General features: G+C 33.3%; 51 protein-coding genes and 1 tRNA gene. 27 read left to right on the plus strand and 25 right to left on the minus strand.

Annotated elements, in window-relative coordinates:
* The 11 genes from NBRC110019_RS09100 to NBRC110019_RS09150 all read right to left on the minus strand — a co-directional run.
* A partial coding sequence (locus NBRC110019_RS09100; protein WP_281754229.1) for an NAD-dependent epimerase/dehydratase family protein occupies window positions 1-264 on the minus strand: 264 nt, incomplete at its 3' end.
* A gap of 104 nt (window positions 265-368) precedes the next feature.
* On the minus strand, window positions 369-1,283 hold the full coding sequence (locus NBRC110019_RS09105; protein ID WP_281754231.1) for a helix-turn-helix domain-containing protein: 915 nt from the start codon (window positions 1,281-1,283) through the stop codon (window positions 369-371).
* An 18-nt stretch (window positions 1,284-1,301) separates the two neighbouring features.
* Entirely contained in the window at window positions 1,302-2,042 is a 741-nt protein-coding gene (locus NBRC110019_RS09110) for an SDR family oxidoreductase (protein WP_281754233.1), read from the minus strand.
* 9 nt (window positions 2,043-2,051) lie between these two features.
* Complete coding sequence (locus NBRC110019_RS09115) at window positions 2,052-3,035, minus strand: aldo/keto reductase (RefSeq protein ID WP_281754236.1); 984 nt, start codon at window positions 3,033-3,035, stop codon at window positions 2,052-2,054.
* A gap of 114 nt (window positions 3,036-3,149) precedes the next feature.
* Window positions 3,150-3,953 carry an aldo/keto reductase gene (locus NBRC110019_RS09120; protein ID WP_281754238.1) on the minus strand — a complete coding sequence of 268 codons (804 nt, stop codon included), beginning with the start codon at window positions 3,951-3,953 and terminating at the stop codon, window positions 3,150-3,152.
* Between the two features lie 233 nt (window positions 3,954-4,186).
* Window positions 4,187-5,767 (minus strand): type IV secretory system conjugative DNA transfer family protein, encoded by a 1,581-nt coding sequence (locus tag NBRC110019_RS09125; protein WP_281754393.1) that lies wholly within the window; start codon window positions 5,765-5,767, stop codon window positions 4,187-4,189.
* A 10-nt stretch (window positions 5,768-5,777) separates the two neighbouring features.
* A complete protein-coding gene (gene mobB, locus NBRC110019_RS09130; protein WP_281754240.1) occupies window positions 5,778-6,809 on the minus strand; it encodes a MobB family relaxase in 1,032 nt (343 codons plus the stop codon).
* A 16-nt stretch (window positions 6,810-6,825) separates the two neighbouring features.
* Window positions 6,826-7,200: a BfmA/BtgA family mobilization protein gene (locus NBRC110019_RS09135; RefSeq protein WP_281754242.1), complete on the minus strand. Its 375-nt coding sequence runs from the start codon at window positions 7,198-7,200 to the stop codon at window positions 6,826-6,828.
* Between the two features lie 353 nt (window positions 7,201-7,553).
* Entirely contained in the window at window positions 7,554-8,090 is a 537-nt protein-coding gene (locus tag NBRC110019_RS09140) for an NADPH-dependent FMN reductase (protein ID WP_281754244.1), read from the minus strand.
* 360 nt (window positions 8,091-8,450) lie between these two features.
* Entirely contained in the window at window positions 8,451-8,900 is a 450-nt protein-coding gene (locus NBRC110019_RS09145) for a JAB domain-containing protein (RefSeq protein ID WP_281754246.1), read from the minus strand.
* Window positions 8,901-8,976: 76 nt separating this feature from the next.
* Window positions 8,977-9,321 carry a single-stranded DNA-binding protein gene (locus NBRC110019_RS09150; RefSeq protein WP_281754248.1) on the minus strand — a complete coding sequence of 115 codons (345 nt, stop codon included), beginning with the start codon at window positions 9,319-9,321 and terminating at the stop codon, window positions 8,977-8,979.
* Between the two features lie 868 nt (window positions 9,322-10,189).
* Between NBRC110019_RS09150 and NBRC110019_RS09155 the strand changes: the two genes are divergently transcribed.
* The 14 genes from NBRC110019_RS09155 (at window position 10,190) to NBRC110019_RS09220 (ending at window position 22,183) form a co-directional block, all read left to right on the plus strand.
* Window positions 10,190-11,053 carry an SDR family oxidoreductase gene (locus NBRC110019_RS09155; protein WP_281754250.1) on the plus strand — a complete coding sequence of 288 codons (864 nt, stop codon included), beginning with the start codon at window positions 10,190-10,192 and terminating at the stop codon, window positions 11,051-11,053.
* A 16-nt stretch (window positions 11,054-11,069) separates the two neighbouring features.
* Window positions 11,070-11,981, plus strand: a complete 912-nt coding sequence (locus NBRC110019_RS09160) for a helix-turn-helix domain-containing protein (RefSeq protein ID WP_281754252.1) — start codon at window positions 11,070-11,072, stop codon at window positions 11,979-11,981.
* Window positions 11,982-12,404: 423 nt separating this feature from the next.
* Window positions 12,405-13,265, plus strand: a complete 861-nt coding sequence (locus tag NBRC110019_RS09165; protein WP_373876998.1) for an alpha/beta hydrolase — start codon at window positions 12,405-12,407, stop codon at window positions 13,263-13,265.
* Complete coding sequence (locus NBRC110019_RS09170) at window positions 13,265-13,624, plus strand: DUF4345 family protein (RefSeq protein WP_373876999.1); 360 nt, start codon at window positions 13,265-13,267, stop codon at window positions 13,622-13,624. The genes NBRC110019_RS09165 and NBRC110019_RS09170 overlap by 1 nt, the downstream gene beginning before the upstream one ends.
* Entirely contained in the window at window positions 13,611-14,522 is a 912-nt protein-coding gene (locus tag NBRC110019_RS09175; protein WP_281754257.1) for a helix-turn-helix domain-containing protein, read from the plus strand. Before NBRC110019_RS09170 ends, NBRC110019_RS09175 begins: the two co-directional genes overlap by 14 nt.
* Window positions 14,523-14,870: 348 nt before the next feature.
* Entirely contained in the window at window positions 14,871-15,716 is an 846-nt protein-coding gene (locus NBRC110019_RS09180) for an SDR family oxidoreductase (RefSeq protein ID WP_281754259.1), read from the plus strand.
* Window positions 15,717-15,971: 255 nt separating this feature from the next.
* Window positions 15,972-16,712, plus strand: a complete 741-nt coding sequence (locus NBRC110019_RS09185; RefSeq protein WP_281754261.1) for an SDR family oxidoreductase — start codon at window positions 15,972-15,974, stop codon at window positions 16,710-16,712.
* A 15-nt stretch (window positions 16,713-16,727) separates the two neighbouring features.
* Window positions 16,728-17,201, plus strand: coding sequence for a DUF1097 domain-containing protein (locus NBRC110019_RS09190; protein ID WP_281754263.1), 474 nt, complete (start codon window positions 16,728-16,730; stop codon window positions 17,199-17,201).
* A gap of 9 nt (window positions 17,202-17,210) precedes the next feature.
* Window positions 17,211-18,137, plus strand: a complete 927-nt coding sequence (locus tag NBRC110019_RS09195; RefSeq protein ID WP_281754265.1) for a helix-turn-helix domain-containing protein — start codon at window positions 17,211-17,213, stop codon at window positions 18,135-18,137.
* Between the two features lie 257 nt (window positions 18,138-18,394).
* Window positions 18,395-18,607: a hypothetical protein gene (locus NBRC110019_RS09200; protein ID WP_281754267.1), complete on the plus strand. Its 213-nt coding sequence runs from the start codon at window positions 18,395-18,397 to the stop codon at window positions 18,605-18,607.
* Window positions 18,608-19,006: 399 nt separating this feature from the next.
* Entirely contained in the window at window positions 19,007-20,308 is a 1,302-nt protein-coding gene (locus NBRC110019_RS09205) for a tyrosine-type recombinase/integrase (RefSeq protein ID WP_281754269.1), read from the plus strand.
* Between the two features lie 138 nt (window positions 20,309-20,446).
* Entirely contained in the window at window positions 20,447-20,767 is a 321-nt protein-coding gene (locus NBRC110019_RS09210; protein ID WP_281754271.1) for a helix-turn-helix transcriptional regulator, read from the plus strand.
* Between the two features lie 71 nt (window positions 20,768-20,838).
* A complete protein-coding gene (locus NBRC110019_RS09215; protein WP_281754272.1) occupies window positions 20,839-21,474 on the plus strand; it encodes a helix-turn-helix domain-containing protein in 636 nt (211 codons plus the stop codon).
* Between the two features lie 283 nt (window positions 21,475-21,757).
* Window positions 21,758-22,183, plus strand: a complete 426-nt coding sequence (locus NBRC110019_RS09220) for a hypothetical protein (RefSeq protein ID WP_281754273.1) — start codon at window positions 21,758-21,760, stop codon at window positions 22,181-22,183.
* 237 nt (window positions 22,184-22,420) lie between these two features.
* On the opposite strand, the gene NBRC110019_RS09225 is transcribed toward NBRC110019_RS09220, so the two are convergent.
* The gene (locus NBRC110019_RS09225) at window positions 22,421-22,807 is read right to left on the minus strand and encodes a hypothetical protein (RefSeq protein WP_281754274.1); all 387 of its coding nucleotides are present in this window, start codon (window positions 22,805-22,807) and stop codon (window positions 22,421-22,423) included.
* Between the two features lie 3 nt (window positions 22,808-22,810).
* Window positions 22,811-23,752: a tetratricopeptide repeat protein gene (locus tag NBRC110019_RS09230; RefSeq protein WP_281754276.1), complete on the minus strand. Its 942-nt coding sequence runs from the start codon at window positions 23,750-23,752 to the stop codon at window positions 22,811-22,813.
* A gap of 433 nt (window positions 23,753-24,185) precedes the next feature.
* Here NBRC110019_RS09230 and NBRC110019_RS09235 point away from each other — a divergent pair, with 433 nt between their 5' ends.
* Genes NBRC110019_RS09235 through NBRC110019_RS09245 form a run of 3 tightly spaced genes read left to right on the plus strand, consistent with a single transcriptional unit; the run spans window position 24,186 to window position 28,289 of the window.
* A complete protein-coding gene (locus tag NBRC110019_RS09235; protein WP_281754277.1) occupies window positions 24,186-24,494 on the plus strand; it encodes a 7(1) septoil knot domain-containing protein in 309 nt (102 codons plus the stop codon).
* Window positions 24,495-24,528: 34 nt separating this feature from the next.
* Window positions 24,529-27,585, plus strand: coding sequence for an Eco57I restriction-modification methylase domain-containing protein (locus NBRC110019_RS09240; protein ID WP_281754278.1), 3,057 nt, complete (start codon window positions 24,529-24,531; stop codon window positions 27,583-27,585).
* Window positions 27,582-28,289 (plus strand): hypothetical protein, encoded by a 708-nt coding sequence (locus NBRC110019_RS09245; protein WP_281754280.1) that lies wholly within the window; start codon window positions 27,582-27,584, stop codon window positions 28,287-28,289. The genes NBRC110019_RS09240 and NBRC110019_RS09245 overlap by 4 nt, the downstream gene beginning before the upstream one ends.
* A 37-nt stretch (window positions 28,290-28,326) precedes the next feature.
* Here the strand turns inward: NBRC110019_RS09245 and NBRC110019_RS09250 are convergent, their stop codons facing one another.
* The 4 genes from NBRC110019_RS09250 to NBRC110019_RS09265 form a co-directional block, all read right to left on the minus strand.
* On the minus strand, window positions 28,327-29,262 hold the full coding sequence (locus NBRC110019_RS09250) for an ISAon1 family transposase (RefSeq protein WP_281754281.1): 936 nt from the start codon (window positions 29,260-29,262) through the stop codon (window positions 28,327-28,329).
* A gap of 37 nt (window positions 29,263-29,299) precedes the next feature.
* Complete coding sequence (locus tag NBRC110019_RS09255; protein WP_281754283.1) at window positions 29,300-29,650, minus strand: ISAon1 family transposase N-terminal region protein; 351 nt, start codon at window positions 29,648-29,650, stop codon at window positions 29,300-29,302.
* 286 nt (window positions 29,651-29,936) lie between these two features.
* Window positions 29,937-30,362 (minus strand): hypothetical protein, encoded by a 426-nt coding sequence (locus NBRC110019_RS09260; protein ID WP_281754285.1) that lies wholly within the window; start codon window positions 30,360-30,362, stop codon window positions 29,937-29,939.
* 60 nt (window positions 30,363-30,422) lie between these two features.
* Complete coding sequence (locus tag NBRC110019_RS09265; protein WP_281754287.1) at window positions 30,423-31,943, minus strand: tetratricopeptide repeat protein; 1,521 nt, start codon at window positions 31,941-31,943, stop codon at window positions 30,423-30,425.
* Between the two features lie 83 nt (window positions 31,944-32,026).
* Between NBRC110019_RS09265 and NBRC110019_RS09270 the strand changes: the two genes are divergently transcribed.
* The gene (locus NBRC110019_RS09270; protein WP_281754289.1) at window positions 32,027-32,251 is read left to right on the plus strand and encodes a helix-turn-helix domain-containing protein; all 225 of its coding nucleotides are present in this window, start codon (window positions 32,027-32,029) and stop codon (window positions 32,249-32,251) included.
* On the opposite strand, the gene NBRC110019_RS09275 is transcribed toward NBRC110019_RS09270, so the two are convergent.
* The 3 genes from NBRC110019_RS09275 to NBRC110019_RS09285 all read right to left on the minus strand — a co-directional run bounded on the left by NBRC110019_RS09275 (window position 32,225) and on the right by NBRC110019_RS09285 (window position 34,368).
* Window positions 32,225-33,196 carry a hypothetical protein gene (locus NBRC110019_RS09275; protein ID WP_281754290.1) on the minus strand — a complete coding sequence of 324 codons (972 nt, stop codon included), beginning with the start codon at window positions 33,194-33,196 and terminating at the stop codon, window positions 32,225-32,227. The genes NBRC110019_RS09270 and NBRC110019_RS09275 overlap by 27 nt on opposite strands.
* 186 nt (window positions 33,197-33,382) lie before the next feature.
* A complete protein-coding gene (locus NBRC110019_RS09280) occupies window positions 33,383-33,817 on the minus strand; it encodes a JAB domain-containing protein (protein WP_281754291.1) in 435 nt (144 codons plus the stop codon).
* A gap of 146 nt (window positions 33,818-33,963) precedes the next feature.
* Window positions 33,964-34,368 (minus strand): hypothetical protein, encoded by a 405-nt coding sequence (locus NBRC110019_RS09285; protein ID WP_281754292.1) that lies wholly within the window; start codon window positions 34,366-34,368, stop codon window positions 33,964-33,966.
* 243 nt (window positions 34,369-34,611) lie between these two features.
* On the opposite strand from NBRC110019_RS09285, the gene NBRC110019_RS09290 reads away from it, so the two are divergent.
* Window positions 34,612-36,108, plus strand: coding sequence for a hypothetical protein (locus NBRC110019_RS09290; protein ID WP_281754294.1), 1,497 nt, complete (start codon window positions 34,612-34,614; stop codon window positions 36,106-36,108).
* A 39-nt stretch (window positions 36,109-36,147) separates the two neighbouring features.
* On the opposite strand, the gene NBRC110019_RS09295 is transcribed toward NBRC110019_RS09290, so the two are convergent.
* The 5 genes from NBRC110019_RS09295 to NBRC110019_RS09315 form a co-directional block, all read right to left on the minus strand.
* Window positions 36,148-37,173: a DUF3871 family protein gene (locus NBRC110019_RS09295; RefSeq protein WP_281754295.1), complete on the minus strand. Its 1,026-nt coding sequence runs from the start codon at window positions 37,171-37,173 to the stop codon at window positions 36,148-36,150.
* The gene (locus NBRC110019_RS09300; protein ID WP_281754297.1) at window positions 37,148-38,014 is read right to left on the minus strand and encodes an AAA family ATPase; all 867 of its coding nucleotides are present in this window, start codon (window positions 38,012-38,014) and stop codon (window positions 37,148-37,150) included. Before NBRC110019_RS09300 ends, NBRC110019_RS09295 begins: the two co-directional genes overlap by 26 nt.
* A 489-nt stretch (window positions 38,015-38,503) precedes the next feature.
* The gene (locus NBRC110019_RS09305) at window positions 38,504-41,029 is read right to left on the minus strand and encodes a DEAD/DEAH box helicase family protein (RefSeq protein ID WP_281754299.1); all 2,526 of its coding nucleotides are present in this window, start codon (window positions 41,027-41,029) and stop codon (window positions 38,504-38,506) included.
* A 46-nt stretch (window positions 41,030-41,075) separates the two neighbouring features.
* Window positions 41,076-42,302, minus strand: coding sequence for a site-specific integrase (locus tag NBRC110019_RS09310; RefSeq protein WP_281754301.1), 1,227 nt, complete (start codon window positions 42,300-42,302; stop codon window positions 41,076-41,078).
* A gap of 175 nt (window positions 42,303-42,477) precedes the next feature.
* Window positions 42,478-42,550 (minus strand) — tRNA-Met (locus NBRC110019_RS09315).
* Between the two features lie 150 nt (window positions 42,551-42,700).
* On the opposite strand from NBRC110019_RS09315, the gene NBRC110019_RS09320 reads away from it, so the two are divergent.
* From NBRC110019_RS09320 to era, 8 genes are all read left to right on the plus strand, one after another.
* The gene (locus NBRC110019_RS09320; protein ID WP_281754303.1) at window positions 42,701-45,487 is read left to right on the plus strand and encodes a triple tyrosine motif-containing protein; all 2,787 of its coding nucleotides are present in this window, start codon (window positions 42,701-42,703) and stop codon (window positions 45,485-45,487) included.
* 251 nt (window positions 45,488-45,738) lie between these two features.
* A complete protein-coding gene (locus NBRC110019_RS09325; RefSeq protein ID WP_281754305.1) occupies window positions 45,739-48,768 on the plus strand; it encodes a SusC/RagA family TonB-linked outer membrane protein in 3,030 nt (1,009 codons plus the stop codon).
* A 10-nt stretch (window positions 48,769-48,778) separates the two neighbouring features.
* Complete coding sequence (locus NBRC110019_RS09330; RefSeq protein WP_281754307.1) at window positions 48,779-50,257, plus strand: RagB/SusD family nutrient uptake outer membrane protein; 1,479 nt, start codon at window positions 48,779-48,781, stop codon at window positions 50,255-50,257.
* Between the two features lie 12 nt (window positions 50,258-50,269).
* Entirely contained in the window at window positions 50,270-51,817 is a 1,548-nt protein-coding gene (locus NBRC110019_RS09335) for a hypothetical protein (RefSeq protein ID WP_281754308.1), read from the plus strand.
* A gap of 9 nt (window positions 51,818-51,826) precedes the next feature.
* Window positions 51,827-53,485 (plus strand): glycoside hydrolase family 16 protein, encoded by a 1,659-nt coding sequence (locus NBRC110019_RS09340; protein ID WP_281754309.1) that lies wholly within the window; start codon window positions 51,827-51,829, stop codon window positions 53,483-53,485.
* A 70-nt stretch (window positions 53,486-53,555) separates the two neighbouring features.
* A complete protein-coding gene (gene bglX, locus NBRC110019_RS09345; protein WP_281754311.1) occupies window positions 53,556-55,826 on the plus strand; it encodes a beta-glucosidase BglX in 2,271 nt (756 codons plus the stop codon).
* A gap of 1 nt (window position 55,827) precedes the next feature.
* Window positions 55,828-56,595 (plus strand): glycoside hydrolase family 16 protein, encoded by a 768-nt coding sequence (locus tag NBRC110019_RS09350; protein ID WP_281754313.1) that lies wholly within the window; start codon window positions 55,828-55,830, stop codon window positions 56,593-56,595.
* 84 nt (window positions 56,596-56,679) lie between these two features.
* Window positions 56,680-57,564, plus strand: coding sequence for a GTPase Era (gene era, locus NBRC110019_RS09355; protein ID WP_281754315.1), 885 nt, complete (start codon window positions 56,680-56,682; stop codon window positions 57,562-57,564).
* The last annotated feature ends 107 nt before the right edge of the window (window positions 57,565-57,671 follow it).

A 57,671-nucleotide genomic window follows, 5' to 3' on the forward strand; every position in this document is an offset into this window, starting at 1 on the left:
CACATCAAGTTTACACATTTCCTCGAATTTTGTAAAGTCGTGGACAAATCCTAAATGGATAACAGCATCTGAAGCGGCAGCTCCCGATTTTAAACTTTCAAAATCATTTAAATCTCCGTGGTGTGCTTCAGCTCCGGCAGCAATCAGTTTGTTCACTGATGCTTCCGAACGAGCTAATCCCAAAACTTGGTGTCCATTCGCTAATAATTCCTGTACTACGGCAGTTCCTACGAAACCTGTAGCGCCTGTAACAAATACTTTCATTTTGATATATTTTTTTATATAAATTAATGAAGCAAAGTTCAGGTTTCGAATCTCTACTCCTGTAGCCGAAAAGTATTTTCTTGTAGCCGAAAAATTATAACAGTTTAATTAAAAGACTGTCTGAACTCCAAGGGAGAAAAATTTGTCTTTGTCTTAAAAAGTTTGCTGAACGATTGTGAATGTTCAAAACCTAATTCGTATGCAATTTCTGAAACGGAAAGATTTGTCGTTGATAATTTTTCTTTGGCTCTTTCTATAATTGCGTTCTGAATATATTGTTGTGTGTTCAGTCCTGTCAGGGAACGCAACATATCACTCAAGTAACGTTGCGAAAGCTTCAATTCTGTACTGACATATTTTACAGATGGTAATCCGTCTTTCAGACGGTTTTCTTCTTCAAAATAGTTGTTTAAAAGTTTGTCCAAAGAAGTTATGATCTCGTGATTGATTGCTTTTCTTGTAATAAATTGCCTATTGTAAAAACGATTGCTGTAATTTAGTAGTAATTCTATTTGCGACACCAAAACATCTTGGCTGAAATGGTCAATATTGTTGTCTAGTTCGTTGGCTATTGTAGTAAATAAATTAGCTATAATTTCTTTTTCTTTTGCCGATAAAAACAAGGCTTCTGAAACATCGTAAGAGAAAAATCCGTATTGATTTATTGTTTTTCCTAATGAATAATTTCGGATAAAGTCAGGATGAAAATACAAAGCAATACCTTCATAGCTTTCTAGGTCTTCTGGCGAAAAAACGATTTGTTTCGGTTTCAAAAATGCCAATCCGCCTTCCTCAAAATCGTAATATCCTTGTCCGTATTTTATGTATCCTGTGAATGTAGGTTTAAAGGAAATTTTGTAAAAATCAAGACTTACTTTATGCCCTCTTGGAAACATTTCAATCGAAACATTATTATAGTCAACCAATGCAATCAATGGGTGCAATGGTGCAGGAAGTCCCAATAACCGCACCAATTGCGATATACTTTTAATGTGATTGATGTTAGATTGTTGTTCCATTTTTCTTTACGAATTTAATCAATTTTGTTTTGACGGGCGAATAACAATATCGCCAATTTCAACGTTGTCTGGTTGACTTATTGCATAAATCACAGCATTGGCAATTGCTATGGGATCTATGGCTATTTGTTCCATTCCTTTTTGAATAGCTGTTTTTACTTCTTCATTTTTTATGTTGTTCGCAAAATCTGTTTTCACAAATCCGGGCGAAATGCCTGTAATGCGTATCTTTCCGTTTGACTCTTGACGAAACGCTTCTGCAATAGTGCGGATTGCATTTTTAGTTCCTGCATAAACGCCTTGCATTGGGACAATCTTTATTCCTGAAGTTGAAATGATATTGACGATATGTCCTGACTGCTGTTGTTTAAAAATGGGAATTGCTGCCGCCATCCCATACAAAACGCCTTTGAGGTTAATGTCAATCATTTCTTCCCAACCGTCAATATCCAATTCGTCAATGCGGCTTAATTGACTGACACCTGCGTTGTTTACAATGACATCTAATTTTCCAGAATGCTCAACTGTGGTATTGACCAACCGAACTAGACCGGTTTTATGCTTCACATCAGTTTGAACAAAGGTAGCTTCACCACCTTTGCTTTTAATTTCTTCAACAAGTTCTTGCAATTGTTCTGTTCGTCTTGCACCCAAAACAACCTTTGCACCATTTTTTGCTAATTCTATGGCGATGGCTTTACCCATTCCACTGCTTGCACCTGTAATGGCTACAACTTTCCCTTTAATATTTTGCATCATTATTAGTTTTTATCTATTTATTTGTTGCTGATAAGCTGCTGGATATCGGTCTCCCACAAGTGTAATTCCGTCAGCTATTGTTTTGATTTTTGCAAGTTCATCAGCTGTTAATACAACATTTGTACTGCCAATGTTTTCCTCTAAGCGATGCAATTTTGTAGTCCCTGGTATTGGTGCTATCCAGGGCTTCTGAGCTAATAGCCAGGCCAATGCTAATTGTCCGGTTGTGATATTTCTTTGTTGAGCAATCTCAGAAAGAGCATCCACTAAAAGCATATTGGCTTTAATGTTTTCTTCGCTGAAGCGAGGGATGATATTTCTACGATCAATATCCTCCAGTTTTGTGCTTGCATTTATTGTACCTGTGAGAAAGCCTTTGCCCAAAGGGCTGAACGGAACGAAACCAATTCCTAACTCTTCTAATGTTGGTATGATTTCATCTTCGGGTTCACGCCAAAACAAAGAGTATTCGCTTTGCAATGCAGCTACAGGTTGAATGGAATGCGCCTTACGAATAGTTTTTACACCTGCTTCCGATAGACCGAAATGTTTTACTTTACCTTCTTGTATCAGGTCCTTTACGGTACCGGCAACATCTTCTATCGGAACATTGGGGTCAACCCTGTGCTGATAAAGCAGATCAATGTAATCCGTTCTTAATCTTTTTAAAGATGCTTCTACTACTGCTCTGATTGTTTCGGGTCTACTATCTAAGCCATCTGTTGGTATGGCATTTTTACAGCCAAATTTTGTTGCTATAACAACGTCTTTTCTATAAGGCTGTAATCCTTCGCCAACAATTTCTTCATTGGTGTAAGGTCCGTAAGCTTCTGCCGTATCAAAAAATGTGATACCTCTTTCAACTGCGGTGCGTAATAGTATTATGGCATCTTTTTTCTCAATTCCTTTGCCGTACGAATGGTTTATTCCCATACAGCCAAAGCCTAATGCAGAAACTTCTAATCCGCCATTCCCTAGTTTTCTCTTTTGCATAATTTTTTTTTAATTGTTTCTAAAACTAACTTAATTTCAAGTGCAAATTTCTCTATTGTCGTGCTATGAAAAGTAGTTAGGTTGGTAATTATTGTAGTTAGATTTTCAAATGTTTTAAACACTGTAAATTAGTCCGCTACCTTTATCTAACGATTTGATCGTTGCCATATCATCAGCAAACAACTCAAAGTCAAATACATTGAAATTTTCATTCATCCTTTCCCTATTTGCTGATTTTGGAATAGCAACGACGTCTCTTTGAATTAACCATCGTAGCACCACTTGGCCAATGCTCTTATTATATTTGCTTGAAAGTACTTTTAACAGTTCATTATTAAACAGATTATTTTTACCCTGGGCAAAGGGTGCCCAAGACTCCAACTGTATGCCCTGAGATTTCAAAGCTTTCTCCATTTCTATTTTCTGGGAAAATGGATGTGTCTCCACTTGATTGACTGCTGGTATCACACTATGCTGCTTCACTAAATCTGAAATCTGATTTATATTAAAATTACTTACACCGATCGCCCTTATTTTACCTTCTTTGTATAATTCTTCCATTGCTTTCCAAGAAGAATTTACGTCTCCCTGCGGAAGATGAATTAAGTAGAGATCGATATAATCAAGCTGCATTTTCTTTAACGAAGCTTCAAAAGTGCGCTTTGTATTTTCATAGCCGGGAGCCTCTGGCAAAAACTTTGTGGTCACAAAAATTTCTTCCCGTTTGACATTACTTTTTTTAATCGCTTTGCCTACTGATTCCTCATTATGATATGCAGCAGCTGTGTCTATCAGTCTATAGCCAATGTTTAAAGCATTAAGCACAGACTTCTCGCACTCTGAACCGTTTCTAAGCAAGTAGGTGCCAAAACCAAGCAGTGGCATCTTTACTCCATTGTTTAATATTAGATTTTTCATTTTTGCATTGACTAAATTTCAAGTGCAAAGTTCTTAATAGTCTTCCGATAAAATGTATCCGAATTGGTAGGTGTTGTAGTCAAATTGTACAGAATGGTGAATAGGCCTGGTCGTTCGGTTTGTCTTGTAGGTTGAGTGTCGTGTTGCCATTGCCACTAACTTGTCATAAGCCTCAAAAAGTCAACATTATCCAATTAATTTAGTATGGCCATTAGAGTCTTTTCACTTTTCCATCATTTGAAAATCGACCTCGCCTCGTAATAAATTAGCTCAAAATTAGCTTCTAAATCTGCCAATGAAAACGGTTTTGTCCTTTTTGCAAGTTCACGATGAATCTTCTGTAAGTTAAACTGAACTTTCTCATCCTTTCCATCGGCATACGTAATAAACTCGCCCTGCTTCAAACGAAAGAAAATATCTGACCTTATTTTTGGAATTTCCTTTTCCCCTGTGGTAATCCGTGTATCAAAATCGAGGCTATGACCACGGCTTACGCTCTTTGTTGAGTCTTTTATAATCTCAAAAAAACGTTCGTAATATTTTGCAGTGTCCGGGTCATTTACCTTTCCAAAAAATTGATAGGAAAGATTGCTCAATATCGCTTTGCTTGCCTTATCACCATACATCATATCATTCTGTATTTTGTCCTGCATCACGTAAACTGTAGATATCCCATAGCTCCGCAATGTTGCCGGAATACGGTGCATATTCAACAAACGGATGGTTGGTGCTTCTTCCATTAAAAGGAATGAAGGTTCAGAATTCCTCACACTCATTTGTTTGGTGATGGTATGGACAATGGTAGCAATGACTGGTGAATAGGAAGTCTCAAATTTTGGATTGTTAACGATTGAAATTACCGCTGGATTTTCTTCACTATTGATATTGAGTGGGACTTCATCTGCGGACAACGCCATAAAAATCCGTTGTGTGCTGATCCTTTTCAATGCATTGGCCAAGGTGCTTTTTACACCAGCGGTTTGCCGTTCCGAATCTTTCCCGCTTATAAATGCGTCTGCCATTGCCCGCGATGTCGTATTGGTTTCCAGAAACTGTATCAGGCTGTCGGTGTCCAGATATTGATAAATGGCAATTAAATGCGGCAGGGTGCAGAATTGGGGATAGTATGTTTTGAGTTTCCAAATCAATCCACCGATCAAACCTTCTGCAGCATCATTGAAAAATTTGGTCGTGCCGGTCGTTCCAGATTCCCGTTGCTCTAAAAGGTTCTCTATCAACACCCGGGAAACCTCATTGACGCTTTCCTCGTTCTCCAAATAGCGAGGTGCAATTGGATTGACCCGATGGATTATTTTATCAAAGGAAATAACCTTAAACGGAATATGCCCATCCTTAAAAAGCGGATACGCCATTTCCGTTAGTTCAAAATCCTTGTAATCGTGGATGATACCACAAAACCCTTCTTTCCGGAAATGTTTCAGGAATCCATACACTACACTTTCGGTCTTTCCGCTTCCCGCAGAACCGATGACGGATGCACCTCGCTTGATATTGTCAAGCTTGAAGTTTCCTTTCGTAGTTTCAAAATTAACTTGATATCGGTCGTCACCATTTTTTGGTCTTTCTTTTTTATGCAAGAAAACATACAATGTTGTATTGATTAGCAAAAGTGGACAGACCACATTCAGCAACACTAAAACCAAACCGTTCCAATGCTGTAAAAAATAAGCTAGCATACACAGCATAAGGCTGCTCAGCGCAAATGCATATCTTGATAGTTGATATAATCCATAAAATAGCATACTGGCCAAGCCAATAATAACGAGAGCGGTAAAAAGGTTGTCTATATACATCATACTCGAATTAGATTCCTATGGAACTTGATTTGATGGCCATTTCCACGCCACGGCGTAGTCGGTTAAATACCTTCATTGCCAATTGCGCCTGTGACACTGGAATGCTTGGTAGCATTGGAACACCGCTTTCCTTCATCATTTTAAAAGCAATTGCCTTTTCATTGGTGGGCAATTTCATCAGCGATGCAAAATAGATTTTCGGATTCTTGACGAAATCCTTTCTTGCCTTGTAGGTCTCGGCGAAGTTTCGTTGATAGCCAAAAGTCCTATCAAAGGTCTTTTCCGCACGCTCAAAAAACTGGTCTCGGTCAAAGCCACGTTTTACACTCTTACCGTGCATCTCTACTTCTGATGCTTTATGTTTGCTCCCTGGTGAAAGGCTAAACGTATTGGATGCGTCCTTTCGGCTTACGATGATATGGATATGGCTTTGGTTTCCCGCCTTTGGAATCCCCTGGACAATCCGCTCCCCATCCTGTTGGTGCGGGGCTTCCTTTTCCAATCGGTCAATTTTCTTCTGCAAAAGTTTGCTATTGCCTTCAGCCCGTCCTTCTTCAATACTTCTGATTTCAGTTTTAAGCTGAAGGATTTTCGTTGCATAAGGCTGGTTTTCCTTGATCTGCCAATCCGTTCCCTTAAAGGTGCGTTGGTGTTCTATTTTCGCGTAATATTTTATATCATCAATGGTAATGGGTCTTCCGTTGATTTCACGGTTAAAGGATGCCACATAATCCTTCATCAGTTCACGGGTGTACCTTTTTAAATCTTCGCTACTGTTCTGTAACCGGTTCAGTTCATCTTTGGAAGGGCTGACCGTTATGGAATAAAATTTCGGTTCGGTCTTTTTGAGTTTACCACCATTGCCATCGATATCCTTTACCACTTCTTCGGCTGAAATCTTATCGCCATATTGATTGAAAAAGCGTTCCATTTCTTCCTGTTCCATGCCTTGGTTTTCCTTCTCCAGATAACCCACAAAATCGCCTGAACTTTGTGCATAATTCCCTCCCAGTTTTTGAGGTGTAATGGTGATATACATAGCTCAAAAATTAGGGTTAGTTAGTATGGTTTTGCTTTTCCTGAAACCTTACTTTAGGCTTTTCTTCGAGCGTTTTCTTTTCCAAAATCAGGGGTTTCTTTTTGGGTTCTTCGGTCTGGAAAAGGGATTCAATCATTGCCACCGTGGGTTTGGTCTGGGTCTTTTCCATATCCCGCATGATGGCGATAACCGCATTGATACGTTTCTTTATGGAAGCTTCGATCGTCCTACCAGTAGGCCCTAATTTTTCCTTTGGGGAAATCTCGTTGTAAAAGAAAAAATCGAGCATTGTAGTCAATGCTTCGGTGTGTGATTTGAAATGTGTTCTTGAAAATTCCTGAAAACGTTTTGCCGTTTCCTTTTTGAACCTGATGCCAATAAATGAGTCCATAATTCGCCGATTTGTCGCAAATCCTTCCCTAAAAATGGGCGTTCACAGGGCATTTGTCGCAAATTGTAGGAGGTCGAGAATTTTGTCTTTTTTCAAATTGTTGAATATCAGTGATTTGAAAACAAAAAGGAGTGCTAAACATCGCATCGCGTGTTACCCTCTTGCTACTCCTTTTCGTTCGCCCCAGGCGAACAAAATTCCGTACAATCTGGCTAAAAAGCCAATTGCCATTTTGAGGAAAATAATTTCCTGTTATATACTATTTCGATGGGTACGGTTATCGGCGAAAGTAAAAAATGGATAACCCTACATAAATTTGAATGCTGAATTTCAGCGAAATAAAGACACAAAAATTAAATCATCGACTTCAAAAATGATGACAATAAATGGTCAATCTCTTGTAACATATTTTTATCTGTAATAGAACCGTCTAGATTGACTTTCCCTTTGGCACCTTGAATAAGTAGTCTTGATTCAAGTGGAATTTTAGCTTCTATAGTTTCAAGTATCAAACCCAAAGATTCGAATGCCTTTTCCCCAGATGCTGAGGCAACAATTATCGCAACGGGTTTGTTGGCAAATAGTCTTGTAGAAACGTTCCATTCAATAGCATTTTTCAAACTTCCGGGAAGGCTAAAAATATACTCAGGCGTACAAAATAGAATACCATCGGATTTTTCAATTTTTTCCCTGAATTGAAAGACTTCCTTTGGAAGATGATCATCATCTAATTCAGTATTAAAATGAGGCAACTTATCTACGCCATCGTAAATTTCGATATCCAAAATATCGCTAAATTTTCCAGCTATAAATTCTAGAATTTTTTGATTTGTAGCGTTCTTTCTTGTGCTTCCCGAAATGGCTAGAATTTTCTTTTTATTGATTGACATGAAATAAAATTTGAATAGCAATTTGCAATTTAAAATTCATCTTTTTGAACAATTCCAATTGATAATGATTATTGGAGAATAGTCATTAAATGCGTAATACGTAAACTGACACCTCTAAAAACTTAGAGGTGTCAGTTTGCTTTTTTTGAAAATTAGATATGGAATACAAATTTATAAGAATACAAATTTCGCAATGCTTCTTCGGCTATCGTTGTTTCAAAACAGGTGTGATTTTCCCTTACGTATTTGCGGATAGCATCCCCAAATTTTCGTTCCACATCTTTTTTGGAATTTTCCAAAAGTCAGGCTTGAGCCTCTTCGCTCAAGGCGGTAAAATTGAGATATACCATAGCTTTGAATTTAAAGGATTCCGTTATCTGCAAAACTGTAATAATCGCCATCAGGGGTCAATATCAAATGGTCCAAAACTTTGATATCAAGTAGCTCCCCTGCATTTTTGATTTTTTGGGTCAGGGTTTTATCCGCTTCACTGGGCTTTAAAGTACCGCTTGGGTGGTTGTGCAGTAAAATAACTGCTGTGGTCAAACTTTTTAAGAGTACGGCAAACAGGATGCGGACATCCACTAAAGTGCCTGTAATACCGCCATTGGAAACCTCACAAATGCCTTTTACCTTATTGGCATTGTTGAGCAACATAATTTTAAAGGTCTCCTGCAATTCAATTGTTTCTTTGTTCCATTGGCTATAGGCTAAGTCGGCAGCACTTTGGGAACAGGTTATTTTGGGAAGCGAATTTGCTTTTAAACTTCCGCTGTAACTTATCGCTATTTCATTAACTTTGCTTTTCATTGTTAACTTATTAATTGGGTTAATAATTAAAAGAGGGCGCAACTTTCGATGGGAACGCCCTCTTAAATTTTAAGGTTTACTTATCGCTTTTACTGCCAAGTAATAGAATTTCATTGGCTTCAACCTCGGTGACATAGCGTTGGTTTCCGTCATCGGTGGTATAGGTACGGGTTCTCAATTTTCCCGTGATGGCTATTTCCTTTCCCTTACCTACATAATTTTCGATAATCTCGGCTGTCTTGCCCCAAGCTACAACGGTGTGCCAGTCGGTTGACTGTACCTTTTCGCCCTTGTTGTTCTTGTAGTGTTCATTTGTAGCGATTGAAAAACGGGCTACTTTTTTACCGCTTTCAAGGTTGGTAGTGGTCGGTTCCTGTCCAACGTTTCCGATTAACTGTACGTGATTTTTTAGAGTACTCATAATAAAAGAATTAAAGATTAATTAAAATACCATCTGAACGATTCAGACAGTTTGCGTTTATATTTTTTGAAATGATTTACTTATTATATCCAGAGCGTTTTCCTTTTTTGTTTTTTTTGGTGCCGCTTCCTTTTTGATGTTTTTGTACGATTTTATAAGCTTCATTTTAGATTTACTTCCCATAGTGCCGTCGCTGTTACCTTTTTTTGTTGCTGATACATTTTCAATATTTGGAATTGATAAGGACTTATAAAAGGGAGGCACGACCGGTTATGCAGTCCGTTCAACTTCCAAATGTTGGTATTTTGCTGGCTAAAAAAGGGAGGGACAGTGAGGGTACGGGAGTAGATCTAAAGGGTTTTGTGAAGTACCAATACATAGGAAGCGGCACCAAATGTTTAAATGGAATTCCTATGGAGCGGACTCCGTTCACGATTTCGGATTGGGAATGGAGAGTCCCTTCCCAGAGGATCGGGAAGGGTTAACGGAATGGAAAGCAGAAATTGGGGATGGTGTCCAAGACTTTTTAGGGAAGCTCTTTGCCCGGAATGCAGCTTTTCGCGAAATGGAGGGGAATGTGCTGAGTGGCTTGGGAAAAACTGATTACTCATTCAAGTAGAAGATTATGCCCCATAATTAAGTATTTTCTGTGGAATAATGTAGTCTTAAATCAAACGATATCAATAAAGAAAAGGGTTGATATTCGGAAGTATTTAATTTCATATATATATATATATATATATACGTGACGTTATAACTACTTCCCTGTAATCTGAAAAAAGCCGAAAGCGATTACAACAAGGCAAGATTTGACTAAAATTATCGGCTAAATACTATGGAACTTTGCATAAATCAAAAAAAGATAATTATGCAAATATTAGTAACAGGAGCTACCGGAAATCTTGGTAGTGCGGTCATTGAAACTTTATTAAAGAATATTCCATCTCAAAACATCTATGCCCTTGTTCGAGAAGAAGAAAAAATATTAGAGATAAAAGCAAAAGGGATAAATGTTTTTCAGGGCGATTATGATAATGTGTACGATCTTGAAAGTGCAATGGCAAATGTAGATACCGTGCTTTTAATTTCAGCAGGCGACCAAGGTGACCGAATGCAGCAACACAGAAATGTCATTGATACCGCTAAAAAATCAGGAGTTAAAAATATTGCTTACACAAGTAGAGCAATGCGAAATAGAGAAACACTCGCACATCAACTTATGGAAGAACACTTTCTTACAGAAGATTATATTAAAGCAAGTGGACTAAACTATACCATTTTTAGAAACACCTTGTATATGGATGTACTCCCAATTTTTGTAGGTAAACAAGTGTTTGAAAAGGGTATTTTTCAACCTGCAGGAGATGGAAAAGTAGCTTTTGCATTAAGAAAAGAAATGGGCGAAGCAATGGCAAATGTGATGTCAAATGAAGCTTGTGAAAACAAAACATACAAATTCACAAACAATGAAGCCTATTCATTTTATGATATTGCAAAGGCATTGACAACACTTTCAGGAAAAGAAGTAAAATACCATCCCGTGGATATTTCTACCTTTCAAGAAAGAATGAGACCAACAGGAATACCAGAACCAATGCTTCAAAAAGTAGTTGAATTCAATACCGATATAAAAAATGGACAGGAAGAGGAAATAACCCATGATTTAGAAAACAAATTGGGTCGTAAACCAATAACGCTAAAAGAAGGCTTAAAAACACTTTTTGGATTATAAACGATAACTTTGTTCTATGTCAAAACCATATCACATAAAATCCTTAACTGAATACCATAAGGTTATGGATTTGCAGAAACCCGAACATCCGCTTATTAGTATTATAAAATTTGAGGATTTAAAGCACCACCAATCTAGTCCAATAAATATCACTAATGATTTCTATTCCATCGCTTTAAAAAAGGATTTTAATGCCAAATTAAAGTATGGTCAGCAGGAATATGATTTTGATGAAGGTGTATTGCATTTTATGTCTCCTAAGCAGGTGCTTTCTTTTGAATTCAGAACGGATGAAGAATTAAACCATAAGGGGTGGTTATTACTTGTACATCCCGATTTCCTTTGGAACACTCCGCTATCAAAAAAAATAAAAGAATATGAATATTTTGATTATAAAATAAATGAGGCATTGCATTTGTCTGACAAGGAGGAAAAAATGATAATTGGTGTTATACAAAGCATTGCTCAAGAATATCAAGCAAATATTGACCATTTCAGTCAAGATGTAATCATTGCACAGTTAGCGTTATTATTGACCTATTCAGAACGTTTTTACCAACGTCAATTTACTACACGAAAAATTACAAATCACAGTATCTTAAACCAATTTGAGGAATTACTATCGGCTTATTATTGTAAAGGAAATTTAATAGAAAATACAATACCAACAGTTCAGTATTTTGCAAATGAGCTGAACCTATCAGCCAATTATTTAAGTCGCTTGCTAAAAAATTTAACAGGGCAAAGTACAAAGCATTTCATACAAGATAAGGTAATTGAACTAGCAAAAGAAAGACTATCAACCACAGATTTATCCGTAAGCGAAATTGCATACGAATTAGGCTTTGAGCACATACAATCTTTTAGCAAATTATTTAAGAGTAAAACTGACCTTACACCTTCTGAATTCAGGCAGTCGTTTAACTGAAAAAAGAAAAACACTACCGCCAACAAAGATGTATAAAAAACATAGGGCATTTGTGCTAATCTAAAAGGTCTGTGAATATTAACAAAGTCCGCTAAATATAAAATATGGAGTTTATTTTATAGAGACGTATTTTTAGGTTACTTTAACGAAAATAAAATAAGAGACAAACAAGTATCAATTAGGCGAAGTCAAAATCTAGTGTAAAGTATGTGACTTTAACTTTGTAAACTATGTGCCTTAACGAACATGGCAAAATGACACACAACACGACATCTCAATCTCGATTTGGTTACAAACAACCTTGATTTGGAAACAATTACTCTTTAAAGGAAGACGAAATTTGCATTGTAAAACTTAAAAAGTAAAACAATGCAAAAAGTAAAATTCAAAAACAGAAATTGGGATACAGTAGCCAATCTTCATTTGCCCGACAATTTTGATGAAACACAAAATTATCCTGCTATTGTTTGCGTTCATCCGGGAGGTAGCGTAAAAGAACAAACCGCTGGTTTGTATGCAGGGAAACTTGCCCAAAAAGGGTTTATTGCTTTGGCTTACGATGCTTCTTTTCAAGGTGAAAGCGGTGGAGATCCAAGATATTTTGAAGACCCAACCAGTCGTGTAGAAGACATACGCTATGCCGTAGATTATCTTACTACATTAAATTTTGTAGATAGAAACCACATCGGTTTATTGGGTATTTGTGCAGGCGGTGGTTATGCTGCAAATGCAGCATTGAAAGAAAGGCGAATAAAAGCTGTGGCAACAATTTCAGGAGTAAACATAGGCAGAGCATTCAGAGAAGCAAATTTTTTAGAAACATTAGAAGCTGTTTCTACACAACGATCTGCGGAAGCCAGCGGAGCAGAGCCCATGATTACCAATTGGACACCCAATTCTTCCGAAGAAGCAAAACAGGCAGGCATAAGCGATTTGGATATGTTAGGGGCTATTAATTATTACAGAACGCCAAGAGGCGAATTCCCGACTTCAAACAATAAATTGCTTTTTGCAAGTATGGCGAACTTAACAATGTTTGACGCTTTTCATCTCGCTGAATTTTTGCTGACACAACCTTTATTGATTATCGTTGGCGACAAAGTTGGTTCTTTCGGTTCTTACAGAGATGGCTTTGACTTATACAAAAAAGCAGCTTCTAAAAACAAAAAAATCCATATCGTAAATGGTTCAGGTCATTATGATTTATACGACAAACCCGAAGCAACAGCAGAAGCATTGGATAAATTAGTCCCGTTCTTTCAGGAAAATATTTTGCAGAAATAATGACTCTTTTTCTAAAAATAATCGGGTCAGTTTTACTTATTACAAGTTGTGTTCTAACATACAAACCAAACATAATCAGCAAAATTCCTTTGCCCGAAAACGCATATCAGATGATTGAAATGCGGGTTAAATGGGGATTTCTAATTGGATTAGGGATTTTGCTGATTTTTTTCAATCAGTGGAATGATTGGAAATTAATGGTATGTGCATTATTGTTTTTTCAAACTTTGGGGATTATCATAGCCCGATTAATTGGTTTTGTTTTAGACGGTTTTTTTTCTAAACAATTACTTTGGCTAACCATAGAAGTTGTTGCTTTCATTATCTTTGGAATTTTATATCGATATGCAGACAATTAATTCTTTATCCGAATTTCATCGCTTACTGTCGATTCCACCACCCTCGCACCCGTTGGTAAGTGTGATTTTGGTTTCTGAAATACACGCTGTAGATTCTGATTTGTGGCAACATTTTTCTACCGATTTTTATACTATCTCTCTAAAAAACAATATCCAGTCCAAAGTAAAATATGGACAGCAATATTCTGATTTTGACAAGGGAACGATGATTTTTACCGCACCTAAACAAGTCCAATCTGTCAAAATAGATAAAAAGAATGCTTTTAACGAAATGATTGGGACAGGATATGTATTGATTTTTCATTCTGATTTTTTAAAAAAACACCCATTGCAAAGCACAATCAAAAATTATGGTTTCTTTTCATATTCTATAAATGAAGCGTTGCATCTTTCTGAACAAGAAGAAAAAAATGTCATTGAGATATTTCAAAAAATAGAGAAAGAATATCAGTATATTGACAAGCACACACAAGACATTATTCTGTCGCAAATTGATTTGTTTTTGAACTATTGTAATCGTTTTTATGAACGCCAATTTATTACCCGAAAAATCATAAATAACGATTTGCTTTCTAAAATGGAAAATCTTTTGAACGATTATTTCAATACTACAGAAACACTAAAAAGTGGATTACCAACAGTTGAATATTTAGCCAATCAACTCAATTTTTCCCCAAATTATTTAAGTGATATGTTGCGTTTGTTAACAGGACAAAATGCTCAACAGCACATTCACGATAAACTCATTGATAAAGCAAAAGAAAAACTTTTAACTACAAATTTATCCGTAAGCGAAATTGCCTATGAATTAGGTTTTGAGCAATCACAATCATTCAACCGACTTTTCAAAAAGAAAACTGAAATATCACCTTTGAAGTATAGACAATCGTTTAATTAAATTTTCCTTTCCCGACTTTTTTATTTTTTCGGCAGACACGGCAGACACGGCAGACACGGCAGACACGGCAGACACGGCAGACAACAGAAACCCACATACCGCCAACAAAGATGGATATAAGCTATAGTGGGTAAAGTGCTAAATTCAAAGTTTTTACCATTTAGCTATCTTTGTGGTTAACCGAAAAGTAAGTGCATAAAATCCACTACTGCTTATACACTTAGCCGTTAGCTGTAATAAACTCAGCTGTCAAGATAAGTAGATTTAAACATACCATTCGTAGATTTGGAAAAGTAAAAGCTTTTTTATTGAATCAACTTTGTATAATAATTTAAAATCTAAAGAAAAATGAATACAAAAAAAGTATGGTTTATAACGGGAGCATCTAAAGGCTTAGGACTAACATTAGTTAAAAAGCTTCTTTTACAAGGTTTTAGTATTGCAGCGACTTCAAGAAATAAAAATTCCTTAATTAATGAAATTGGAGAAGTAAGTGAAAAATTCTTGCCTATTGAAATGGATTTAACCAAAAATGGAAATGTCAGCAAAGCTATCGAAACAGCAATTAATCATTTTGGTAGAATTGATGTTGTAGTTAATAATGCTGGTTATAGCCAAATAGGAACTTTGGAAGAACTTTCAGAAGAGGAAGTAGAGAATAATTTTAAAGTAAATGTATTTGGCTCTCTAAACGTAATTAGAAATGCTTCGTATTACCTACGTAAACAAAAATCTGGACATATTTTTAACATTGCTTCCATAGGTGGTTATACTGGTAACTTTTCAGGATTTGGTATTTACTGCGCTACAAAGTTTGCTGTAGCAGGTTTTACAGAAGCTTTAGCAGAAGAAATGAAACCATTTGGAGTAAACACAACCTTAGTATACCCAGGTTATTTTAGAACAAATTTTTTATCAGAAGGTTCTGTTCAAACACCCACTAATCCAATTGAAGATTACATATCGGCTCGTGAAATGGAGCAAGCACACTTGAATGACATAAATGGCAATCAACCAAATGACCCTGAAAAGGCAGCAGAAGCACTAATTGCTTTGAGTGAAAAAGAAAATCCACCTGTACATTTTTTTATGGGAGAAGACGCTTATCATTATGCGAGTCTGAAAATAGAAACGATACAAAAAGCGATGAAAGAAAATATAATTTTGGGAACATCAACAGGGTTTGACAATTAAGTTTTGATGTAATTTACAATGGAGGAATTAAAAGAATATTTTGGAATGTGGGCAACAAAAGAAGGACATATCAGTCACAATTATTATCTGATAACCAATATATCTCCTATTCCATTTAGGCAATCCTTTAATTAAAAGCACATCCTATTTTAGGACAAGTCGTATAACATTAAGACAACTTAAGCACAGATTTGGAAAAGTTTTAAGATTCAATATTGCTCAACTTTGTATTATTAATTTAAAAACAAAGAATTTATGAGTAATCTAAAAGGTAAAGTAGCTTTAATAACAGGCTCATCCAAAGGAATTGGTGCGGAAATAGCAAAAATATTAGCCAAAAACGAAGCAAAAGTAGTTGTCAATTATTCTGGCAGTAAGGAAGTTGCAGAAAATTTTGTGAAAAAAATTATTCAAAATGGTGGAGAAGCCATTAGTATCCAAGCCGATGTAAGCAAAAAAGAAGACGTAACTCGATTATTTGATGAAACAATTACACATTTTGGTAAGATTGATATTTTAGTCAATAATGCAGGAATTATGATTAATGCATTAATAAAAGATACCACTGATGAAGATTTTGAACATCAGTTTAGCACCAATGTAAAAGGTGTTTTTAACACACTTCGAGAAGCAGCTACAAAACTTGCCGAAAATGGAAGCATTATCAATGTCTCTACTTCTGTAAACCGTTTAATGTTACCAACCTACGGAACTTATGCAGCTACAAAATCAGCAGTTGAGCAACTTACCAGAGTTTTTTCTAAAGAAATAGGTAGTCGTGGTATAAATGTAAATTCTGTTTCGCCAGGACCAACAAACACTGAATTGTTTATGATAGGAAAACCACAACAAGTGATTGAAGGTTTATCAAAACTTTCACCATTCAATCGTATTGCCGAGCCAAATGACATTGCGGAGGTTGTTGCATTTTTAGCAAGTGATGAAGCTAGATGGATTAATGCTCAAAATATTGGAATTAACGGAGGTATGGCATAATCTTATAAAATAATTATGAAACAATTTTTATCAGCAATAACAATGGGAACTTTGGCTACACTGGCAATTTTCACATCATTTTCATTTCAATGGCCAACTTGGGTACTTTTCATAGCGTGGTTAAGTTATTACATATTTGGTAAGTCATTAAAATCTGCATTGTATGCATTTTCACCAATTACAGCAGGTATTGCATTGGGTATTGCAATTCAGTTATTAGGAAGTGTATTAAGTCAATATTTTGGAACAATTGGTTTTCCTCTAGCCGTATTGATATGCATCACATCATTGGGATATTTGTCAAAAATCAAATCATTAAGTAATGTTCCAGCTTGGTTTATGGGCTTAATTATTTTTTTTAGTGTTCACCCACATTTAGAGGCTAAACCGATATTGATTATATTTATCCCAATAATTGTAGGGTTTATCTTTGCTTATCTCAATGATACAATAACAAGTATTATTCAAAAAAAATATAACATCCTATAAATTAAGAATATGGAGAATATAAAACGTATTTCAAAAATTATAGATTTTCATCATTTTGCAAATCTTTCGGCACCCAAACATCCTTTAATTAGTTTGATTGATTTCAGTAAGGTTCGTTTTCCCGAAGACTTAAAAGGACTGAAATTGGTACAAGAATATTACACGGTTGGTTTAAAACGAAACGTTCCTTACAAATTGTTTTATGGGCAACAAGAGTATGATTTTAATGAAGGTTTAATGACTTTTTTGGCACCAAATCAAGTAATGAGTATGGAAAGAAACCCTAATATTAATTTGAGTGAAGAATTAAAGCCTTCGGGTTGGTTACTTTTAATACATCCAGATTTTTTGTGGAATACAGTTCTTGCTAAACCGATTAAGTCTTATGAGTTTTTTGGTTACGCTATTAATGAATCATTGTTTTTATCTGAAGATGAAGAATTAATGCTGATTGATATTTTAAAAAAAATAGAAAAAGAATATCAAGCCAATATTGATAAATTCAGTCAGAAAATTATTGTATCGCAATTGGAATTGTTATTGAACTATGCAGAACGGTTTTATGAACGACAATTCATCACTCGTAATAAATCCAGTCATCAACTTTTAGAGCAAGTAGAGAATGTTTTACTGAATTATTTTAATCAAGATAATTTAATAGAACTTGGCCTACCAACTGTTGAACATTTATCGCAAGAACTTAACCTTTCTTCAAATTATTTAAGTAGTATGTTGAAATCGTTAACAGGAATGAGTACGCAACAGCATATTCATAATAAGGTGATAGATAAAGCAAAGGAAAAACTGTCAACAACTCATTTGTCTATCAGTGAAATCGCATATAATTTAGGGTTTGAATACCCAACATCCTTCAATAAACTTTTTAAGAGCAAAACAGAAATGTCACCACTAGAGTTTAGAAAAACTTTTAATTAACGAAATACTAACGCTAATAACTAAGTCTTCGCGTAGTCGGTACGGCCAAACATGAAGATCGCGTTGACTAAACCGGGTCCTGTTTTCTCTTACTATGGGGATTGCTATGGTCTATTAGAGTTTTGTAGATGGCTTTCAAAGTCCTGTCGGGTTCCCAATTTATTTTCCCTTGTCCGCTCGGATTCCTTTTTATCTTCTTGTATCGTTTTCCCTGTCCAGACCACATATGATGATAGCCGTTAAAAGACAAACAGCTTATGGGAAATAAGAAAAGATATTATAAAGCATTAATTGAAGACAATCATCAATTGAATGAAATAGACCTTGGAGAAAAACTTGGACTTGATGAAAATGAAACAAGAGAAATAATAGATCTACTTCTATCTGAACATAAAATTGAATATGTAGAAAACAGAACTTGTAATTATAGCCTTATGAAAACTTCAAAAAGGAAAAATAAAAGCAGGTAGTCGAGTAGTAAAAGAGAAGTCTAATACCTAAACTATGCGTTTAAGCATTAAAATATTTCATCAATAATATTTCTTGCTACAAAATAATAGCATTTGCAATCAAGAGAAATGTCAAACCGAAAATACTACGATTCTGTACTTATTCTGTACTATGTAAAATAAAAAAGGCTTTCGATTTCTCGAAAGCCCCGTCTTTACTAGTAGCGGGAACTGGACTATAATTTTATTATTGCACTTTCTTTTACTTAATTCTTAGTGTTAGTGTATCCCTTTATTTATAAGGGTTTGACGGGTTTTGTTAATAAGTTAGATTATTTTTTGATAAGTAAAATAAATTAAAATGCTGGGAATATGTCGGGAATTATTAACTTGCCTATAGTTAGATAAAGACAATGAAAGATGGCAAGTATAAAATTCAACCTCATCACTAAAAGTAATCCCTCAAACCTCAACATAAGATTTTATCATGGTAGAAGTATCGATTGTAATGCTCCCTCAGAAATTTTAATTAATCCGAAATTATGGAGTAATAAAATGCAAAACTTAAAGTCTTTGGTTGATAAGGAAACGAAAGAGCATTATCGGAGTAAAATAGAAGCTTTAAAAGAAGATATTATTAAGAGGTTTAATGATGATTACTCTACAGGGAAGATAATCAATTCAAAGTGGTTAAAATCGGTAATTAGTGAATTTTATAATAGACCTACCGGAGAAGATGATTATAGAATATTCTTAGTACCCTTTATAGATAATTTTATTAATGAGTCTGAACATAGAATAAATCCTAAAACAGGTAAGAAGATTTCATTTAGAACTATTCAGAAGTACAAAACAACTTTAGGACAAATAAAGGATTTTGAGGAATTAGAGAAATCTAAGTTTAAAATTGCTGATGTCAATCTATCTTTTCACAAGAAGTTTACTACTTATTTAAAACTAGATAGAAATTACTCTAATACAATGATAGAAAAGATTATTAGTCAGCTTAAAGCTTTTGTGAAAGAGGCTAAGGAAAAAGGGTATGATTATAGCTTAGAAGTTGAAAGTAGTAAGTTTACCTTTAGAAGAGATGAAACCATAGAGACTTACTTAAATGAAGATGAAATTAATAAGGTGTTTGAGTTAGATTTATCAGCAAATGAAAGATTAAATAATACTAAAGACCTTTTTATTATAGGTTTGCGAACAGGCCTCAGGATTAGTGACCTAAAAAGAATACATCAATTTTTGTTTACTGATGATGTTATTATTATCTCAGCAACTGAAAAAACGGGTGCAACGGTACAAATACCTTTACATCCACAAGTAAAGGAGGTATTAAAGAAAAGAGGGGGGAAATTACCGAAAGTTATATCTGAACAGAAATTCAACAACTATATTAAAGAGATATGTAAGGAAGCTGGTTTTACAGAAAAGATAATCGGTAATAAAAGAAACCCTAAAACAAATAGAAAAGAAAAAGGGTATTACCCCAAGTATCAGTTAGTAAGTAGTCATATTTGTAGACGTTCTTTTGCTACCAATTTGTATGGTAAGATAGATGATAGAACAATTATGCAAGTAACAACACATAAAAGTGTTAAGCAATTCCATAAGTATATTAGAACGTCTCAAACTGAATATGTAGAAAGGTTGGCTACTTTCTGGGAACAACAAGATGAATTAATCAATTCTAAGCCACAATTAAAAGTTTCTCGATAAAGAATAATTTTTTTGAGTGAAAATATCTAGCTATTGTTAGAGAAAAATAAGTTTTGGTATAAAAACCAAATACTTGATTATTATTTACTTGCTTGCTTGATTTTTTTTAATTTACTTTACGGGAGTTTATTAAACAGTATGAGTACCTTATATCTGGAAGGGATGAAACTCGAGGAGTTTGACCTTCACGTAAAAAAGATAATAAGGGAATGTTTAGAGGAATTACTAATTAAGGAGCAGCTAAAAGACGGAGCACTATTTGAATCACAAACAATTCCTTTAAGAGAAACAAATTCAGAGCTACTTTCGAGGAAGGAAGTCAGCCAATACTTAAAAGTCTCTCTCGTCACACTTAATGAATGGGAGAAAAGGAAAATCTTGGTGCCTATTAGGATTGGTACTAGAGTAAGATACCGGATGTCTGATATTCAGAACTTCACACGGGACGAAAATAATTAAAGACTATTATTAACAAAAAAGGCACTTTGTGTTATTGCAAGTAACTAGTGCCTTTTTTTAAAATTTTTGTGATGCTCAAAAATAATAAAAAACAATTATTTGTATACAGAGATGTAAGGCGAGGATTTATGCAACATAATAAAGGTAGGTTTTGTTTTACTAAATATTGTATTTGTGCCTTGATATATAGATGGAAAGATTTTGATACAGATGCTTACAGCGGAAAGAAAAAGAAATTTGCAGAATTTTTAGGTATAAAACCTCCAGCTGTTACTTATCATTTAAACAAGCTAATTGAAATGGGAGAAGTTGTTGAAACAGAATCAGGTCTGAAATTGGTTGCTCAATCGGCATGGGATGCTATAGGTAAACAAAAAATTAAAGGAAGCTTCGTTATTCTCGATTTTAAAATTAAAATAAAATTAGCTTCTAAGAGATATAGTAGACCATTGAGTATAGAGCAATTTGCAGTTCTCTCAATTTTAGTAACCTTGAATATGAGAAAAGAGAGAAATCTTTGGATTAAAGATTTGCCTATTTTATTGAAGCTTGATAGAGATACTGTTAAAACAGCAATAAATAAACTTGTCAAATACGGTATATTAAATCAGTATCGCGAGTTTGATTCTGCTTATTTAAATGAATTTTTTAAAAATTATATCCAGCAGATTAAGGACAATGCTCATGTTTATTATGGTGAATATTAGTTTTTATGTTTATGTAAAATCGTAAAAATAAGCCTTAGAAACGTGAATAAAAAGGATTAAAAGTTTCTTGAAAAAAATTAAAAGTTTCTTTTGAATTTGTTAAACATTTCTGTTAAAACAATTAAATGTTTCTTAGGTTTAATTAAAAGTTTCGGATACATATATAAGTATTTATTAAATTATGTTTAGGAGTATTCATTGTACGCTATAAGCTAAAGCTTATAGCATTACTAAGGCAAGGGGGGGGATGTGTAAAATTTCATTTTAATCTTATTTTGAACTTATGAAAAAATTAAGCTTAAACTCAGAAAAAATCCAGAATAGTAATTCTGGTATGACTAGTGCTGGTAGAAAAAAAGGCAGTACTAACAGACTTAATCAAAATGCTAAAGATGCTTTATTTGATGTTTTAAACCCTTCTCTAAAGGATTTAAACAAGCGTCTTAATAGCTTGGAGCCAAATGAAAGAGTAATGGTCTTAAAAGGCTTTGCAAAGATGCTAGCTGTAGGAGACGATGAAGTAGCCCAAAAAACTAGAAAATTAATTTATGAGGGGTTAGAAGAGCATTTTAAGAAATTGAAATTCTATTTTCCTCATGTACCTCAGGAAAAGAAAATAACTGAGTTAAGACAGTTCCTTTCTTTACTTCCTATTCAGAATATAGAGGAAGTTGTAGAAAGCATGAAAAACCAGAATATCAGATTCTAGTTTAAAATAAGGAATTGTACTTGGTACAAGTTCTATTTACGTTTTTCTGTCATTAAGATTATTACTTTAAAAGCCTTTAATTTTGATAGTTTGTAGCTACCATTGTTAAAGGCTTTTTATTAAGAAGGGTTGGTACAAGTACCCCCACCATTAAAATAGAGTACACTATTGAGAGTGTAACTAGGTGAAAAGTACTCCTGAGGGCAATTTTTTAAGATTGTTTGAAAAATCAATATTTTATTTTTCGGCTTGTAGAAAGTCTATGATGTTCATTTTTATTAAAGAAGCTCCAAAATAGTAAACAGGGTCATTTTCCTTCAACAACTCATAAGATTTCCTAATACCTTCTACCCATGTCTTAAATTCTTTAAAGTTGGGGTCTTGCTTATGTTTTACTTTTAAACCGTCAAAAGCAATAGTAATTGTATTAACATTGTTTTCTATGGTTGGTAGAAGTTCTTTAGCCGTTGAGGTTCCGTTATTAATTCTCTCAAAGGAATTTACAGTTATTAAAAGATAGCTAGTAGCCTTATAAAAATCTTTTTCCTCATTTAAATTCTGAGAAAATGCCTTGGTACTTACTAAAAGTAATAAGATTACTGATGTATAAATAATTCGGTTCATTTCTTATAGTTGTTTTATTGATAGTATATTCCCTTGTAAATCTACCTTAGCTCTTACAGTATTCAATACTTTTGCTCCAAAGGCATTCTTTTCTCTAAATTTCATATAAACATAGATGTAACTTCCTTTGTCGGTATAAGTACTTTCTACATGGTCAAAGCTACTAGGGTCATTCATGTTGTTTTTTATATATCTTTTAAGTTTTATGTGACTTCCATCCCAAACAGAAAATTGCTTCTGAATCTCAGAAACTCTTTTTGCTTCTTGTTGGTTTATGGCTTCCTGTTCTTTATTTGGAGTGAACGATATTTTAGGAAGGTTGTATTTGCTTTTAATGTTTCTGGCAAGTACAGAATCAATATTTTTGACATACATGGATTCAAATATGTCTGTTGAGCTTCTCCAGTTCCCTTTAGAGGCTTTTTTAGTTAATTGGAAGTAAATCGTATCATTGTTAGGAGAAATGTCGTAAGAAGCGATAAAAGAGCCTTTCCAGAATTTTATAATGCTATCAGCCCATTTAGTTTTAATTTTTTCTATCTCCTTTAGTTTTTTTTCTGTAGCTAGTTTTAATTGTTCCTCTTTTTCGAGTGTTAGTTTTTCTATACTATCCATTTTCTTAGAAGCTACTTCTATTCCGTTACGGGCTTTTGTATAGTTTTCTTCATTTTCTTCTACTCTCTTAAAACTGGTAATAGCTTCCTTGTATTTTCCATTTTTTAAGAGCTCGTTTCCTTTTTCATAATAGTTTATAGGGAATAAAATAGCGATTGTGATAAGAAATAAAATGAATGATGATATTATGGAGCAAATGAGATATGTTATTTTCTTCCATGTTTTAGAGCCTCTTTTAAAAATACCTATTGTACCGACAATAGGAAAAGTAAATAGTAAAATGATAAGAAGAGATTTCCGGTTGTACCATTTAGATTTTGTTGTTTCCATATAATCTATTGTTTAAAGTTGTAAATTTTAAAAGCACTTTTGTAAAATCCATACGGATTTCCTCAATAGTCTTATGGATATGGAAAGAAAAACAGCGTACCCATATCACGTAGTAAACGAAGGTTCGCCAAAACCCACACAACATACGGAACAGGCACGCCTTATTGGCGCACTCATTCGTCTCGTTGTGTATTAAAAATTGGCGATTTTCGTTTACAAGACTAAAATAGTACTATATCAAAAGCCCTCTTTTTGGGCATATTTTCTGTTGCAAAATTATCAATTTTGTATAAAAGAGTTTGTTAAAACCTAATATATTATAATTGGGTTGCTAAGAATTGTAATTAATAGTCTTTATCTACTCAAAAAAATAAATATGCTAGGAGTGATAACTCTTTATAATAAATATTAAATTTGAGAAAGATTGATTATTATGAAATTGTTTTGCTCTTTATTGCTATTCTTCATTTCAAATGTAGTTTTTAGCCAAATTATTTTTGTTACTGATGATAAGTCAGAGGCCGACTATTTAATATTTGTTTCAGATAATAAGTCAGAAGCAGATTGGATAGTAATGAAAACAGAATACAATAGTAAAGCAAAACAAGGATATTGGTTTTTTGCTGATTGGAAAAGTCAGGCTGATATTGTAATTTATATCACCGATGATAAATCAAAAGCTGATAAAATTGTTTTTTATACAGAGTGGAACTCAGAAATTAAATTTGATTTAGGAAACTGAATTAAAAAAAAATAGATTTGCAAAAATAGGAATTGTGAAGAATAGTCAATTATATAGTTTATTGTCTCAGTTAAATTTGGAGGAAAAGGTTATCTTTAAAGATAATGATGCTTATTCGTTCGAGTTTCATAAAGATATTAAACAGAGAATTGAGGCTATAGCACCAGATGCAGTGTATGTTTTTAATTCTCAGCCACTTATTTTATTTTTTGACCTTGCAAATAGAGATGCTAATTTTGATTTAGATAGTTTATATAAAAAGGTTTGGTCTTTTGATAGTACCTCTATAATATTCATAATTAAAGATTCCGGTATAGAAGTCTTCAATGCATTACATTATATAAAAAGTAAAAGTCTAAATTCTCTCGAAAAGATAGACCTATCTCATGAAGAAATAGTTAATCTTTTTAATCTTTGGGAACTCGAAAGTGGGAAAACATGGGAGTGGTTCCAAAATGAATTTATATATAAAAAAAGAGGTAGAAACCATAGTAAAAGAGTAAACGAGCGGCTTTTTAGTAACATCAAGCAGGTCAGAGAAGACTTGAAAAGTAGAAATCTTTCAGAAAATGAGGCTAATTCTCTTATTCTTAGGCTTATATTTATCCGTTATCTTATTGATAGAAAAATAAAAATAGATGATGAATTAATTATTGGTGAAGTAGAAAATCTTAATGAGAGACGAAAAAGTTTTATAGAGCTGATTAGAGAACCTCAGAAATTAAATAAACTGTTTGAAAAATTAAATAGTAGATTTAATGGGGTCTTGTTTAAGGAAAATGATATTTTATTAGATGAATCCCAAGCGAATTATTTATCTGATGTTTTTTCAGGTGAATTACAAGACGAAAATTCACTTTTTAATGGCTTTTTCTTTGAAATTTTTGATTTTTCTATTATTCCTGTTGAGGTAATTTCGGGTATTTATGAATCTTTAATAGATGAGGAGAAAAGAAAACTGGATTCGGCAGTTTATACACCTTCTTTTCTTGTTGATTATATTTTAAAAGATACAGTAGATGAATTTTTAATGACGAATAAACCTGAAGAATGTACCGTTTTTGAAGTTGCGGTTGGTTCAGGTATTTTTTTAGTTCAATCCTTAAGGAGGATTATCGAGAAGGAAATTGAGATCAACGGACAATGTGATAATGAATCTTTTGCGAAAAAAATTAGAGGTTTTGCTGAGAATAATCTTTATGGAATAGATATTAATGAACAGGCCTTGAAAGTTACTTGTTTTTCAATATATATAGCTTTGTTAGATTATTTGGAGCCTGCTGATATAAATGTTTACCCTTTTCCAGAATTAATTGGGAAAAATTTATTTGAAGCCAATTTTTTTGACACTCAACATATTTTTAATGATGTCATGGGACTAGTTCACCCCAAATTTATTTTGGGTAATCCTCCTTGGAAGAAAGATAAATCCGAGCACCATTTAAATTGGGTTAATACTACGAAAACATATAGTAAAAAGATAGTTGATGGTTTAGAAATAGCTCAATCTTTTTTAATTCGAGCTAAAGAATTTATGGTATTAGATACTGTCTGTTCTTTGATTGTTACAAGTACTATTTTTTACAATGTATCCAAAACAACTAAAGAGTTTAAAATTGATTTTTTAACGTCTTTTAAGCTTAAGAAATTTTTTGATTTATCACCTGTTAGAAGATTGATTTTTGAGAAGAACAATAGTCCTGCAACTATTGTTAATTTTATGCTATCACAGAATAGTGATTATAAACTAAATGTAGTAAATCACCAATCTATAAAATCAAATATTTTTCTTAAAAATTTTAAAATTTTAGTTGTTGAGAAGTTTGATAAAAAGGAGATAATACAGAAGGAATTTATTGAGAATGAATGGATGTTTAAAGTTGCTTTGTATGGGAATACTTTAGATTATTATTTTTTAAAACGATTAGTTAGTAATAGTTCATTGAAGGATTTCTGGGGTGAAAGACTTAGGTCGTTAGATGGATTTAAACGTGATAAGATATCCAAATATAAAATTAAAGATATTGACAGATTTATAACAGAGAAATCTGATGTCAAAAATTATTATACGCCGTCTAAAAAAGACTTAGAGGATAGAGAAGATTTATCTGTAATTTATTCAAATTTTGGAGATTATAGAATAATACTAAAAGGGCAAACAAAGAATGAAAGTGAAATTATAGTTTCCTTTTCTGAGGGTAAAGCAATATTTAGAAATGATACATTTTTATTTGTTTCTAAGCTTGATGTAATAAAGGTTATTTATAGTTATTTAATATCGGATATATATACATATTTTCAGTATATCACATCTTCTACTTGGGGTATCGCTACAAGACCAGCAATAAGAATGTATGAGTATTTGAATTTTCCTTTTGTTGAAATAAATGAAGAGGATAAAAAAGAATTGATTGTTTTAATTGATGCATTTTTAAGAAAGTTAAAGGGGAATAATTTTGATAATGGGGATATTGTTGAAGGTGAATTGTTTAGTCTGGATTATTTAGAGTTTGAGGAGTTCCAAAAATTATTTAATTCAATTAATAACCTGATTAATAAAGTCTATGGTGTTAAGGAAAATGAACGAGACCTTATTGATTATGTTTTAAATGTGTCGAGGTATCAATTTCAAGAAAGTAAACAGTTTTGTTTTACTAAGAATGTAGGTGACGATAAACAATTTTTGAGTGGATATGCTGAGGTCTATTTAAAAGAGTTTTCAGATATATATTCAGATGAGTATATACAAGTTGAAATCTTTTCATTAGAGCATTTTATTGCAATGAATTTTGTAATGAAAGCAGAAGAACCAAAGGATAAGATTATATACTCAGACAATAAGGATGTAGCAAAGGTTTTGCAAACTTTAGCTGATACTTTGAGTATATCTCAGGTAGTTAGTTCTTCTGACCCTTCTAAGAATTTATTTGTACAAAAAGATATAAAGGGTTTTGAGGAAAATTCATTTTATATAATTAAGCCAAATGAGTATAAGTCATGGCATAGAGCAATGGCATGGTATGATGTTGCAGAGTTTAAAGAAGCAATTCAAAAGGCTGAAATTGATGAACTTAATAATGATTTTGAATGAATTTAAAAGGCTCAGCTTTTACCAAGAACCGTAGTGAAAAGCTTGCTTTAACAAGAAAGCGAGTGAAAATGATTTTTGTAGCTGTGATTAATAGTTATGAAGATATTATTAAGGAAGGTGTCGTTTTTGATTATTCAAAAAGGGGGAAGGTCAAGCAAGAAGATTTTTTAAGGAATAGATTTGTGGATGATTATTTAGAGGCTGAACTTTCTCTAAAAGAAACAAATACTGAGTATTTTACAACTAATAAAGAGGTGGCAGAGGAGTATATTAGTCACGTTGATGGTGAGTTGCATAATGACCCTATAGATATTCATATTGTTGATAAGGCTTTAAAAAAAGCATGGGGTAGTAAAACAAAGCCATATTTAGCTATTGAATGTAAAAGACTGGGTTCGATAAGTGATTACGTTGGAGATACCCAAAAGTTTACTGAAAGGGATTATACAAGGCTTAGACTTCCTTTTGAAGGTCAATTAGGTTTTATAGAAAATAAGAGTTACAATCATCAAATTGTTAGTGAAAAGATTAATGAAAAGCTTGTTGAAAGTTCAACTATTACAACAAATAAGCAGTTAGAGCATTTGTTTTTAAAAGAAGGTTGTAAATATTCTTATGTATCTGAACATGAAAGAATGGATAAAACATTTATGTGTGTCTATCACTTGTTTTTAGATTATACTAATATTGTAATATCTAATTAGAGTAAGTAAATAATGGATCATTCCTAAATATTGGGGACTAAGCAAATATTTTAGTGAATCTATACAAGAAAAACTCGGTGTTTTTGACTCCTCTAAACTGAGCTCTAAAAGCTTTTATTTTGGCATTGAATGATTCTGCTGAAGCATTTGTATTTCTGTTTATAAAGTAATTCAAGATTGACCTATAGTTTAAACTAATACTATTGGCTACCGTTTGGAAGCTTTTAAATCCTGCTAATTCTACCTCCCTGTACCAATGAGCTAGTTTCGTGTAGGCTACTTTAATATCATACGGTTGATTAAATATGTTTCTTAATCCATTAACCAGCTTATATGCCTTTTGTAGTTCAGGGTATAAATCAAAGAGTAGATTCGCTCTGTTAGCTTGACTTGTTGTCCAGTTATTAGGAGTCTTATAGAGTAGATACCTACTTCTTGCTAATAGTTGCTTAGGAGTATCTCCATTAGCTAGTATTTTAGGAGTATATTCTCTTTGCTGTTCTTTATTTTGTTTGATTTGCTCATTTTCTATATCCATAGCTTCCCAACGATATTTAATCCGTAAGTCCTGTAAAGCATCCATAGCTAGCTTTTGAACATGGAACCTATCGGTAACTTGTAAGGCTTTAGGAAAACAGGTTTTTACTATTTGCTTCATGGAATGAGCCATATCCAAAGTTATTTCCTGAACCTTATTCCGTATAGCGTCCGGTAGTTTGAGTAATCTGTTAATAATAGGTTCTGCCTTAGTACCTTTAAAAATACCTACTAAAGCTCCTTTTTTACCTTTAGCTTTTTTATTGGTAATTATAGTATAGAGCTCTCCTTGAGAAAGAGAGGTTTCATCTATTGATAAATGAGAACCCATATTTTCTGGATAGATAAGCCATTGCCTAGCATGAGACTTATTCTCCCAGTTAGTAAAACCACTTAAATGATGTTTATATTGATTTTGAAGTCGCTTTCCATCCACTCCATAAAATGAACCTATAGTATGGCAATCATTGGATTTAGTATCTACTAATTTCTTTTAAAAAAGCAGCAAACTCTTGTGTCATACGAGTTCCCTGAGCTACTAAATTCCAATCTCTTTGTATTATCTCTCCACTGGATTGATCTGTCCACCTTCTACGTTTTACATGAAGATAAACACTGTTACCACGTAAAGGAAAATCTTGTATAATCACTTCCTTATGGAAGCCTTTAGACATTAATGTGCTTGAAGAAGACCTTGGGGGTGTATTACGCTCTTCAAAATACAAATGAAGTACTTCGTGTTTCTTTTCACTTTTTACTATATCAAAATAATCAACCAAAAAAGAAGGTAACACTAACTTTAAAAAGTCAAGGTAATTTTCCAAAATATTTTTTTCGCAAAAATCTATAATTCTAATTTAATCCCCAACTTTTCTGCTTGATCCTAAATAATCGGGAATAAGTCGGGAATATTAAAAAGAAAAAAAGCTATAACTTATTGTTTTGCAACTTGTTATAGCTTTTTCTTCGTAGCGGGAACTGGACTCGAACCAGTGACCTTCGGGTTATGATTTTCAGTTAGTTACATATCGTTTTTTAAAATGTATGCCGAATTGTTAGCCTTTTTCTAGAATTTACAACCATAATAGAGTAAAATAAGAAGTGTAATAATTAATCTATACCTTCTGTACCATGAAGAATTATAAAGTTCCTTTTAGTGAATTGAAGATACACCTTATCCTCATGTAAATTATGTAGTAAAGTTACTTTTAATGGCTTGTTTATCCAAATACAACAGATATGCTCTTTAGTATCTGTTTTCTCATTAGGAAGTCCATACGTAGCATTTAATGTACCTTCTAGGATTGTAAATATATCCTTTAGACTAGAAGTATCAAATACTATTTCAACCCCAAATAGAAAATCAAACCTAAAGTACAAGAATATCTCTTTTACCTTGATTTTGTGTATTCCTTGTATATCACCTTTTAGGTACTTATACTTCTCCTGATATGTATTTAAATCCTCAATTTCTACAACTAATTCCCAATTCTCATAATGCATACCAAGTTTAAAGGGTAGTTCATTTATAGTCATAATTATTGGGTATAAAAAAACCACCTTGTTATAGGTGGTTAATTTTGAAATATTAAATATTTAGTTGCAATATTGTTTGATTAAGGAGATTGCATCTTTTTCCCCTAACTCGCCAGCTATAGATAAGTCTTGACAACCTTTTTCTCTCTGTTTAGATTTGATAAAAGATAATGCTCTATAATAATAAGAATTTGGATTGCTATTTAAATTGATAGCATTTGTAAGAGCATTTATTGCACTTGAGTAATTTCCTAAGTTATACTCAATCTCACCCATTGTGTCCCATATATACCAGTGACTTTCATTTAATTGTAGAGCTTTTTCAGCTAGATTTTTCGCATGTTCAAAGTTCTGAAGTTTACAATATAAGTAGGCTTGGTTATTATAAATTGTAGCCATGTCATATTGTTGACCTTTATTTTTTTCTCCTAATTTTATTAATGTTTCATAATCTGCAATTGCTCCATTATAATCACTTAGTTGTGCTTTTGATAAAGCTCTTAGATAGATGAAATCTGGTAGTACATTGTCCGAGTTGTTAATTGCAGATGTTAGGTCTGAAATTGCTTTAGAGTAGTTAGACATATAGTAATAGCAAAAGCCTCTTATACCGTAGGAATAGCTTTTATGAAAATTATTGAATTCACTATTTATTAAATTAATTGCTTCAGTGTAATTTTGTGTGTTTAATAATTCTTTAATTTTATTAGTAAGCTCATTTTTTTCTTTTGCTGAATTAGCATCATTTTTATAAGGATTTGATATGAATTCTCCATTATTGATTGATTTTAAATATAATTGTGAAGATTTGATATCCGATGCTTTTTTAAAGAGGTTTTTAGCTTTTTTCGTATTTCCTTGATAGTAATATGATAAAGCTAGATAATAATTGGTAAGTTGGTCTTTATACCATACATTCTCGCAAAAATTTTGTACAGACAAAAAATTATCCATAGACATTAAGGTACTTAAATATTCAGAAGTTATCATGTAAATTGTTTCGTACCAATCTTTTCTAGCATCTGACTTATGAAGTCTAAATTGTTTAACACCATTATTATAAGCATCTAATATATCACCCATTTTATAATAAGCTATACTTTTTAAATAGTATGCAACTGCAAAATTAGCTTCTATTTTTATCATTTTGTCAGCATCATTTATTACAGAATTATAGTCTTTAGCATTGAAATGAACATTAGCTTCATCTATTATATATGATATTTTTTTGATTTTAGGGTCAACAATATTCTGATCCTTATAAGGATTATAGATAAAATCAATATTAAAATTGGGTTTTGCTGTTTGATATCTGACTCTATCATTTGAATTTGTAGAAGTTTTATTTTTTTGATCTGCTTGACCTTGTATGAAACCTCTATTGTAACCATCCTTATAACTATTTGATTTTTCATTAATATTAGGTAGTGGAGCAATAGGAGGAATGGGAGGGATACAACCAATACCTTGATCTTGGCAGTAACCTTCTTTATAGCCAGATTCAAACCCCTTAGAGAATTCTGTTTGACTAAAACTATAGTTACATATGAATATGAAAAAAAGTAAATATTGATATTTCATTTTAGTAATAATTTAATGTTGCCATATATGGCATTAAGTAAAACAAATATAACCCATTTCTTGACTTGTCATAAATGTCAAGCATGGAAAAGTCAGAATTATTTAAAGCTGTAGGTAAGAGAATTAAAGAATTAAGAGAAGCTAAAGGCTTAACCCAAGTGGATTTAGCAGGTAAAATGGAAGGAGAATTTGATACTACGAATGTGTCTAGAATAGAAGCAGGTAGAACAAACCCTACACTTTATAATCTTTATAGAATAGCTGTTGCTTTGGAAGTTGATTTAGAAGAATTGGTTAGAGTTTTCTGATACCAATCTGTCTTTACAAACCTTACAACATTCCAAATTAAAACTTTCCAAGGTTAAAGTATCAAATTCTATTTGATCTAGGTTAAAGGTCCATCTGTAATATTTCGCAAGTAGTTTGAATAATTCACTTTTTATTTGGAAATGTTGACTCCAGAAATTTTTTAATCTTTCAATACCATAGTTATCTAAAAAGTTTTCTCCAATAACTTCTGGATGTGCTTCATTTATAGATTTCATTTTTTCGATTATTTCCTTGTCTTTCTTTTTAAAGCAATAATCATAAAATCCTAAATATTTAAGTGTAGAAGAAGTACACATATTATACCTAAGAGTGATAAGTTCTTCTATCTGGGCTTTAAATTTCTCAAAATCAAATTTATCCTCAACATGTTGCTGACCAGTATTCTGCTTATTTTCAATTAATTCGTAACCTTCATTTAATTTTGGTAATTTATGTTTTACAGAAAAAGAAGTATTGTATCTAAAAACAACAAGAGCAGTAAGTTCTCTATCTGGTAGTTTCTTTTCTTTAAAATTGTGATATTCAAACCATGCTCTGAATTCATTAATTAATTCATTCTCTTTTACTTCACGAGGTATGTGATAATCTTTAAAATCATTATTTAGTGTCTTGCAATCTCTAAATATATGATACTTTTGTTTACCACCTCTGGCAAAAACATATAATTTAGAATCTTTTTCTTTTTCTATAAATTTATATATTTTGAGATTATCATGGTTCTCAAGTATAAATTTATAAACATAGAGTTTTCGTAAGTTTATTTGGCTGAAAATACTGTAAAGCTTTGGTTCTGGATAGATATTTTCAATGAAGAATTGTTTTGATATATGGATGTAAAAGTCCTCTAGTTCAAAGTCTGATGCTAATTTGTTAAATGTAAATTCAGTTACAAAAGCCACTACTAAGTAATATTTTACTTGCAATGTAAGGATTTGTTAGATTATAACATATCTTCTAATGTATAAATATTATCATTTCTAGAAGGAACTGTGCCAAGCAGAATATCTAACATTTAGCTATTATTACATATTTAGGATATTTGACCAAGTAGCGGATTCTGTTGATTTAGGTTAATTATGAGCTAGTTCATGGTTAGACATGATTGAAAATTATATGTCTCCATTATCAGCCATACTGTAGTACATGGTTGGATTTATTATTAAATGGTCTAATAACATTATATCAACCAACTGGCATGCAGCCTTTAGATTGTCAGTTATTTTAGTATCCTGAGTACTTGGTTTAAGTGCAGTACTAGGATGATTATGAATTAAAATAATGCCACTTGCTACAGCTTTTAAACTTACACTTAGAATGAGTTTTATATCTACTATACAACCAGATACTCCACCTTTTGAAAGGTTGTAAATACCTATTACAACATTAGCCCTATTCAATAGAATAACTTTAGCTTCTTCTTGTAGTTCAATAGTATTTAAATTCCAATGTTGTATGGCTACCTCATAAGCATCTTTGCTTTGAGTTATTTTAACCTTGTCTGTATTTTTATTTGAGTATGTTACCTCTATTTCTGATACTTTCATTTTTTGTAGATTTTAAAATAAAAATTCCAGTCTTGGCAGAACACTATATAATGTAATAACCAAAACTGGAATTAAAATGTCCAGAATCCGTAATGCTATAATATATAACTACGAGAGTTGGACATTTTTAACTTTGAACTAAATTATTAAGCCCTAGAAGAGTTACCTGAATTACCATTCATTTGAGCCATGTGGAAATTATTGTTGAATTGATTACTTCCACCAGATAAATCTTCTACAATATCTGTATTCTCAGAAGGTTGGGAGTAAACCCATCTGTGAGTTAAAATAATCTCTTCACCAGTTTCCTTAATTACATAAGGATAAGGTTCTACCTCTTGTTTGGTAACTTCTCCTTCCATTTCTGAACCTATAAGGGCTTTACAGGTAAACTCATCAAAGGTACATGGGATTGAAGCTTTTTTAGCTGTAGCATAGAATTGATTAGTTTCTTTACTTCTAACCATTTCAAGTCCTCCACTAATTTCTAAAACAAAGAATTCTCTACCATCCTCTGCTTGTCTTTTTTGATAATTAATAATTCTAACCATTAGTATAAAAATTTTGAGTTGAACATTGCCTAAAAATCATTACATTTACAAGAGTTACAGCTTTTACTCCCAAAAACTTAACCACTTAAAAATTGAAATGTTTACAACTAGGCAGCAAAAAAAGATCTTTTGCCCGTAAGGGGTGGGGGTAGTTTTTGTGTGCAGAAAGAGGGGGGGGACTTTGTGAGGGTAGGCTGCGTGAGTGTAAAATTGAGTGGTAAAATTTTTTTTATTTTTTTATTTATGACTGCACAGGCATTTGAAAAAATCATATTTAATGGAGAGGAGTATGATTTAGCAACAGAACCTCTTGAGGATTATCTTAATGATAGTGCCATTTCTTTTGACTTTTTAAATACTTCTTTATCCCGTGGTTACATAGGAACATGGGAGGTGAAAGAAAACAAACTGTATTTAAAAGATTTAGAAGGAACTACTAATAATGAAAAGATAGGAATGGAGTTTTTATTCAACAAGAGTGGAAGTTGTTTTGCCTATTGGTATTCTGGGAGTTTAAAGATTGTTTTTGGTGATATGTTATCCTATTCTCACAGAGGTTTTTTTTCAATTTTTGAAAATGAGTATATTTTAGAGGTAGATAAAGGTTTTTTAGTAAAGAAGACAATAATTAAAAACATTGATAAGGAAAAGAAAATAATTCTTCGTGAAATTGATTACAACTCAATAATAGATGAAAGTTTAAAGGTTTTACGTGATTCTATAATGAATTCTAACAGCTACCCCTTTATTAAACTACCCCAAAAAATACATAGTTTAGAATGTGGTGTCTTGGAGGATTTAGAACCTCTAAAAGCTCCTGAAAAACCAATTCTTAAGTCTAAGAATGAAGGATATTTATGGTCTGTTGGTATTTTATTTTTACTTTTTTTATCAATTAAATTAAATTGGATTGAATCTTTTATTTCGGTTTTATTTTTTATTGTTGGTTTAATTCTTTCAATTTCACTTATCTATGAGAACTATGGGGCTAAAAGAAAAAGCAAAGAAGAATATAATATTAAAACTGAAAAGTATAAGCGCGAATTTTTAGAAGTTGAGAGGGAAAATGGTAAAAGGAATAAATTAAGGAACAACCTAAAAACAGAACTGAAAATAAAAGCATACAGAGATTCATTTTTAAAAGAGTTTTTTTCTAATAAAACATATGAAGGGCTTGTATTTAATTTTGTAAGTGAATTTAAACGTGAAGCTATACGTGGTAGGTTTGATTTGGGTTTTTATTTAATTCTTCAAAAAATATTCAAGAATAATATTTGTAATGACCTATGTATTGAATTAGATGGCTATTCAGCATATGAATATACACCAGATGTTATTTTTAGTAATGATAGAATTTTTTTAGACATTGAAATTGATGAGCCTTACACGCTAGAAGGAAAACCTATTCATTCATTCAATGACCTTAGGGAATTGAACAGAAATTCATTTTTTACTGATAAAAATTTTATTGTTATTCGCTTTTCAGAAAATCAAATTGCATTATATCCTATCCAATGTTGCTTTTTTATAGCTTCTTGCATTTATTATTTCACAAATGACATACAGTATATGCTTGATATAATTAATAATTATAATTTTAATCTGATTCTTGAAAAAGAAGAAAGATGGGATGAAGAATTAAGTTTAAAATACGTTAAACAGAATTATAGAAAGAAAACCTTCGATATGAACGAAAGTATTGAAAATTCGATAAAAAATTTGAATAGAATTGTCTTATAATTAGCCCAATCAATTAATAAACATTGACTGGGCTTCTTCTCAACTCAAAAACCAATGGTAATTATTACTACCATTTAGAGCCTTTAATAAGCTATTAGAAAAGTTATAAGCGTTGTTACTTCTATCTAAGAAAGTATCAATATAACTGCTCTTATTAGCTTGGGTAAATAAATTATATAACTTCCAGAGATTAATATCTCCATTTTCAGACTTACAGAAGGAATCATCCTGATAATAATCCCTAGCTACCGTAGATATTTGCCCATCATTTAAGTGCAATTCAGGTATAGCTACTTTATCCCTTTTAGGTAAATAATTGTACAACCTAGCTCTACCAATGAGTTGTGCAAATTCATGCTCTGAAAGATAGTGAGAACCTAGTAACCTCATATTTTGTATATGCTGTTCTGCCTTATACTGCTGTAGTATCTGTGTGATTTTACTTTTTAGGCTATGGTAGTTATCAGCTTTAAGGTCTCCTGAATAACCATCTGTAGATACACACAAATTGCAACATACCAAATTCTGAAATCCAATAAAGAACTTAAATTTTTCATAGGTCTTTTTAGAATATAGGTTCTCCTGATTATAGGCTCTAACTCCACCTATAGCTAATGCAATATCATTTCCATTTATATTGGCTGTAATACTAGGAATACGCATTAAAAATGCCATACGCTCATAGTAGATAGTCTTTTCATTATCCAAAAGCTCCTTAGCTGATTTATGAATTGCAGAAGGTACTCTACCTTTTATTTGGTGAGATACTCTTACTTCTGGTAATTCAATTTGCTGATTAGGAAACATACTATAAGCACATTCCTGAGCCACTTCAATATACTCCTGATGAGCCAGAGTCTTTTCATTGTCTTTACTAAATACAGGAATAATACAATCCTTTTTTAAATGCGAAAGGCTAACTGATGATGTGTTAGCCTCTATAAATGCTTTTCTTTTATATTTAGTAGTTACATTACTATTCTCCTGTTTATTCCCTATTATGGTAGTAGTTTTTACAGGCTTTAAAAACATGCCATTATTAGGCTGTATGATTTGTGTTTCCATGATGTAAGTTTTGTTGGTTTAACATAAATTGATTTGAAATAATTGTGTCCTTCTGAACCCTGAAATCATTCTCTAAAAGCTCTTTCCAGTTACTATAGTGTACATATAGCTGTTTGAGTAGTTCCAAGTCCATACAAGCCTTAATTTTACTTCTAGCTTCTTGGAGATTGGTTCCTGAATTACACCATTCTAAAATCTTCTGACCTGTAGAAGTATTAATGATAAACTCCGGTTTATTCATAAATAGCCCTGTTCTGTCTTTGGAACATAGTGTAAAGTGTTTAATGTCTATTTCAAACACTATGGTAAATTCATAATCTACTCCATCTTTTTGTACAGCTTTTAAGCCCACTTTTTCAGGTACGTACTTACCATCTTTCTGTTGTAGTACATAGTCCTGTTTAGTTCTCATAGTAACTATCACATGAGCATCTGCCTGAAGTATTTTATTCATAAGGGATTTATGTAAGGGCATTACTTTACTCCAATTTGTAAATGAATTACCTGAAAGCTGAGAATGATAATCTATTAAATAGTCCCAAGCATGAGAAATACTGTCAAGTATAATAACATTCATATCTGCTCTAAGGCATATATCAATAGCTTTAATATACTTTTCAGGTGTAAATGGTGATTCTAAAGTGAGTACATTGTAATTACCTAAATGGGCATATAAATCTGCTGAACCATTTTCAGTATCTACAATAGCAACTTTAGTAAGGTCTTTGTTTGTAAGTCCTTGTGCTAAGAGTAAACTGGAATATGTTTTACCACTTCCAGCACTACCTTGAATTGCTAATTTAATTTTAGCTTTCTTGCGTTCTGATTGTCTTAATTGCATGGTAAATTAAGTTTTTAATTATGTGAAAAAGGTGAAAATTTTATAAGGAAATAAGCATTTGGCTATATGCTTTTATTTTGTGTAAACTCATGATTTTGTTGGGCTAAAACTTGATAATGTCATAAAAATTTAGTAGCTTTGTGCTATCAAAAGATAACTCCAAAACTACTACTAAAAGTAGTCCTCGTCCAGAGCTCCTGCGTTGTCAAATCAAAGATTTTTAAGGTGGGGGAGATTTTAAAAGAACCCCCTATACGCATTTCTAGAATTGGAAATCCACGAATGCATTTAATTTCCTAGAAGGAACAATGAGGTTTTTAACCATGTATAAATGGGAATCACTTCTTCTAGTTGATATAAATATTCTGAATTTAAAATATGTAGATTGAAAAAGTTTCTTTTAGCCAAGTAAAAGATGATTTAAGATTTAAAAATGTCCATTATTCGTATCCAAATATTATTATTTCACGAGAAATGGACATTTTTAATTTATATGTTTAAACCTAAATTAGCTATTTTAGGTTCAAACATCTTATCTAATTGAACTTCATTATATGACTGAGGAGATATTAAATCTATAGCTAAATATTTATGAGGGACTAAGGGGATGCTTATAATTGGTTTTATATTTCTTCTACTACCATATAAGGTAATTTTCGGGTCATTTGCACCTGTGTTTTCAATTTCAAGAAAATCTTCTACTAAGATTGAATAGAAGGTTTTTAGTTTAGCATTAAAAGATTTATTAGCAAATCGTCTTTTGAACTCAAATACATTATTAGATAATAGTGTGTCTGATTCTTGTAGTTCTAATAATTTCCTGAAAATGGATTTGTCCCTTTCATCATAGAACTCATTCCATAATGTTGTAGGAGTACAGAAATAATGATCTTCACCCCATTGATGTTCATGTAATGAATTGATTAGTTTTTTTCTGAAATAGTTTAGTATTTGATATAGTTCAATTCTTTTTTTATGAGATTCGTTTTCAGCATTATCAAGATGAACATTTTCTGTGTGGCTAATACAGTCTAAGAAGTAGTTTCTTCTATTATAGTCAATATCATTAGAAGGTTGTCCTTTTTTAATCCACATTTTGAATGTGAATGCCAAAAGTTGAATTTCAAATTTCTTAGCAATAGAAGAGCCTTGCTTAATGTTTTTTAAAGAACCATCTAGTTTTTTTAATTTTAGCTGAAAGTCTTCAAATAAAGCTTTTCTAACATCAGAATAAAATAGATTAAAATTGCCAAATTGTAACCATGTATTGTAGTGGTCTATACCAAAAAAGTAATTATAAGCACCTCTTATTACTAATTGGTAGTCTTCTTCGTGTATAAGGATTATAGGCTTGAATTTTATCTCTTTGAGAGTACAATTAATGAATTGATTAGCTAAAGCTGCATAAGTGATATACGCACTTATATCTTCTCCAAAGATTGGGTATTCATTTGCTAAATAATCTTCACCCACTTCTAGCTTGAACTGGTCATATGTGGGGTATGATAAAATAGGTAATTCGCTTCTTGAACTACTTTCCACAAGATTAATTTCTCTAATAACATTTCTTTTGAGCTTATTTTCATAAAACTCTCGCATGAAATAATCCTGTCTGTTTAACTTAATGTAAGTTACTGGTTTTTCTGTCTCCTCATGGTAAGTTATTTGATCATAGTAATTGATGAATTTCTCTTTTTGAGAATTCGTCATATTAGTGTATTCAAGAGAGTTATATTCAAATTTATCAGGTTTAGGTAGTACAATATGTATTTCACCTTTATTTCTTTGTCTCGCGAGGGCTTGAATAACAGAATTTATTCCACCAGAAAATATACCATAGGTATTTTTAAACCATAATCTAGCAGACCTAGGAGGCATAACTATAACAAATGCATGGTTTTCTTTTTTAATACTTACACCAGTTTTAAAATTTGTACCCACATTGCACATGGTATTATCATACTGGTTTTTTGGAGCTTCATTACCAACTCTTTGATTGGTAATTAAATCAGAAGTACAATCTTTAACCTCTCCATATGTAGCTAGAAGTAACTTACCAATTTCTTCTTTGGGGTTAATGATGCTTTTTGATAGAGCTTTAGAATAACAGAGTATATCTATTTTTTTACCTTCTCCAACTAAGCTTTTAATTAAATCTTTTATTTCAGGAGTATTTGTACTAAAGCTATAAGATGAAGAATAGTGTAGATAAAGTGAACTTTGCTTTTCAAGAAATCTCTTTCTTTCAGATTCAATGATTTTAATTTTGAAATCAGTTAATTCGGCTAGATACTCTATTACAACTTTAGAAGCTTCATTGTAGGTTGCACTGAGTATGAAATTCTTATGAATAACATTTTTCCATTTCCATAGGTTAAATATGTACTGCTGTTTAAAGTTGTGGTATGAATCATGAATTTCATCATAAATAAAAACTACCTTTATTTTTCTTAATTCACAATACCTGTCTAATCTATCAAGGTATTCTCTTTTTATATCTGAATTTTTAAAACCATCTTCCCCAGGGTTTCCTAGAAGGGTATTTACAGTTACAACCTGAACAGGTTTTCCTATATAATTAATATCATTATCTCTTCCAAGATTTTCATAATTGTAAACATCTTCTTCTGGTATACCAGTATTTATTATATCATTACAATATTGCTTAACAAGACTTACAAATGGTGATGCTACAATAATTAAGTAATCTTCTTGTGCTTCATAATACCTCTTTATGGTTTGTATAATAGCATAAGATTTTCCTTGTCCTACTGCTGCATTAACTACTACGGTGTTCTTATAATTTATATCTATAGAGTTTTGAAAAGTGTCATTTATATAACCTTCATTATCAGGTGATATTTTAATTTTTTTTCCATTATTTTCAATAGTGTAAATGTTTCTTTCAACTCTTTCACCATTAGGGGAGAATACATATTGAAAGTCTTCCGGATTTATTTCTTTAAACTCAATAGGATAATTTTGGAAGAGTTCTGATTCTATGTGTTTATTCATAATAATTAAGCTGTACTGTAAATTTAATACAGCACAGCTTAAAACTCTAGCTTTTTTCTAATTTATTAGATAGCTTCATAATATGCTCACTAACCTTACTCTGTACTACTTTGGCATAATGACCTTGCGTAATTTTGATACTTGAATGACCTAGAAGTTCAGATACTATTTCTATAGGCACATCATTGTAGAGTAGGATAGTTGTAGCAAATGTCTTTCTAGCCATGTGATGTGTAAGCCTTTTTTTAATGCCTACTATGTCAGCTATTTCCTTTAGGTAAGAATTGAACTTCTGATTACTTATGGTTGGTAATAATTTTACAGCTTCAGAAGAATTAACCATGTTGTATTTGTCAAGAATTTCAATAGCCTTAGGAAGTAGTGGTATATTAACTTTGGATTTGGTTTTTTGTCTGTACATCTCTATCCACTTTTGCTTGTCAAATCCTATGGTTATGTGTTGAGTAGATAGGTTATTCATTTCAGCATAGGCTAATCCTGTATAACAGCAGAAAATGTACATATCAGCTACTTGCTGTAGTCTTTTCTGCTTGAAATTGTATTGCTCAATTTTATTTAGTTCTATACGGGTTAAATAAGAGATACGCTTTTCATATTTTTTTGGAGTATATAAGATAAAAGGGTCTCTTGCAATATAGCCTTCTGCAAGAGCTAGCTTGATTACCTTTCTTAACCTTTGGATGCTTTTATTAATAGTAATCTGTTTATGCCCTTTTTCAGATTTCAAATAATAATCAAAATCCTGTATAAAGGTTAACTTAATAGTTTCCAAAATCATGTCATTTTTCTCATACTTATGTTTAATAAAGTTAGCTATGTGCATTTTAACCTCCTTAAATTTTACATAAGTAGATTTGGTATACTCTATACCAATGAGTTTTTCCATTCGGGTGTTATGTAATTCAAACACTTCTAGAAGAGACTTTGTAGTTTTTGTTGTCTTACCTGTATATTTCAGGTATACATCTTCAACATCAAATATGGATTCATTGACTTCTAAAAATAAGAAAGCCTGATTAATTTTATTTTTAATCAGGCTAATTTGAGTGTTGAGAGTGTCATTTTCCTCATTAGAAGGAATTGCTTTTTGCTTTTTACTATTCCAGTAATCTGGATTAATAAATAGTCCTGCTGAAAATGTCTTTCTTTTTCCACTATAAGTAATTCTACATCTTAGTGGAGCTATTCCTTTTTTTGTATTCTGATTGGATTTGTCAGTTATAAATAATATATTTAATTTGTTGTTTTTCATAGTTTTAAGGATTTAGAAGGGTAAGCCTTTTTTGAAATTGGGTAAGCCGAATTTTAAGCCTTTTATAGGCTGAGAAGAGGAATTAAATGCATATAGCTAAAAACAGTAAAGTACTGTAAACCCTGAATTTACCACATAAAAAAAAGAGTAACCATTTCTGATTACTCTTGCTTTGTAGCGGGAACTGGACTCGAACCAGTGACCTTCGGGTTATGAGCCCGACGAGCTACCTACTGCTCTATCCCGCGCTATTGTGAGTGCAAATATACAGTCTTTTTTTTGTTCTATCCAAACATAAAGACGAATTTTTTTCATTCTTTTGTTTAAGCATAAGGTTAAGCTATCATTAATTTTTTGCAATCACTGTATAATCAGTATTTTATCTATTTTTACGTTATATGAAAAAAATTAGCATTCTTACCACTATACTATATTTTATCCTTCAAAACCTGTTTGCACAGGAGTTACCGCCCATTATTAAGTTTGAAGCCGAACGCTATAAAGCAGGTAATCAAAACTGGATGATTAGCCAAAATGATCAGGAATTAATGTATGTGGCTAACCATATGGGATTACTTGAGTACAATTGTTCTGTATGGAAATTATATGAATCTCCTAACGAAACTATTATTAGATCGGTGAGGGTTGTTGAAGATAAAATCTACACCGGTTGTTATATGGAGTTTGGTTTTTGGAAAGAAGGAGCTAATGGGCAATTACAGTATACCTCATTAAGTGACCAAATAAAAGATAAGGTGTTAGATGATGAACAAATATGGAATATTATATCATTTAATAAATGGATTATCTTTCAATCATTAAATCAGTTGTATATCTATAATTTAAATTCAAAAACGTTTACGGTGCACAGACCAGAAGGGGGCATCACAAAAGTATACAACATTGGTGCCTCTGTATATTACCAAACTATTGGGAAGGGTTTGTTTGAAATTGTGAATGGAGAGGCAAAATTGATTTCGGACGCTTCTGTTTTTAAAGAAACTAAAATTGTAAATGTATTTAAGGTTAACAATGAGTTGTTAGTGCATACACAATTAGAAGGGTTGTTTCTTTTGAGTGAAGGCGAGCTACATAAATTTACTACAGAGGTTCCTTCTAACAATATTTATAATAGTATGAAGCTTTCTAATGGTAATTATGCTTTAGGAACGGTATCAGACGGCGTGTATATTATAAATGCAGAGGGAAAGGTTGTGTTACATATAAATCAGGAAAACGGATTAACCAATAATACGGTACTATCGTTATTTGAGGATCGGGATCATAATCTGTGGGTAGGTTTAGATAATGGTGTTAACTGTATTAATTTAAAGAGTAATGTGGCTAGTTATGAAGACGATTCAGGAATGTTGGGTACTATTTATACCTCGGTGTTATTTGATGATAAAATCTATTTAGGAACTAATCAGGGACTTTTTTACAAGCCTTATGATAAAGATATACCCTTCACGTTTATTAGTAATACAAAAGGGCAGGTATGGTCTTTATATGTGTATGATGATACCTTGTTTTGCGGACATGATGCAGGTACCTTTATTGTGGAAGATACTACCGCTACCCGTATTTTTTCTGAATCTGGTACTTGGAAATTTGAGCAGGTGGAAGGAACTAGCAATTTATTATATCAGGGGAATTATGCCGGACTTTCGGTATTGAAGAAATCAAATGGGAGTTGGAGCTTTAGAAATTGGATTAAAGGATTCGGATATTCAAGTAGGTATTTAGAAACGCTAGGCAATACCGTTTATGTAAGTCATGAGTATAAAGGCGTGTTTAAAGTAGTTGTGAATGCTGATTTTACGGAGGCGCTTTCTGAGGAAATGCTAGATTTTCCCAAAAAAGGAAAGAATGCGAGTATTGCAAAATATCGGGGTAAAATATGGTATGCTAGTAGAGAAGGTGTGTTTAGTTTGGCGGGGAATAATCAACAGTTTGTAAAGAATAAGAAGCTGTCAGATGTGATGATTAATGATGGATATACCTCTGGTAAATTAATTGTAGATAAAACAAATAGGTTGTGGTTTTTCACAAAAAATCATATCAATTATTTTAATCATAGTAATTTTAATGATGAGTTACTTCATCAATCAATACCAATACCTTATACATTGGCAAATACGATGTCGGGTTATGAAAATATAGCGTATTTACAAGATGATGAATATTTAATTGGTACAGTAAATGGGTATTATTTAATAAACCCTGAAGAGAGATCTACAGATTCCTATAACATCTATTTAAAAGGCATTCAAAATTATAAGCTAAACGATACAGTTAAATATCTCAATTTACATGGTGATGCAAGATTGGGTTATAAGACAAATAATCTCTTGTTTTCTTTTACCATCCCTCAATATTCAAAATATACCAATCCTGAATACCAATTTAAATTGGAAGGATTTAATAATAACTGGAGTGAATACGGATTAGAAACAGAGGCTGAATTCAAAAACTTACCACCTGGTGATTATGTGTTTAAAGTAAGAGGAAAGGTAGGAGATAAGCTAACAGAAAACGAGGAGGTATTTTATTTTACAATACAAAAGCCATGGTTTGCTACAAATGTGGCTATCATAAGTTATTTGGTGTTATTAATTATTGTTGGTTTTGTGGTTAATTTCATTTACAAGAAAAACTATGAAGAGCAACGTTTAAAGCTTATTGAAGAAAACCATCGTAAGATGGAAATTCATCAATTAGAAACAGAACAACAGCTAATGAAAACAAAAACCGAGATGCTTGAGAAAGATATAGAGAGCAAAAATCGTGAGCTGGCTGCCTCAACATTAAACCTTATTAAAAAGAATGAAGTGTTGGCGGCTATAAAGAGCGATTTGAAAAAATTAGATTCTTCACAGAACTTAAAATCGGTTATCAGTACTATTAATGCCAACATTAATGAAGAGGATACTTGGAATCTATTTTCTGAAGCCTTTAATAATGCCGATAAAGATTTCCTTAAGAAGATTAAAGATATACACCCTAGCCTAACTCCAAACGATTTAAGGTTATGCGCCTATTTGAGATTGAACTTATCTTCTAAAGAAATAGCGCCACTGTTAAATATATCGGTACGAAGTGTAGAGATTAAACGATATCGTTTGCGAAAAAAGATGGAATTAGCCCATGAGCAAGGTTTAGTCGAGTACATATTGTCAATTTAACTACTACAACAACTGTTAAAATTACCTATACATTACCATAACAATAACGTTGTATAAGTGCTTTTTATTAACTTTTTTAACATTAATAAATTTTGTAAAAGAAAAGCGAATTACAGTGTTTATAAGGGTTTAGAGAGGGTGTGAGGTATGTTTTTTTAACTTTTTTTCAATTGTATACTTTTTATAGCGTATAAAATTGATGATTTCGCAATTTATAGTTATAATTTTATGAAAACACAAATTATAACTATATGAAATCAAAATTGTTCTTACTCATTTTCGGTTTTATATCATATATAGGCTTTAGTCAGGAATATGATATAAAGGGTGTCGTTTATGAGGCATCTACCGGAATGCCAATGCCGGGAGTTAATGTGGTTTTAAAAGATAATTCTAAAGGAACTTCAACAGACTTCGACGGAAATTTTATGTTGGAAGGAATCAGTAAAGGTTCCGAACTTGTTATTAGCTATATTGGTTTTAAAAGCCAAACAATAGTGGTTATTAACGGGAATGCACTAACCATTAAGTTGGAAGAAGACACGAATGCGTTAGATGAAGTTGTAGTAATTGGTTATGGTAAACAGAAAAAGAAAGAGGTTACCGGAGCTGTTGGTACTGTAGAAGCAGATTTGCTAGATGAGTTTAAACCGGTAAAAGTAGAGCAGGCACTGCAAGGTACTGTAGCGGGGGTTAATGTTACTACACAATCGGGTTCACCGGGTGCGGCTTTAGATATTCGTATTAGAGGGGTAGCCACTAATGGTAATAATGCTCCATTGGTTATTATCGATGGGTATGTTGGTGAACTTGGCCTTTTAAATCCGAATGATATTGAAACCATTACGGTATTAAAAGATGCGCAAGCTGCTATTTATGGTTCTGTTGGTGCAAACGGGGTAATTCTTGTGACTACTAAAAGAGGTAGAAAAAATATGAAGCCATCTGTATCATATAATACATATTATGGTTTTCAGGAGACTTCTAAGAAGATGTCGTTATTAAATGCTACCGAATATGCATTGTTGCTAAACGAATCTTATGTTAATGGTGGTGGTGCGGCTCCATACCCTAGTATATCTGGTTTAGGAGAAGGAACTGATTGGCAAGATGAAGTTTTTGAATCGGCTCCTATTTTAAATCACGATGTAAACTTAATGGGAGGTACAGAAACAGTAACCTATGCAATTAGTGCTTCGCATTTAGATCAGGAAGGTATTGTAGGTAAAGATAAATCGGGCTTCTTACGAAATACAGCGCGTTTGGCTTTAAATGTAGATATTACTAAAAAATTAAAAGCAAGTACAAACGTTATTTATACCTATTTTACCCGAAAAACATTAAATGAAAATGGGTTAGGCTCGGTATTGTTTAATGCAATTAACACGCCGCCAACATTATCTACTCATGATAATGATGGTAATTATACATTAGTACCTAGTACTACAGGTTTAGGTACAGAGGTAATTAACCCCTTAGCGCAAATAGCGAATACGTTTAATGATTATAACTATAAGAAAACAAGTGGTAATTTTGGTTTAGATTTTACTCCTATAGAGGGATTAACCTTAACGGGTCGTGTTGGTTTTAACACGTCTAACAGTGAATCGAAATCGTTTTCTCCTGAAATCTCTTATGGAGGAAAAGTATTTGATAATACAAGAAGTTCAGTTAATCAAGGAGCAGTAAACGATAACAACTATACGTTTGACTTTTTTGCCAATTATGAGAAAACAATTGCTGATGATCATAACATTAATGTAACGCTAGGTAACACCATTTTTAAAGAATGGGGTAATGGTTTGTATGCTACGGGATATGATATTCCTAATAACTCATGGGCTTATGCAGATATCTCTTTAGCTACAGGTGTAAGCGAAGCACAAACAAACTCTTCTTATGTGTATGATGAAAGAAGATTGTCTTACTTTGGTCGTCTGCAATACAACTACAAAGGAAAATATTTGTTCTCTGCTGTATTAAGACGTGATGCTTCTACGCGTTTTGGTCCTGAGAATAGTGAGGCTTACTTTCCGTCGTTTACGGGTGGTTGGATTATTTCAGATGAAAAATTCTTCGGAGAGTCTTCAATAGTAGACTTTGTAAAGTTAAGAGCTAGTTATGGTAAGCTTGGTAATGACCAAATTGGTAGTAATTTATATGCCGGACTTTTAGGAGGTGAAGCAACATATATTTTTGATGGTTCTTTAGTGAACGGTACAGCAATATCTACATTAGCTAATCCAGATGTAAAATGGGAAACTTCAGAAAAAATGGATTTTGGGTTAGATATTAGAATGTTTAATAACAAGTTATCATTTGTAACAGATTACTTTATTGATAACAGAAAAGATTTATTAATTTCTGGTATGCCGATATCTGGTATTGTAGGTATTGGTGCTCCTGGTGCTGGTGCTCCTACGGTAAATGCAGGTAATGTTGAGAATAAAGGATTTGAATTTGCGATTGATTATAAAGGAGAAATATCAAAAGATTTTACCTATTCTCTTGCTTATAACGCTACTTTCTTAGATAACAATGTAACAGAAGTTAATAATAGTACAGGGTATGTTGAGGGAGGTAGTTTTGGAGTGAGCCAGCCTGCACCTTCAAGAATGGAAGTAGGGAAACCAATAGGTTATTTCTTAGGATATGTAACCGATGGTATTTTCCAGAATCAAAATGAGGTTGACAATCATCCTGACCAGTCTGCACTTGGCGCGACTGCTCAACCCGGAGATTTAAGATTTAGAGATATCAATAATGATGGAGTCATAGATGAGAATGACAGAACAAACCTTGGTAATCCAATTCCGGAGGTAACTATGGGAATGAACATTCGGTTAAATTATAAAAACTTTGATTTCTCTGTATATGGTTTTGCTTCTGTGGGTAATGATATGGTTAGAAATTATGAAAGAACATTAAGTGATGTAAATAAACTTAATTATGTACTTGACAGATGGACCGGAGAAGGTACTAGCAATACGGTGCCAAGGGTAACCACTGCGGCAACTTCTAATACGGTACTTTCTGATTATTATGTTGAAGATGCTTCTTATTTAAGAATTCAGAACATGCAGTTAGGATATAGTCTTACCGATTTTAAAGGGTTTGAAAAAATAAGATTGTACGTAGCAGCTACTAATTTATTCACCTTTACCAAGTATAGAGGGTATGATCCGGGAGCTTCAACAGGGAATCCTATTGGTGGAGGTATCGATTACGGATTTTATCCGGTACCAAGAACATACATGTTAGGTCTTAACGTAAAACTATAAACGATAACTCATGAAAAAGTATAATGTATTAACTATATGGGCTGTAATGGTCATGCTATTTGTAACATTTTCATGTAGCAATGATTTTGTAGAAAGAGATGCAGCGTATTCTATAGATGCAGAAAATTATTTTAACTCTGAAGACGACTATTATAATGCACTTATTGCGGTGTATGATATTTTACAATCTACCTATGTGAATGTATTAATTGGTGAGATTGCTTCTGATAACACGCTATGCGGAGGTGAAAGCGCGACGGACGTTGTTGGTTTCCAGCAAATAGACGATATGATTCATACCCCTATTAACGATAACCTGAAAAATCTTTGGGACTGGAATTTTGCTGGAGTAAATAGAGCAAATTACATCATGGAGTTTAAAGATAAAACAGACTTTGATGGTAAGGAGCAAATGTTAGCAGAAACTCGTTTTCTAAGAGCTTATTTTTACTTTGAATTGGTAAAATGGTTTGGGGCTCTACCTTTAAAGGATGATGCCCGTTTTGCAATTAACGACGAGAAATCAATTCCACGTTCTTCAGTAGAAGATGTATATGCATATATAGAAGCAGATTTATTATATGCGGTTGAAAATATGAGTACAACTGCTCCAAACGTTGGGCGTGCTACTAAAGGAGCTGCTCAGGCACTACTTGGTAAAGTATACCTGTACCAAGAGAAATTTACGGAGTCTGCAGCGGTACTTGAAGATGTAATTACCTCAGGAAACTATTCGTTAGTAAGCGATTTTTCTACATTGTTTGAAGAAGAACAAGAAAATGGAGTAGAGTCGGTATTTGAAATTCAGTATACGGATGTTGAAGGAGCAGGGTTTGGTTGTTTGCAATGCAGTGAAGGGAATGTGGCTGTTGGTTTTAATGGGATTAGAAATTATGACGGACCTACATTTTCATCAGGGTATAGTTTTAATATCCCGACTGCAGAAGCGTATAGTGCTTTTGATAGTGATGACATGAGAAGAGATTATACGGTACTTGACATAGAAGCATGGGCAGCTCAAACAGGAGCTACTTACGGAACAGGATATGAGCATACAGGGTATTTTAATAGAAAGTATTTGCCTCGTACCAGAAGTAGTGATGCACAGTCTGATCTTAATCTTACTAATCCTAATAACTACAGAGCTATTCGGTATGCAGATGTATTACTAATGGCTGCTGAGGCTAATAATCGTGGAGGAATAAGTGATACAAAAGCGCAAGCGTATTTAAACATGGTAAGAGAACGTGCTTTTGGAGATAGCAATCATAATATTTCTGTTACAGGAAACTCGTTGACAGATTATATTTATGAGGAGAGAAGATTAGAACTAATGGGAGAAGGTCACCGTTTCTTTGATTTGGTAAGAACCGGAAAGGCAGCTCAAAACATAGATGGATTTACAGCCGGTAAGAATGAGATATTCCCGGTTCCTTATGAAGAGATACAATTTTCTAACGGAAATTGGGTGCAAAACCCTAACTACTAAACGAGATATAACATGAGAAAAATAAATATTTTAATGTATATAATTGCCCTCATTTCTTTTGTAGGGTGTACTGAAGATGATTTTGACACAGCTTTCTTAGAGGATGTGGATGCACCTTCAAATTTATCGGCCTTGTTAACCGTTACACAAGATAACACAGGTTTGGTAAGCATAAAGCCAGATGGTGAAGGGGTTACGTTGTATACAGTAGATTTTGGAGATAGTTCAGATACTGCTGATGTAACTCCTGGAAATAAGGCTCAACACAATTACTCAGAAGGGTCTTATGCCGTAACGGTTATGGCAACAGGTGTTACAGGTTTAACTACTGTTTTAACTAAAGATGTTGATGTAACCTTTGTGGCTCCTGAAGATTTAGTGGTTGATGTAGCAGAAGTAACGGGAGATCCGTTCTCTTTTACAGTGAGTGCAACGGCTACATATGAAACGTATTTTGATGTAACTTTTGGAGAAGATGATACGTTAGAGGCAGTTCAGTTTAACGAAGGTGATGTGGTTCCGTACACATATGCCAATACTGGGGTGTATATAGTTACCGTAACTGCTTACAGTGGTGGCACCGCTACAACAGTATATACCGAAGAAGTGGAGGTGTATAATCCACTAATATTGCCAATAACTTTTGAGTCGGCTACATTGAATTATACCTTTACAGATTTTGGTAATGCGTACGGAGCCGTAGTGGCTAATCCGTCAATTGGCGGAGCTAATACAAGTGCTACAGTGGGTCAGTTTACTAAAATAGTAGGCGCTGAAACATGGGCGGGTACGTATTTACAATTAGACGAGCCAGTTGATTTTACTTCGAGCACATTCTTAAGCGTTAAATCGTATTCACCTATTGCAGGGGCTACAGTTTTATTAAAGCTTGAAAATGCTAATGACGGTGCGGTGTTTATAGAGAGTACAACCACAACAACTGTAACAAACGAGTGGGAAACATTGTACTTTGATTTTACAGGAGTAGACCCGACGGTAGACTATCATAAGGTTGTTATTTTCTATGATTTTGGAAATGTAGGAGATGGTTCGGTATACTATTTTGATCAAGTAGAGTTAAGCACTGGGAACCCTAGTTTAGAATTACCGGTTACTTTTGAAAATTCTTTAATTTCTTATACGTTCACTAATTTTGGTAATGCTACGTCTCAGTTAGTTGCTAATCCTGCTTCCGATGCAGTGAATAGCAGTCCTACGGTTGCAGAGTTTTACAAACCTGATTACGCAGAGACTTGGGCGGGCTCATATTTAGAGCTTGATAATTATATAGACTTTAGTAGCCAGACTAAAATAGCCATCAAGTCATGGTCGCCTACAGTAGGTACTACAGTATTAATGAAATTAGAGAATGTTGATGCTTCTGTAGTAGCAGAGGTATCTGCAACAACAACAGTAGCAAATGGATGGGAAGAATTAGTATTCGATTTTTCTTCTGCTAATTTATCGGCTCAATATGTAAGAGTTGTAGTGTTCTATGACTTTGGATTTAATGGTACCGAAGGTTATTACTATTTTGACGATATAAAACTTACAAACTAAAAAATGATCATGAGAAAATATATAAAACAATTAATAGGATTATTTTCCATTGTGCTTCTGTTTTCTAATTGTCAGGAGGAGGATGCCACTTTTGGACCTATATTAACACCTACTAATCTTGTAATTGATTATGAAATTCAAGGGGTTGATGCTAGTAATATAGATGGTGATGGTTCAGGAATTGTGAACTTCACCACTACTGCAGATAACGCCATTAGTTACAAGTACATCTTTAGTGATAATACGAACTATACATCGGTTAGCGGAGAGTTAGAAAAGCAATTTGCTATTAATGGTGTTAATACATATACGGTGACTGTTGTTGCTAATGGTACAGGAGGAGTTACTACCAGTACTACTACAGAGGTTACGGTATATAGTAGCTTCTCAGATGATGAGGCTATAGCGTATTTAACAGGTGGATCTTCTAAAACTTGGTATTGGGCAGCCTCAGAAGTAGGGCATTTAGGTTTAGGACCTAATGATCAGGTGTATGATGATGGTGCTCATACTTTTTCAAATTGGTATTCGGCAGTTGCTTTCGAGAAATCGGGATCATGTATGTATGATGCAGAGTTTGAGTTTGCTGTTAGTGGAGATCTTGTGACGTTTGAGCAAACCAACCCTACGGGTATGGCGTTTATTCAAGGGTTATACGCATCTGACCTTGGTTTAGGTGAAGAAGGATGTTATGATTTTGATATTGATGGAGTGAAAACAGTTTCTTTTAGTCCTTCAAATTCTATTGCAACAGAAGACGGAGGGTACAGAGGAACAACCATGACGTATTCAGATGGTGGATTTATGGGCTTCTATGCAGGGTCTAGTGAATATGAAATCATTTCATTAACAGAAAATAGATTAATGGTGAGAGTGGTTCAGGGTAATGAACCGTTATATGCTTGGTATCATATCTTTACTACTACTCCAGTGGCAGATCAAGGAGGTAGTTCTGGTACAGTTGATTATACCAATTTAGTTTGGTCTGATGAGTTTGACACAGATGGTGCTCCGGATACTACTAAATGGTCTTATGATTTAGGAACTGGAACCAATGGATGGGGTAATCTTGAAGAGCAATATTACACAGATAGTTCTGATAATGTAACTGTTGAAAACGGAGTTTTAAAAATTACTGCAAAAGCAGAAAGCTATATGGGGTCTTCTTATACTTCAGCACGTCTTAAAACCGAAGGTAATTTTGAATTTACCTATGGTAAAGTTGAGGTGAGGGCTAAGCTTCCTGAAGGGGGTGGTACATGGCCTGCAATCTGGATGTTGGGAGCAGATTATGCAACTAATACATGGCCTGCTTGCGGAGAAATAGATATTATGGAGCATGTGGGTAATGATCAGGGAACTATTCATGCAACACTTCATTACACAGGTAATTCAGGTGGTAATGGGGTTACAGGATCTACAACGGTATCTGATGCTTCTTCAGCGTATCATTTGTATTCTGCAGTGTGGAGTGAAGATAGTATTCAGTTCTTTATAGATGATGATACTACACCGTTTCATTCAATAGATATTGATAGCTCGCTTCCTTTTAACTCTGATTTCTTCCTTATTCTAAATGTAGCAATGGGAGGAAACTTTGGAGGAACAATTGATAGTTCATTTTCTGAATCTACAATGGAGATCGACTATGTAAGGGTTTATCAATAATAAATCAGCTTTATTAAAATATAATAAAAGTACCCGGTACATCCGGGTACTTTACAAATAGTGTGTATATATGAGATGCAAGCTTGTTATACTGAGTTTGTTATTAATGATTTCTGTACGACTATCTGCCCAGTCCTTGAGTAAAACCAAGTTAGAGGCAAAGGTAGATTCTGTACTGTCGTTAATGACACTCGAAGAAAAAATAGGACAAATGGTGCAGTACAGTGCAAGCTGGGATGTAACAGGTCCACCTACTGCAGGAAACGAAAATCGACTTGAAAATTTAAAGCGCGGACTAGTGGGGTCTATGCTAAATGTAACCGGCGTTAAGGCTACAAAAGAAGCACAGCGTCTAAACATGGAAAATTCAAGATTAAAAATTCCTTTGATTTTTGGATACGATGTTATTCATGGGTATAAAACATTATTTCCGATCCCTCTTGGAGAAAGTGCTAGTTGGGATTTAGATATTATGGAGCGTACGGCAAGAGCTGCTGCTAGAGAATCGGCTGCTGCTGGTATAGGATGGACGTTTGCTCCTATGGTAGATGTTTCAAGAGATGCCCGTTGGGGAAGAATTATGGAAGGTGCCGGGGAAGATCCATTTCTGGTTGCTAAAATTGGAGTAGCTAGAGTAAAAGGGTTTCAGACCGATGACCTTACATCTCCTACGGCTATTGCTGCGTGTGCTAAACACTTTGCTGGTTATGGTTTTGCCGAAGCAGGTAGAGATTATAATACGGTAAATTTAGGGATGAGTGAGTTGCATAATACGATATTGCCTCCTTTTAAGGCTGCGGCAGATGCAGGTGTGTTAACCTTTATGAATTCTTTTAATGAAATAGACGGAATACCTTCTACAGGAAACCCATATTTACAAAGAGAGATCCTTAAAGAAGAATGGAACTATAAAGGGTTTATAGTTTCAGACTGGGGTTCTATCTCAGAAATGATTGCTCACGGTGTAGCGGAAAATCATAAAGAAGCAGCATATATAGCGTTAACTGCTGGTAGTGATATGGATATGGAAGGCAATGCTTATGAAACTTCTATAGAAGATTTAATTAAGGAAGGGCGTGTAAGCGAGACTTTGGTAGATGATGCTGTTAAGAGAATTCTTAGGGTTAAATTTCAATTAGGGTTGTTTGATGATCCTTATAAATACTGTGATGCCAAGGCAGAGAAAAAGGAGTTGTATTCTAAAGAGAATCAGCAACTATCTCTTGAGGCTGGTAAAAAGTCGATTGTTTTATTAAAGAACGAAAATGCCCTTTTACCAATAGCTTCTAAAGTAAAAACCATAGCAGTTATTGGACCGCTAGCGGATGATAATGACAGTCCGCTAGGAAATTGGAGAGGTCAGGGAGTATCTAACTCTGCAGTTTCTGTTTTAGAAGGAATACGCAGATATGCACCGAAAGGAACAAAGGTAACTTATGCAAAAGGAGCAGATTTATCTATTGGTGAACGCAGCTTTTTAAAACATATGACTATTAATGAAACAGATACGTCTGGTTTTGGTAAGGCTGTTGAAACGGCTAAGGAGGCAGACTTGGTAATACTAGTAGTTGGTGAGGATGCTTTTCAAACAGGAGAAGCAAGAAGTCAGACCGATATCGGTTTTGCTGGAGTACAAGACGAATTGATTAAAGTGGTATACAAAGCGAATAGCAATGTTGTTATGGTGCTTATGAATGGAAGGCCTATGGATATAAGCTGGAGTGCTGCTAATATTCCGACTATTTTAGAAAGTTGGTTGTTAGGTTCGCAGCATGGTAATGCAGTTGCTGAGGTGTTGTTTGGGAAATATAATCCAAGTGGAAAGTTACCAGTGTCTTTTCCTAGAAGCGTAGGTCAGGAGCCATTGTATTACAATCAGAAAAATACAGGCAGACCAGGGCCTATAGAAGATGTAACCTATTCTCATTATGTAGATGAGCGTAGAGATGCTTTATATCCGTTTGGGTATGGTTTAAGTTATACAACCTTTAAGTATGATAATATATCGTTGAGTGCTTCATCATTTTCAGAAGGAGAACCCCTTACGGTAACGGTTTCAGTAACCAATACTGGTAAGTTAGATGGTGAAGAGGTGGTGCAATTATATCTAAGAGATTTGGTGGCAAGTACGACCAGGCCAATTAAAGAGCTTAAAGGCTTTGAAAAAGTATTTATAAAGGCAGGTGAAACCAAAAAAGTAATATTTACAATAGATAGAGAATTGTTATCGTTCTATACCCGAAATAAAAAATGGGAGGCTGAGTCTGGAGATTTTAAAGTGTTTGTGGGAGGTAATTCTGTAGATGTTTTAGAAGCCTCTTTTAAATACAAAAACGAATAGTATGAAGAGAAGCTTGTTTTTTATAACATGTTGCTTGTTAAGCCTGTGTGCTTTTCCTCAAAAAGCAGCTAAGAAGCTTGTTTGGGAGGAAGACTTCTCGGGCGACACGTTAGATACTAAGGTGTGGAATTTTGAACTTGGTAACGGTTGCCCTGATATTTGTGGCTGGGGTAATAATGAACGGCAGATTTATACAAAAAATAATCATGAGTTAAAAGATGGGATGCTGTATATTACTGCAAAGCACAAGGACTCATCATATACATCTACTCGCATCACAACAGCTGGAAAAAAGGAGTTTATGTATGGTTACATAGAGGCTAGAGCAAAGTTGCCAATAGGGGAAGGTATTTGGCCTGCTTTCTGGATGTTAGGAAGTAATATAGGTGAAAAGGGATGGCCTTTGTGCGGTGAGATAGATATCTTAGAGTATATAGGTAAAGAACCTCACATGGTCTTTACCTCGTTGCATACACAAGATAGTCATGGGGAAACCATTAATACAAAAAAAACAAAATTTGAAGCTATTGAAGAAGGTTTCCATACCTATGCTATGGATTGGACAAAAGATAAGATTGCTTTTTATGTAGACGATGTTTTGGTGTATACCTTCAACCCTGAAAATAAGACAGAGGTTGTTTGGCCTTACAATCAGCCTTTTTACTTTTTAGTAAATATGGCTATTGGAGGAAATTTTGGAGGTCCGGAAGTAGATGATACTATATTTCCCCAAGCATATATTCTTGATTACATAAGAGTATATCAATAAGAAGCTTAATTTTGAGTAATTTGAGAAGCCCCTATGTATTGGGGCTTTTTTTATTAGTACCTTTGTAATTAAAATCAGGAATAAATGAGTCATAAAGCAGGTTTTGTAAATATTATCGGGAATCCTAATGTGGGTAAATCTACATTGATGAATGCTTTTATTGGGGAGAAACTTTCTATAATTACCTCTAAAGCACAAACTACCAGACACCGTATTTTAGGAATTGTAAATGGAGAAGATTTTCAGGTGATACTGTCAGATACCCCGGGTATTATTAAGCCGGCTTATGAGTTACAAGCCTCTATGATGGATTTTGTAAAATCGGCTTTTGAAGATGCAGATGTGCTATTATATATGGTAGAGATTGGCGAAAAGGAACTTAAAGACGAAGTGTTTTTTGAAAAAATAAATAAGTCTAAAATACCTGTTCTGTTATTATTGAATAAAATAGATAAGTCTTCACAGGAAGAGTTGGAAGAACAAGTAGCTTATTGGACAGAGAAAGTGTCTAATGCGGAGATTTATCCGGTATCTGCTTTAGAAAACTTTAATGTTCCTGAAGTGTTTGACAGAATTGTAGCGTTATTACCAGAATCTCCTGCATTTTATCCTAAAGACCAGTTGACTGATAAGCCAGAGCGTTTCTTTGTAAACGAAACCATTAGAGAGAAAATATTACTGAACTACAAAAAGGAAATTCCTTATGCAGTTGAGGTAGAAACAGAGGAGTTTGTAGAAAGTGACGATATTATTCGTATTCGTTCTGTGATCATGGTAGAGCGTGATACCCAAAAAGGAATTATTATTGGTCATAAAGGAGAAGCCTTAAAAAGAGTAGGGGTTCAAGCCAGACAAGATTTAGAAAAATTCTTTGGAAAGCAGGTGCATATAGAACTTTATGTGAAAGTAAATAAAAACTGGAGAAGCAATCTAAATCAATTAAAACGATTTGGATACAATAATAAATAATGATGCTTATCTGTGATAAGTTAAATAAGTAAAAAACCCGACCATTAGGCCGGGTTTTTTGATCATGAATAACTATGGATTAGAAAGATTCATAACTAAATTTTTGT

The sequence above is a fragment of the Neptunitalea chrysea genome, from assembly GCF_027924145.1.
GTDB lineage: Bacteria > Bacteroidota > Bacteroidia > Flavobacteriales > Flavobacteriaceae > Neptunitalea > Neptunitalea chrysea.

Excerpts from the sequence above, each read along its gene's own strand:
- NBRC110019_RS09230 (WP_281754276.1), bottom strand. The coding sequence starts at position 23,752 with ATGGAAACAACAAAATCTAAATGGTACAACCGGAAATCTCTTCTTATC.
- NBRC110019_RS09155 (WP_281754250.1), top strand. The coding sequence starts at position 10,190 with ATGCAAATATTAGTAACAGGAGCTACCGGAAATCTTGGTAGTGCGGTC.
- NBRC110019_RS09310 (WP_281754301.1), bottom strand. The coding sequence starts at position 42,302 with ATGAAAAACAACAAATTAAATATATTATTTATAACTGACAAATCCAAT.
- NBRC110019_RS09115 (WP_281754236.1), bottom strand. The coding sequence starts at position 3,035 with ATGCAAAAGAGAAAACTAGGGAATGGCGGATTAGAAGTTTCTGCATTA.
- NBRC110019_RS09225 (WP_281754274.1), bottom strand. The coding sequence starts at position 22,807 with ATGAACCGAATTATTTATACATCAGTAATCTTATTACTTTTAGTAAGT.
- NBRC110019_RS09290 (WP_281754294.1), top strand. The coding sequence starts at position 34,612 with ATGACTGCACAGGCATTTGAAAAAATCATATTTAATGGAGAGGAGTAT.
- NBRC110019_RS09140 (WP_281754244.1), bottom strand. The coding sequence starts at position 8,090 with ATGTCAATCAATAAAAAGAAAATTCTAGCCATTTCGGGAAGCACAAGA.
- NBRC110019_RS09195 (WP_281754265.1), top strand. The coding sequence starts at position 17,211 with ATGGAGAATATAAAACGTATTTCAAAAATTATAGATTTTCATCATTTT.
- NBRC110019_RS09190 (WP_281754263.1), top strand. The coding sequence starts at position 16,728 with ATGAAACAATTTTTATCAGCAATAACAATGGGAACTTTGGCTACACTG.
- NBRC110019_RS09350 (WP_281754313.1), top strand. The coding sequence starts at position 55,828 with ATGAAGAGAAGCTTGTTTTTTATAACATGTTGCTTGTTAAGCCTGTGT.
- NBRC110019_RS09145 (WP_281754246.1), bottom strand. The coding sequence starts at position 8,900 with ATGAAAAGCAAAGTTAATGAAATAGCGATAAGTTACAGCGGAAGTTTA.
- NBRC110019_RS09175 (WP_281754257.1), top strand. The coding sequence starts at position 13,611 with ATGCAGACAATTAATTCTTTATCCGAATTTCATCGCTTACTGTCGATT.
- bglX (WP_281754311.1), top strand. The coding sequence starts at position 53,556 with ATGAGATGCAAGCTTGTTATACTGAGTTTGTTATTAATGATTTCTGTA.
- NBRC110019_RS09335 (WP_281754308.1), top strand. The coding sequence starts at position 50,270 with ATGAGAAAAATAAATATTTTAATGTATATAATTGCCCTCATTTCTTTT.
- NBRC110019_RS09125 (WP_281754393.1), bottom strand. The coding sequence starts at position 5,767 with ATGTATATAGACAACCTTTTTACCGCTCTCGTTATTATTGGCTTGGCC.
- NBRC110019_RS09160 (WP_281754252.1), top strand. The coding sequence starts at position 11,070 with ATGTCAAAACCATATCACATAAAATCCTTAACTGAATACCATAAGGTT.
- NBRC110019_RS09340 (WP_281754309.1), top strand. The coding sequence starts at position 51,827 with ATGAGAAAATATATAAAACAATTAATAGGATTATTTTCCATTGTGCTT.
- NBRC110019_RS09180 (WP_281754259.1), top strand. The coding sequence starts at position 14,871 with ATGAATACAAAAAAAGTATGGTTTATAACGGGAGCATCTAAAGGCTTA.
- NBRC110019_RS09320 (WP_281754303.1), top strand. The coding sequence starts at position 42,701 with ATGAAAAAAATTAGCATTCTTACCACTATACTATATTTTATCCTTCAA.
- NBRC110019_RS09120 (WP_281754238.1), bottom strand. The coding sequence starts at position 3,953 with ATGAAAAATCTAATATTAAACAATGGAGTAAAGATGCCACTGCTTGGT.
- NBRC110019_RS09330 (WP_281754307.1), top strand. The coding sequence starts at position 48,779 with ATGAAAAAGTATAATGTATTAACTATATGGGCTGTAATGGTCATGCTA.
- NBRC110019_RS09205 (WP_281754269.1), top strand. The coding sequence starts at position 19,007 with ATGGCAAGTATAAAATTCAACCTCATCACTAAAAGTAATCCCTCAAAC.
- mobB (WP_281754240.1), bottom strand. The coding sequence starts at position 6,809 with ATGTATATCACCATTACACCTCAAAAACTGGGAGGGAATTATGCACAA.
- NBRC110019_RS09210 (WP_281754271.1), top strand. The coding sequence starts at position 20,447 with ATGAGTACCTTATATCTGGAAGGGATGAAACTCGAGGAGTTTGACCTT.
- era (WP_281754315.1), top strand. The coding sequence starts at position 56,680 with ATGAGTCATAAAGCAGGTTTTGTAAATATTATCGGGAATCCTAATGTG.
- NBRC110019_RS09325 (WP_281754305.1), top strand. The coding sequence starts at position 45,739 with ATGAAATCAAAATTGTTCTTACTCATTTTCGGTTTTATATCATATATA.
- NBRC110019_RS09215 (WP_281754272.1), top strand. The coding sequence starts at position 20,839 with ATGCTCAAAAATAATAAAAAACAATTATTTGTATACAGAGATGTAAGG.
- NBRC110019_RS09300 (WP_281754297.1), bottom strand. The coding sequence starts at position 38,014 with ATGCAATTAAGACAATCAGAACGCAAGAAAGCTAAAATTAAATTAGCA.
- NBRC110019_RS09305 (WP_281754299.1), bottom strand. The coding sequence starts at position 41,029 with ATGAATAAACACATAGAATCAGAACTCTTCCAAAATTATCCTATTGAG.
- NBRC110019_RS09110 (WP_281754233.1), bottom strand. The coding sequence starts at position 2,042 with ATGATGCAAAATATTAAAGGGAAAGTTGTAGCCATTACAGGTGCAAGC.
- NBRC110019_RS09270 (WP_281754289.1), top strand. The coding sequence starts at position 32,027 with ATGGAAAAGTCAGAATTATTTAAAGCTGTAGGTAAGAGAATTAAAGAA.
- NBRC110019_RS09185 (WP_281754261.1), top strand. The coding sequence starts at position 15,972 with ATGAGTAATCTAAAAGGTAAAGTAGCTTTAATAACAGGCTCATCCAAA.
- NBRC110019_RS09245 (WP_281754280.1), top strand. The coding sequence starts at position 27,582 with ATGAATTTAAAAGGCTCAGCTTTTACCAAGAACCGTAGTGAAAAGCTT.
- NBRC110019_RS09235 (WP_281754277.1), top strand. The coding sequence starts at position 24,186 with ATGAAATTGTTTTGCTCTTTATTGCTATTCTTCATTTCAAATGTAGTT.
- NBRC110019_RS09105 (WP_281754231.1), bottom strand. The coding sequence starts at position 1,283 with ATGGAACAACAATCTAACATCAATCACATTAAAAGTATATCGCAATTG.
- NBRC110019_RS09135 (WP_281754242.1), bottom strand. The coding sequence starts at position 7,200 with ATGGACTCATTTATTGGCATCAGGTTCAAAAAGGAAACGGCAAAACGT.
- NBRC110019_RS09260 (WP_281754285.1), bottom strand. The coding sequence starts at position 30,362 with ATGACTATAAATGAACTACCCTTTAAACTTGGTATGCATTATGAGAAT.
- NBRC110019_RS09280 (WP_281754291.1), bottom strand. The coding sequence starts at position 33,817 with ATGAAAGTATCAGAAATAGAGGTAACATACTCAAATAAAAATACAGAC.
- NBRC110019_RS09150 (WP_281754248.1), bottom strand. The coding sequence starts at position 9,321 with ATGAGTACTCTAAAAAATCACGTACAGTTAATCGGAAACGTTGGACAG.
- NBRC110019_RS09170 (WP_373876999.1), top strand. The coding sequence starts at position 13,265 with ATGACTCTTTTTCTAAAAATAATCGGGTCAGTTTTACTTATTACAAGT.
- NBRC110019_RS09295 (WP_281754295.1), bottom strand. The coding sequence starts at position 37,173 with ATGGAAACACAAATCATACAGCCTAATAATGGCATGTTTTTAAAGCCT.
- NBRC110019_RS09220 (WP_281754273.1), top strand. The coding sequence starts at position 21,758 with ATGAAAAAATTAAGCTTAAACTCAGAAAAAATCCAGAATAGTAATTCT.
- NBRC110019_RS09285 (WP_281754292.1), bottom strand. The coding sequence starts at position 34,368 with ATGGTTAGAATTATTAATTATCAAAAAAGACAAGCAGAGGATGGTAGA.
- NBRC110019_RS09200 (WP_281754267.1), top strand. The coding sequence starts at position 18,395 with ATGGGAAATAAGAAAAGATATTATAAAGCATTAATTGAAGACAATCAT.
- NBRC110019_RS09265 (WP_281754287.1), bottom strand. The coding sequence starts at position 31,943 with ATGAAATATCAATATTTACTTTTTTTCATATTCATATGTAACTATAGT.